Genomic DNA, 57,402 nt, shown 5'->3' on the forward strand with positions numbered 1-57,402 from the left:
ATATTCTTACTGCTCATATCTGGTGACAATAGCGAAGAGGATACACCTGTTCCCATCCCGAACACAGAAGTTAAGCTCTTCAGCGCTGATGATACTTGGCGGGAAGCTGCCCGGGAAATTAGGACGTTGCCAGTTAGGAAGAAGGGACACTCGAAAGAGTGTCTCTTTTGTTATATGTGCTGATAGAACTGCTCGGGAATGTAATCAGGAGCAGTAGAAACAGGAGAATGCTTAATCACTACTGCTCGAACAGGGGCGTATGAGCAGTAGTGAAGGGAAATAATGAAAGAAGTACTGCTCGATTTATACTTTACGAGCAGTAGAAATTGGCAAATTTGCCTATAGAACTGCTAGGGACTGTAATCAGGAGCAGTAGAAACGAGAGAATTCTTAATCACTACTGCTCGAAGAGAGGCGTCGGAGCAGTAGTGAAGTGAAAAGGTGGAAAGAGTACTGCTCGGGACTATAATCAGGAGCAGTAGTGAAGTGAAAAAGGCGAAGGAGTACTGCTCGATTCTTATTACACGAGCAGTAGAAAGTGGCATATGTGCTGATAGAACTGCTCGAGACAGTAACAAGGAGCAGTAGTAATGAGAGAATGCTTAATCACTACTGCTCGAAGAGAGGCGTCTGAGCAGTAGTGAAGTGAAAAGGTGGAAAGAGTACTGCACGATAAGATCTCCGCGAGCAGTAGAAAGTGGCAAATTTGCCTATAGAACTGCTCGAGACAGTAACAAGGAGCAGTAGAAACGAGAGAATTCTTAATCACTACTGTTCGAACAGGGGCATCTGAGCAGTAGAAACAGGAGATTGCTTAATCACTACTGCTCGAACAGGGGCATCTGAGCAGTAGAAAGTGGCATATCTGCTGATAGAACTGCTCAAGACTGTAACAAGGAGCAGTTCTATCTTTCAAATACTTGAGCAGTACTGCTGGAGCATTCTTTCGCAGGCAGGAGATGAAGAAATTCTCCATGATATATGGAAATCGTTCCATCCCATGGAAGTCTGCAAAAAGATTTTCCATGGTATACAGAAAAGTTCCTATATCATGGAAGCCTGCAAAGAATTTTTCCATGATATACAAAGAAATTTCCATACCATGGAATTCCGCGAGAAACCCTTCCATGATATACGCATAAACTTCCATATCATGGAATATCTCAAGAAACCCTTCCATGATATACAAAGAAATTTCCATACCATGGAATTCCGCAAGAAACCCTTCCATGACATACAAAGGAATTGTTATACCATGGAATTCTGCGAGGTAACCTTCCATGATACACGAATAAATTCCTATATCATGGAAGCTCCTCTAAAATCCACCTTATCACAACCATCCAAATACAAAGGCCGGCAGTAATTCTGCCAGCCTGATATATTTTCCGCCAGTCGCTCCAAATCGAGTTGATTTTTCCCGGGCCCCGCCAGTCGCTCCCAATCAAGTTGAGTTTTCCGGGCCCCGCGAGCCGGCCCACCAGTCGCTCCCCATCAAGTTGAGTTTCGCGGGCCCCACGAGCGGGCCTCGCGAGCCGGCCCCGCCTGTGGATTTGCCACTTATTCCATGTTGTGTTTTTCCCAGTTCCAGGAGTCTCTGCACATGTCCTCAATGGTTTTTTCGGCCTTCCAGCCCAGGATTTTCTGGGCCTTTGATGCATCGGCATAGACCTCTGCCAGGTCGCCTGCTCTTCTTGGACCTACAACATGAGGAAGGGTAAGGTCGTTGGCTTTTTCAAAGGCGTTTACCAGCTCGAAAACGCTGAATCCACGGCCGGTGCCCAGGTTGAACACGTCGCATCCCTTCAGGGAAGAGCCGTACTTGCAAGCTGCCACATGGCCTTTTGCCAGGTCCACCACGTGGATAAAGTCTCTTACGCAGGAGCCGTCTGGAGTTGGGTAATCGTCGCCGAAGATGGTGAGCTTTTCACGGATGCCTGCTGCGGTCTGAGTGATGTATGGCATGAGATTGTTTGGAATTCCGTTAGGCTTCTCTCCAATGAGTCCGCTTTCATGGGCGCCGATAGGGTTGAAATAGCGGAGCAGAACCACCGACATATCCGGGTCTGCTTTTGCCATGTCCATCAGGATCTGTTCAATCATGTATTTTGTCCATCCGTAAGGATTGCTGATTCCCATGCCTGTAGGCATGTCCTCTGTAAAAGGTGCCTTGTTGGCGTCACCGTAAACAGTTGCAGAAGAGCTGAAAATAATGTTGTGACAGCTGTTTGCCTTCATTACCTCCAGAAGGGTGAGGGTTGTATCCAGGTTGTTTCTGTAATACATCAGAGGTTTTTTAACGGATTCACCTACAGCCTTGTAGCCGGCGAAGTGGATGACCGTGTCAATGGAGTTTTCCCGGAAAACTCTGCTCAGCTCCTGACCGTTGGCCACGTCCACATTGTAGAAAAGGGGCCTTTTGCCTGTGATTTCCTCAATGCGGTCAATAACGGAAAGCTCGCTGTTGTACAAATTGTCAGCGATAACAACGTCGTATCCTGAATTCAGAAGTTCAACTGCCGTATGAGAGCCGATATATCCGGCCCCGCCTGTTAACAAAATAGACATAGGATCTCCTTTATGGGTTTCATCGGGTTCGTGATATCATAGAGTCCGGCGGATAAGGGCCGTGACCCTACAAATTCCAAATAAACTATAGTATTATACTACATTTAAGAGGGTCCTGCCATTTTCAGGGGCCGTGGAATTATGAGGTTAGTTTAATGGAAAAAGACCAGGAAAAAATTGTTTTCCAGATTGCAAAGAGGGTTTCGGCTGCCGGAGGCAGAGCTTATTATGTAGGAGGCTTCGTGAGAGATCAGCTGATGAACCCTGTGAATACTGAAACATCCGGAAATTCTTCAGGGAATTCAGCAATAAACGACGTGGACATAGAAATACATGGAATAGAGCCGGAGAAGCTGAAATCCATTATCGGTGAGATCGGTGATGTTCTTGAATTCGGAAAGAGCTTCGGGATTTTTTCCATTGCCGGATACAATGTGGACATTGCACTGCCTCGGAAGGACAGGCAGACAGGAGCCGGCCACCGGGAACTGGAAGTGGAAGTAGACCCTTTTCTGCCAGTGGAAAAATCCTGCAGAAGAAGGGATTTCACTATTAACGCCATGATGATGGACGTGCTCACCGGAGAAATACTGGATTTTTATGGAGGAAGGGAAGACCTGAATGCCGGTGTTATCAGGCATGTGGATGACAGAAGTTTTCCAGAGGATCCCCTGAGAGTACTGCGAGCAGCCCAGTTTGCAGCCCGGTTCGATTTCACCATTGCGCCTGAAACCTCAGAACTCTGCACCACAGTAGCTCTCCGGTCCCTCAGCCCCCAGCGTGTGGAGGACGAGCTCCGGAAGGCCCTGGTCAGAGGGAAAAAGCCTTCCGTTTTTTTCCAGGAACTGCGGAAAATGAACCAGCTGGAAACCTGGTTCCCTGAACTCAGCCAGCTCATGGGCCTTCCGCAGGATCCGGTGTTCCATCCGGAGGGAGATGTGTGGAACCACACAATGGAGGTGCTGGACCGGGCAGTGGCCTACAGGGACCGGGTGGAGGAGCCCTTCGGGTTTATGCTGCTGTGCCTCACCCATGATTTTGGGAAAATCCTTACTACGGAGGTTGTGAAAGGCCGGATCCACGCCTACAGACACGAAGTTGAAGGCTTGCCACTGATCAGGGATTTTCTGGATCGAATTGTAGGAGAGAAAAAAATAAAGCAATATGTTACAAAAATGGTGCCCGCCCACATGAAGCCAAACGTAACGGCTTTTTCCAGATCTTCTGTGAAAACCACAAACAGGATGTTTGATTCGGTACCTGCACCGGAGGACCTGATCTGGATGGCCATGGCGGACAAGCCGGTAATGGCTGGAAACACTCCTTTCAGCGGTGATCTGGACTTCCTTCAGGAGCGTCTGGAAATCTACCGTGAGATTATGGACAGACCCTGGATAACGGGCCGGGATTTGATAGATAAAGGACTGGAGCCGGGGGAAGACTTCGGAAAAATTCTGGAACACGCCCACAAGCTGCGGCTGGCAGGAATTGAGAAGGATGAGGCCTTGAAGCAGACCCTGGGTTTTGCCAGGACTTTAAGGAAAAAAACTAATGCTGAAAAACAATAAAAAACATACAATTCACTTAATAATAACCATCGCCATCATGGCGTTTATTTTCGTAAATTCTGCAATGCCGGGGGAAATATCTTCCAAGGAAAGCAATTTTTTCGTGCTGATTGCAGCCCGGTGGATCCATGTGGACCCGTGGATTCTGGGCTTCTATGTCAGGAAAACCGCCCATTTTACAGAGTACATGGTGCTGGGGCTGGCCATGACAGTTACGGTCAGGGACAAACTGATCATCCAGTCCCTCGGAGGCGGATCAGGCAAAAAAGAAAAAACGGTTCAACCCGGGGGTACGGCTTCTGATCTGACTTCCCGTAGCAGGAAGGTTTCAGGCAAAACACACAGTACAGTTGCCTTAGTTTCCTGGATTATATGTACACTTTATGCTGGAACAGATGAATTGCACCAGTACTTTGTTCCGGGAAGAGCCTGTTCTTTAAGAGATGTGTGCATAGATTCAGCCGGAGCCCTCCTGGGAGTGCTTATAATGTTGTATCACAGCCGTAAAGTGCTATAATACACCCCGTAACCTTACGATAGAAAGAAAAAATTTTTTCCATGAAAGGAAAGAGTATTCACCATGAAAGCAAAGTTTTCTGAATATCTTGACAGCATAGCTGAGCCCATGAAGAACCTGGTTCAGATTCTCAGCCGTAAATACGATTATGTAAGCCTGCTTTCCACAGATTCCCCGGGGCTGACCCTCCTCTGCACCAGGACAGGCAAGAAGGTGAGCCATCACACCATGACCACAGAGAGGGGAAACGTGATCAGGGTGGCAAAAGACGGACTTTACAGCGAGTTTTCTTTTAACGAGTTTGATCCGGATAACATCCCGGCACTGGCAGAAAGGATTACAGCAGAACTGGACAGCCAGATAGAGCTGCTGAAAATCACCGGCACCAGTGTATATGAAACCGGGGTTCTTTCCGATGAAAAGAAGGAGCTTTTTGTTGAGAAAGAAACGGAGATCCTTCCGGAAAAGGCAGACACTGGTGAGCTGATGGAAATCCTTCAGCAGATTTCCCAGAAGGGCCTTGAGACTTCCGGCGAAATTGTGGAATCCATGGTGCGGGCCCAGTCTACTCATATTTCCAAAATGTTTATTACACCAAACCGTTTTCTGCGCCAGAGCTACGTTTATTCAGAAGCCATGGCTGCTGTAGTTGCTGCCAGAGACGGCATGAACCGCATGGCGTACGAAGTGGTGTCAGGATGCAGGGGGCCTGAGATGTTCAAAGATCTCCTGGAAAAAGTATCTGATGCAGCCGCTACTGCTGTGGCCATGCTGGATGCAGAACCTGCGCCGGCAGGAACCTATGACATCATAACTGCCCCTGATGTAACCGGCCTTATTGCCCACGAGGCCTTCGGACACGGAGTTGAGATGGACATGTTTGTAAAACACCGGGCCATTGCCGCTGATCACATGGGCCAGAGAGTGGGTTCGGACAAGGTGACCATGCATGAAGGAGCCCTCTGTGATGAAAGCGTAACGGCTTTTGCCTTTGACGATGAGGGAACACTGGCAGGGGATGTTACGGAAATAGACAAGGGGATTCTGAAAGCCGGCATCTGTGATGCCCTTGCAGCGAAGCGCCTTGGGACAGAGCCTACAGGCAACGGCAAGCGTCAGAATTTCGCCCATAAAGCATACACAAGAATGACCAACACTGTGTTCGATTCAGGAAGGGACAGCCTGGAGGACATGATCAAATCAATAGATTGCGGATACCTTCTGAAAGGAATGGACAGCGGCATGGAGGATCCTAAGCATTGGGGCATTCAGTGCATTGTATCCAGAGGATACGAAATACGTAACGGTAAGCTTACGGGAAAAATGATCGCTCCAGTGGTGCTTACCGGCTTTGTGCCTGAGCTCCTTAAGTCAGTTACGATGGCGTCCCCGGACCGGATAATTGAAGGAAACGGAGGCTGCGGAAAAGGTCACAAAGAATGGGTGAAGGTGGCAGACGGCGGCCCTTATCTGAAGGCTAGAGCAAGACTGGGATAGAGATCCCGGTCATCAGGCCAATGCAAAAATAATCCGCTGGAAAAAACAGTACAGGAGATGACAGAAAATGTCTGATATTATTGAAAACATCCAATCCGCCCTGAAGGAGCTGAAGGTCAGTACCTGGGAGATTTCCGATACTACAACAGACCAATGGGAGTTTTACTTCATAAAGCACCGCCTTGATCAGAACAGAGCCGTCAGGACCCGTCACACTGAAGTGACAGTATATAGAGACATGGGAGAGGGAATGCTGGGAAGCGCCTCCATGGAAATTCCTCAAGGCTCTTTTCCCAAAGAAATAAAAGAAAACATTGCAGGCCTTCTGGAAGAGGCGGCCTATGCAGTGAATCCTCAGTACAAGCTTCATGGACCAGAGGATCAGGCAGAATACAGTGACGAAAAGGGAAAAGATGGAATATCTGGAGAATCCGGGGCTGCCGAAAATCAAATCAGCGTTAAGGAACTGGCAGGCACACTGATTGAAGCCATGAACGATCTGCCGGAAACCAGCACAGAATACATGAATTCCTATGAGATTTTCGCCCGCAAAGTATCCAGGAAGTATATGAACTCTTTGGGCCTTGACCTTGAAGAGACATACCCTGGCGCCACAATGGAGCTGGTAGTAAATGCCCGGGACGAAAACAGGGAAATCGAATTGTACAGACTGCCTTCCTTCGGAAGCTGCAGCGCAGAAGAGCTGAAAGAATATGTGGGCCAGCTGCTGGAGTTTGGAAAAGACCGGCTTAAGGCAGAGCCTACGCCGGAGCTGGGAAAAGCCACTCTTCTTCTGTCAACAGAAGACGCTTGCCGGGTTTATGAGTACTTCCTGTCACAGATGAACGCGGCCAACGTCTACAGGAACCTGAGCACCTGGGAGATAGGCAGATCCATAGACAAGGAAGGTACCTTCATTCAGCCTCTCACAATCAGACAGATGAAAAATCTTGAAGGCTCCCCTGAGAATCACCTTTTCGACGGTGAAGGAGGAAAAGTGAAGGAGAGGGTTCTTCTTGAGAAAAATGTTCCGAGACGGTACTGGGGAAGTCGCCAGTACTGCAGCTACCTGGGTATAGAAGACGGATCTGAAGTCTACAATTATCAGGTTGAAGGGGGAACCAGAACCTCAGAGGAGCTGAGGGAGGAAGACTACCTTGAGGTAGTTGAATTCTCCAGCTTTGAAGTTGACCCTCTTACCGGAGACATAGCAGGGGAGATCAGACTGGGCTACTGGCATCACCAGGGACAGACAGATATTGTTTCAGGAGGATCTGTATCCGGCAGTCTGCCTCAGCTTATGGAAGGACTGGCAGTTTCAAGTGAGGAGAAGCGATTTGGAACTGCACTGATACCAGAGGTAACCATGATTCATAATATTACAGTAACAGGAATAGGTAAGTAACAACTGTCAGCCATGAACAATAACAGCAGAATAGAATTGAAAAGCCCAGCACATCTGATAATAGACAAGGAAGCCCAGGTTGCAGAAACTGTTCTGTTTGCAGGACAGACACTGGTAGTTGCAGGAAAAGACGGAAAACCCCTGAACAAAGGAGCCATAAGCCTTTCCGCAGTTTATGTGGCCCTTTTCTGCGACAAAGTGAAAAATCTCACCTTCCTGAAGGAAGATGGAGAGGTTTTCATGCTCATCTTCAGCGACGAGGAAGACTACAGAAAAGTTATGGCCGCAGCCAGAAGCCATGGAAAATCTGTGCGATTCAGCAGCCAGAACCACAAAATCGCCCAGTACGCAGGGAAAATCTCTGGAAAGCTGGCAGATGGTGTGAAAATATCTGTGGTAGATGCAGTGGACGAGTCAAAAGTAAAATACTGCCCTGAGTGCGGCGTGCAGGTAGAGCCTGGACAGCAGTACTGCTTCGAGTGCGGCGCTGAGCTGCCACAGTAAGGGTTTCAGATGCTGTCAGGACCAACTTCCGCCAGGGAAAGACTGTCTATTTCCCGTAAAAATCCTTAAGAATATATAAATAGCCGGATAAAATACATCTCCGGCTATTTTTATGGTAATATCATAGACGAAAATGTATTTTTATGATGCCTACGTAGCATTTGGAGAGTGATGTGGTGAATTTTTCGATTCTGGATTACGAAAAAGCATTAAAGGAAAAGAACTTGCTGGTTAAAACCTGCGGCTTTGACCAGTGCAGGGAAAATGCGGAAATCAGTTTTCTCACATATGATTCCCGGGAAGTAACTGATGGAACCCTGTTTATATGCAAAGGAGCAGGCTTCAGGGAAGATTTTCTGCGGGACTCTGTAAGATCCGGAGCAGTGGCATATGTTTCAGAAAAAGAATATGAGGTTCCTGTTCCTGCCCTGATTGTCAGCGACATCCGGAAGGCAATGCCTGTCCTTGCGGAGAAATACACATGCAATGCCTGGAAAGACCTTAAAATAACCGCCTTTGGCGGAACCAAGGGAAAATCCACCAGCACCTACTTCATGAAGTCCATTGTGGATGAGTACATGAAAAAAACAGGAGGCAGGAAAAGCGCTCTCCTCTCGTCCATCAGCAACTACGACGGCGGAAAAATGGAAGAGTCCCATCTTACAACGCCGGAAGCAGTTGAGCTGCACAGGCACATCCTCGCTGCAAAGAACAACGGAATAACCTGGATGGAAATGGAAGTTTCAAGCCAGGCCTTAAAGTATCACCGTGTGGACAACATGCGGTTCAATGTAGGAGTTTTCCTGAATATCTCCGAGGACCACATCAGCAGCGTGGAACACAAAGACTTTGAAGACTACTTCAATTCCAAGATGAAAATGTTTGCAATGACTGACCACGCCGTTGTAAACCTGGACTGCGACAAGGCGGAAGATGCCATTAAAGCTGCCAGTGCCTCCCATGATATAACCACATTCAGCATCAAGAATCCGGAAGCGGATTACTACGGCTATGACATTAAAAGAGAGGGCAGAGGCTACATTTTCAAAGTAAAAGGAAAGAACATCAATGGAGAGTTCGAAATCGGAATGCCGGGACTCTTCAATGTGGAAAACGCCATGGCAGCAGTTACGGCCGCCGGAATCTACGGAATTCCAGAGGAATGTGTAAAAGCAGGACTTCTCAAGGCCAGGGCAGACGGGCGGATGGAGATGTTCGCAAGCAAGGACCGCAAGGTAGTTGCAATCGTAGACTATGCCCACAACGCCTTGAGCTTCAGAACCCTGTTCAAAACAATTGAAAAAGAAAACCAGGAAAACAGAAAAGTAATATCTGTTTTCGGCTGTCCCGGGGACAAGGCCCAGAACCGGAGAAGAGATCTGGGAACAATTGCCGGTGCTCATTCAGATATGATATACCTGGTGCCTGATGATCCGGGTTTCGAATCACCTGTTGATATTTCTGAAGAAATTGCCAGGTACGTCAGAGCCCAGAACTGTCCTCTGGAAATAGTTGATGACAGAGGAGAGGGCATCAGAAAAGCAATTTTCACACCAGACCGGGAGGGAGACAGCGTAATTGTGCTGATCCTGGCAAAGGGCAGAGAAACCACTATGAAAATAGGGAGCAACTACATCACCTGCAAATCAGATGTGGACTACGCCGGACAGTTCATCAGTGAATACGATGAAAAGCACAGCTGAACAGCTGGCGACATTGCAGTTCACGGGGCATAGATAGAAAGCCGGAAAGCAAGGTCAAAATGCTTTCGATATGCCCTGATGAGGTCTGCAGCCCAATAAAAAAAGAAATAACAATACGACTAAGGCGGCACTTCCAATCTTTGGATGTACCGCCTTCTAATTAACTGGTTCCATATTCTCTTCTTTCTACTATCCACCAAACCGCCTACGCTTTCGGTCGGATATGATGAATCTTTCTGAAGTATCTTTCTGGATGAACCATGTCTGCTCTCCTGTCAGCAGATCATTCATCCTCATACGTTACACTTTCGCCTTTCGGCATCCTCATGTAAACATACTATCGATATTCTTGAGATATAACCTGTCCGTATTAAGTTGTGGTAACCTCGTCTGTTATCCACCCGTAGACCGCGGCCTGAGCCTCCAGATTCTTACCGACCTCAGATCCTGCAACTGATTGTTGCCCTGTCTGCCCTTTCCCCCGTAAAGGCGGCAAACTCTAAATATCTTCATTGCCAGTAGATTGATTTAACATTACTCAGAATCGCTGAATCAGAACTATCATCCCGGAACCTTCTTCGTCCTCAGTTTTAGCTGCTCGTTCCGAAAAAACCTGGAACAGATTCTGCAGTTCTCTGCAGCCCCTCTATGCATTTCCGTCATCCCTGTCGCACGCTTTACGCTGTACGCTCTCAACATCCGCGCCTTCTGATGTTTTGCCTCACATCAGAACCCGAATCGCTGATGGTCAGGAACATGCATTCCACAGTCTCCCGGATACGAAAGGAACTGATATTCTGTGTCAACTTCGATTCTGCCGGTCTGCCTTGATGGTTCCTGAGGTGTTAATGTGTCATTGGACTCGCCTCCTTAGTGATCAGTCTTTAGCACTTATCGCTTTCGAGAAGTTATTCTCTTTTTGTTGACTGCATTATACCACAGAAATATCGTGCGTCACGCACGATTTGTGTATTTTTGTGTATTTTTATCAAGGCTGCCGGGGACAACATGTAGGTTCCATACAAAATAGTGAAAATTTTAATTGAGACGGATTCTTCAAAAAAATGTCCGCCTGGTGACGCGACTGGGGAATTCGTTGAATTTCAAGGAGTGCGTGCATTTTTTTCAAGAAAAAGCTACAATGAAGATACGCAAGGGACGGTGTATGATGCGTCCCGGAGGAAACCCTTGGAATGACTGAGAATAAAAACATGAAAACAAGGAAAAATACCTGAAAAATATTAAAAAAAGTATTGCGTTTAAATTACTGCTACTGTATACTTAAAAAGCTTGTTTAAGGCGATGAAGCGGGAAGTTACTGGGCTAACAGATAATTTCCGTGGAGAATTGTCCTCACCAGATGAGGGCGAAGGGGTTCGCTTTCTTTGTTCTGCGTCTCAATTGAGGAAACGCACGAAAACGTGTACGAAGCTCTTGAGAGTCGGATGCATAGTCTTCGAAATGCGCAGAATACTTTACAAGATTGCAGAATTCAGGAAACGAGGTCCTGTACAAGCATAGCGAAAACCGTACAAACACAGGAGGTAACACTAATGAGCGAATTACAGAAGATCAGAATCAGACTCAAGGCTTACGATCACGCACTGCTGGACAAGTCCGCTGCAAAGATCGTTGAGACAGCCAAGAGAACAGGCGCTGATGTTAGCGGCCCTATTCCTCTGCCAACAGAGAAGGAAGTCGTAACCATCATCAGGGCTGTCCACAAGTACAAGGACAGCAGAGAGCAGTTCGAGCAGAGAACTCACAAGCGTCTGATTGATATCACTAACGCTTCCACAAAGACTACCGATGCTCTTACAAAGCTCGATATGCCTGCGGGAGTCGATATAGAGATCAAGCTCTAAGCTGATTAGAAAGATCGCATGAGAGGGCAGATGCCAAACCAGAGCGATCCGCTGTAAGAAAGTAGGAGGTTAACATGAAAACACTGTTGGGAAAGAAAATCGGCATGACCCAGATTTTCACCGAAGAGGGCGCAGTAGTTCCTGTAACAGTTATCGAAGCTGGTCCTGAGTATGTAACTCAGATCAAGACAGCTGAGACTGACGGATACGATGCTGTCCAGGTAGGATATGAAGAGCAGAAGGCTCAGAGAGTTAATAAGCCTCTCACAGGACATTTTGAGAAGTCCGGCGTATCCACCAAGAAGCATCTGGCTGAGTTCAGAATCGAAGAGGGTGAAACATACGAGGTTGGCCAGGAGATCTCAGTTGCAGACTTCGAGGAAGGTTCCAAGATCGATGTAACAGGTATCACCAAGGGTAAAGGAACTCAGGGTAACATCAAGAGACACGGCCACAGAAGAGGACCTATGGGCCACGGCTCCAAGCACAAGAGACTTGCAGGTGGTCTGGCTGCCGGTACATATCCTTCAAGAGTATTCAAGGGCAATGACGGTCCGGGAAGAATGGGCAGAGACACAGTTACTGTTCAGAACCTGGTTCTGGTCAAGGTTATCGCCGACAGGAATCTCATGCTCGTAAAGGGCGCTGTTCCTGGAAAGAAAGGCGGACTGCTGAAGATCAGATATGCCGTTAAAGGCCAGGATAAGTAGTCAGGCAGAAAGGAGGAAAGCAAATGGCAACAGTAAAAGTACTGAACATGGCCGGCGAGTCTGTTGGCGAGATCACACTGAACGATGAAGTGTTCGGAATCGAGCCAAATGAGTATGCCGTTCAGGCCACAGTTAAGAATTACTTGGCAAACCAGAGACAGGGAACCCAATCTGCCAAGACAAGAAGCGAAGTCAGAGGAGGCGGACGTAAGCCTTTCAGACAGAAGGGTACAGGACGTCACAGACAGGGAAGCACTACAGATCCTTCACAGATCGGCGGAGGTATCGTATTTGCACCAAAGCCTAGAGATTACAGATACAGCGTTCCTAAGAAGCTGAAGAGACTGGCTCTTAAGTCAGCACTCTCCGCAAAGGTATCCGACAATGAGCTGATCGTAGTTGACGAGCTGAAGTTCGATGAGCCTAAGACCAAGGAGATGGTCAATGTCCTGAAGAACATCAAGGCTGACAAGAAGGCTCTCATTGTTATGGATGTAAAGGACGAGAACGTTGTTAAGTCCGCATCCAACATCCAGGGCGTAAGGACTGCTCTTGTAAGTACAATGAACGTATATGAGATTCTCAATCATTACAGCCTTGTACTGACTAAGGCAGCAGCCGAGAAGATCCAGGAGGTATACGCATAATGAAGACAGCTTACGATGTAGTGATCAGACCGATCATCACCGAGTCCAGCATGGACCTGGCTGCTGAGAGGAAATATGCATTCAAGGTTGACCCTAGAGCCAACAAGACTGAAGTAAAGCATGCGATCGAAGAGATTTTCGACGTAGATGTTGCCAAGGTAAACATCATGAACGTTAACGGAAAGACCAAGAGACTTGGAAGATCAGTAGGAAAGACTGCAGATTATAAGAAAGCAATCGTAACCCTTACTCCTGACAGCAAGGAGATCGAGATCTTCCAGGGTCTGTAATATAGGAGGGAATGTAAGAAATGGGAATCAAGAAATACAATCCAACCACTCCGGGTCTGAGAGGAATGACAGTCTCCACATTTGAGGAGATCACAGCTTCAAAGCCTGAAAAGTCTCTTACAGTTACTCTCAAGAAGCACGCTGGAAGAAATGTAAGAGGTAAGATCACCGTCAGACACAGAGGCGGCGGCACAAGACCTAAGTACAGAATCATCGACTTCAAGAGAAACAAGGACAACATTCCTGCAACAGTAAAGACCATCGAGTACGATCCAAACAGATCTGCAAACATTGCTCTGGTGGTTTACGCTGATGGTGAGAAGAGATACATTATTGCTCCTAACCAGCTCAAGGTTGGTGATGTGATCGTATCCGGACCTGATTCAGATATCAAGCCTGGTAACGCACTTCCAATCGCCAACATTCCTGTTGGTACAATGATCCACAATATTGAGCTCAAGCCTGGCAAGGGCGCACAGTTGGTAAGATCTGCCGGAAATGCTGCTCAGCTCATGGCTAAGGAAGGAGATTATGCTCAGGTTAGACTCCCTTCCGGCGAGGTAAGAATGGTCAGAATCAACTGCAGAGCTACCATTGGAGAAGTTGGCAACATCGAGCATTCCAACATCCAGATCGGTAAGGCAGGAAGAAAGAGACACATGGGCTGGAGACCTACTGTTAGAGGATCTGTAATGAACCCTAACGATCACCCACACGGCGGTGGTGAAGGTAGAGCACCAGTCGGCCGTAAGAGCCCAGTTACCCCTTGGGGTAAGCCTGCTCTTGGCTACAAGACCCGCAACAAGCACAAGGCTTCCAGCAAGTACATTGTCAGAAGCAGAAAGGCTAAGTAAGGAAGGAGCATATAATGGGAAGATCGCTTAAGAAAGGCCCGTTCGTCGATCTGAAGCTCTTGAAGAGAATCGAGGAGATGAACGAAGCTAACGAAAAGAAAGTCATCAAGACATGGTCCAGACCATCTACAATTTTCCCACAGATGGTTGGACACACCATCGCAGTACACGATGGCCGCAAGCATGTTCCGGTATACATCACTGAGGACATGGTAGGACATAAGCTGGGCGAGTTTGCTCCGACAAGAACCTTCAAGGGTCACGCCGGTGACAAGGCTACCAAGGGAAAATAAACAGTAACAGAAAGGAGAATATAAGATGGAAGCAAAGGCAGTTGCCAAGTATGTCAGAATGTCTCCAAGCAAGCTCAAGCCTGTTACTGACCTGGTAAGAGGAAAGGACTTGAACGAAGCACTGACTATTCTGAAGTTCACACCTGGAAAGGGATCTGAGCTTGTAGAGAAAGTTGTTATGTCCGCAGCAGCAAATGCTGAGAACAATCACGATATGGATCCGGATAATCTGTACATTGCAGAGATTTACGCAAACCAGGGTCCTACAATGAAACGTTACAGAGCTGGTGCTCAGGGAAGAGCATCAATGATCCTCAAGAGAAGCAGCCACATCGGCGTAACTCTGAGAGAGAAGGAAGCTGCTGAGACAGAAGGAGGTCAGTCTAATGGGGCAGAAAGTTAATCCACACGGTTTGAGAGTCGGCGTAAATAAAGACTGGAACTCCAAGTGGTATGCCGATAAGGCTGATTTCGCCAACTATCTGGCTGAAGACAATCAGATTAGAAAGCATGTCAAGAAGGAACTCTATGGTGCAGGAATCTCCAGCATCGTAATTGAGAGAAACAGCGCCGACAGAGTAAGAATCAATGTTCTGGCAGCAAGACCTGGAATGATCATCGGAAGCGATGGAAGCGGAATTGAGAAGCTGAAGAAGGGCCTTGCAAAGATTACCGACAAGAAGATAGACATCAACATTGAGGAAGTAAGACGCTACGACCTTGATGCTCAGCTGACAGCAGAGAGCGTTGCTCAGTCTCTTGAGAGAAGAACTTCTTTCAGAAGAGCAATGAAGCAGCCTATTGGAAGAGCTATGAAGGCTGGCGCAAAGGGAATCAAGATCGAGTGCTCCGGAAGACTTGGCGGAGCTGAGATTGCCCGTAAAGAAAAGTACAGCGAGGGCAATGTTCCGCTTCACACACTGAGAGCTGACATTGACTACGGTTTTGCCGAGGCAGATACAACATACGGCAAGATCGGTGTAAAGGTATGGATCAACCATGGAGAAATCCTGGACAAGGGCCTGAAGGAAGCTATTCCTGAAACATCAAGAAATGACAGAAGGGATAGAAAGAACAGGAAGAACGACAGAAGAAGCAAGAGAAACTTCGAGGGTCGTGACCGCAGGAGAAACGACAGAAGAGATGCAAGGCCTGAGATCAAGCCTGCAACCACTAGAGTCAGAAAGCAGCCAAAGGTTGAGGCTCCAGTACAGGCAGAGGTTGAGAATACTCCTGCTGAGGTAACTGAAGAATAGTAGAAAGGAGTGTGACTTGCCATGTTGATGCCTAAGCGCGTTAAACGTAGAAGAGTTCACAGAGGCAGAATGAAGGGTGTTGCTACAAAGGGCAATACCGTTACATACGGCAAATATGGACTGGTTGCCGAGGAGCCTGCATGGATTGATTCCAAGCAGATCGAGGCTGCCAGAATCGCAATGACAAGATCCATCAAGAGAGGCGGAAAGGTTTACATCAAGATCTTCCCACACAAGCCTATCACGAAGAAACCTGCAGAAGTCCGCATGGGATCCGGAAAAGGTGCTCCAGAGTACTGGGTAGCAGTTGTTAAGCCGGGCAGAGTTATGTTCGAGATCGATGGAGTAACAGAGGCACAGGCCAAGGAGGCCCTGAGACTTGCTTCTCACAAGCTGCCTATCAGGTGCAAGTTCGTTGTCAAAGGACAGGAAGCGACAAAGGGTGGTGACGAGTAATGGAATTAAACAAGATAAGAAAGATGACTGACCAGGAGAGAGAAGCAGAGCTCCAGAGAATGAAGCAGGAGCTTTTCAACCTGAGATTTCAGCACGTTACCGGACAGCTTGAGAACCCTGTCAAGATGAGAGAGGTCAAGAGAGACATCGCAAGAGTCAAGACCATCATCAGAGAAAAAGAGCTCGAGCAGCCAGAAGCTTAACGGAAAGGAGGATGTACGATGGAAAGAAACAGAAGAAAGACAAGAGTAGGTATCGTTTCCAGCGATAAGATGGATAAGACAGTCGTTGTCGCTACTCAGGAATTCGTAAGACATTCTCTTTACGGTAAGGGTGTCAAGAGAACCAGAAAGTTCAAGGCTCATGACGAGCTGAACCAGTGTGGCGTAGGCGATAAGGTAAGAATTATGGAGACCAGACCACTTTCCAGAGACAAGAGATGGAGAGTTGTCGAGATCGTAGAAAAGGCTAAATAAGGAGGCGACAATCGTGATTCAGACAGAAACAAGATTGAAGGTTGCCGACAACTCCGGAGCTAAGGAACTGCTCTGCATCCGTATCCTGGGTGGTACAGGACGCAAGTATGCAAATATCGGTGATGTAATCGTTTGCTCTGTAAAGGATGCAACACCAGGTGGAGTTGTTAAGAAAGGCGACGTTGTAAAGGCAGTCGTTGTTAGAACCAAGAGTGGCGCCAGAAGAGATGACGGAAGCTACGTTAAGTTCGATCAGAATGCTGCAGTTATCATCAAAGACAGAACCGACAAGAACCCGGTCGGAACACGTATTTTCGGACCTGTTGCCAGAGAGCTTAGAGATGCGGGCTTCATGAAGATCGTATCTCTTGCACCGGAAGTACTGTAGGGGGTGTGACGATGAAAATCAAGAAAGATGACACAGTAGTGGTAATCTCCGGAAAGGATAAGGGTAAGACCGGAACTGTCCTGAGATCCATTCCTAAGAAAAACAAAGTAGTAGTTGAGGGCGTAAACATGCAGACAAAGCATGCCAAGGCTACACAGAACTCTCCTGCTGAGATTAAGCACGTAGAGGGACCTATCGATGTTTCCAACGTTATGTTCTATGACAAGGAAGCAAAGACAGCAACAAGAATCGGCTACAAGATTGTAGACGGCAAGAAGGTAAGAGTATCCAAGAAGACGGGTGCTGTAATAGACTAGGAAAGGAGGAGCGAAATTGGAAATCAGACTGAGAGACAAGTATAACAACGAAGTCCGTACAGCCCTGAATGAGAAGTTCCAGTACAAGAATGTAATGGAGATCCCAAAGCTTGAGAAGATCACCATCAACATGGGACTGGGCGAGGCTAAGGACAACTCCAAGATCCTGGACAGCGCCGTTAAGGAGATTTCTCTTATCGCAGGACAGAGACCGGTAGTTACAAAGGCAAGAAAGTCTATCGCTAACTTTAAGGTAAGACAGGGAATGCCTGTAGGAGCAAAGGTTACACTGAGAGGCGACAAGATGTATGCTTTCGCTGACAAGCTGTTCAACCTTTCTCTTCCAAGAGTTAGAGACTTCAAGGGTGTAAGCAGGAATTCCTTCGACGGAAGAGGAAACTACTCTATGGGAATCAGAGAGCAGCTCATCTTCCCTGAGATCGTATATGATGATGTAGAGACCATTAAGGGAATGAACATCGTATTCACGACAACGGCAAAGACAGACGAAGAAGCTAAGGCTCTTCTGGAAATGCTGGGAATGCCGTTTGAGAAATAGGAGGAGACATGGCTAAGACTTCACTCAAAATCAAGCAGCAGAGAAAGCCTAAGTATAAGACAAGAGCTTATACAAGGTGTAGGGTTTGCGGAAGACCTCATTCCGTCCTGAAGAAGTACGGCGTTTGCCGTATTTGCTTCAGAGAGCTTGCTTACAAGGGCGAAATTCCTGGTGTAAAGAAAGCAAGCTGGTAAGCTTTAGTTTGCGAAGGCCCGAAGGGTTCAGCCTGACGGGAACCGCGCGAGGAAAGGAGAAAATACTGTTATGGCAATGACAGATCCAATTGCGGATATGCTGACCAGAATCAGGAATGCAAACACAGCAGGTCACAAGACCGTAGACATTCCTGCATCCAACATGAAAAAGTCAATTGCTGAGATCCTCAAGAATGAGGGATTCATCAATGACTATCAGGTGGTACAGGACAACGCTCAGGGAACAATCAAGATTGACCTGAAGTACGGTCCTGGCAAAGAGAAGACAATTTATGGAATCAAGAAGATCTCCAAGCCTGGCCTGAGAGTATATGCAAAGGCCAACGAGGTACCAAAGGTACTGGGAGGTCTTGGAATCGCTATTATCTCAACTTCCAACGGTGTTATTACTGACAAGGAAGCAAGGAAGCTGGGAGTAGGCGGAGAAGTTATTTGTTACGTTTGGTAGGAGGTAAGATATGTCAAGAATAGGTATTAAACCGATCCAGATCCCTGCCGGCGTTGAGATCACAGTTGATGAGAACAACAACGTAACAGTAAAGGGACCTAAGGGAGAGCTGACACACAGCGTTGACAGCAACCTGAAGATCACAATCGAAGATGGAGTACTGACAGTATCAAGACCGGACGATGGAAGGGTTATGAGATCCCAGCATGGTCTGGCAAGAACACTGATCAACAACATGATCGAGGGTGTTGAGAAGGGCTTCGAGAAGAAGCTGCTGATCAACGGAGTAGGATACACAGCAAGCAAGCAGGGTAGCAAGCTTGTTCTGAAGCTGGGTTATTCTCATCCTATCGAGATGGAAGATCCAGAAGGAATTACAACTGAGACTCCTGATGCCAATACAATCATCGTAAAGGGCGCTGACAAGGCTGAGGTAGGAAACTATGCAGCTGTAATCAGAGCATGGAGAAAGCCAGAACCTTACAAGGGCAAGGGCGTTATGTACGATGGTGAAGTTATCCACAAGAAGGAAGGCAAGAGCGGTGCATCCGCTTAAGAAAGGAGGAGTTGAAAAATGGCAACATTAAGCAGAAATGACAGACGCCTGAAGAGGCATGCCAGAGTAAGAAAAGACGTTTTCGGAACTCCTGAGAAGCCAAGACTGTGTGTGTTCAGATCTAACAGCAACATTTCAGCTCAGATCATCGACGATGTTAACGGTGTTACACTGGTATCAGCATCTTCCCTGGACAAGGAGCTTAAGGCTGAGATCGCTAACGGCGGAAACAAAGAGGCTGCAGCAAAAGTTGGCAAGGCTGTAGGAGAGAGAGCACTGGCAAAGGGTATCAAGCAGGTAGCTTTTGACAGAGGCGGATATCTCTATCATGGCAGAGTTAAGGAACTGGCTGACGGCGCTCGTGAAGCAGGATTAGAATTCTAGGGAGGATATGGAATGCGTAGCAGAATAGATGCATCCAAGCTTGAACTCACTGAGACCATCGTAAACATCAGACGTGTAGCCAAGACCGTAAAGGGCGGACGTAACATGAGATTCTCTGTTACTGTAGTTGTTGGAGACGGAGAAGGACACGTTGGTATTGGTCTTGGAAAGGCTCAGGAAATCCCTGAGGCAGTAAGAAAAGCTACTGAGGATGCCAAGAAGAAGCTGATTTTCGTTCCTACAGTTGGAACAACAGTTCCACACGAAGTTGTAGGAATTTTCGGAGCAGGCAAGGTTCTGATCATGCCTGCAGCAAAAGGTACTGGTGTAATTGCCGGATCTTCTGTACGTACAGTACTGGAGTCTGCAGGACTTAAGGACGTTCGTGCAAAGTCCCTGGGATCAAATAACACTGGTAATATGGCGCTGGCCACAATCGAAGGACTTAAGAACCTCACAACAGTTGAGGAAGTTGCTAAGCGTCGTGGCAAGACACCAGAGGAAATTTTAGGATAGGAGGATCGTACAATGGCAAAGACATTAAAGATCACACTGGTAAAGAGTGTTATCGGTGCTCCTCCTAAGCAGAAGAAGACTGTAGAAGCCCTTGGACTGAAGAAGCTGCACCAGTCTGTAGAGCTGGGTGACACACCGGCAACAAGAGGTGCCATCGCCAAGGTTTCCCATCTTCTGAACGTTGAAGAACTGTAAGGAGGTGCAGAAATCATGAGACTTCATGAACTGAAGAAGGCTGAAGGTTCTACAAAGAACCGTAAGAGAAGAGGCCGTGGTACAGCTACCGGACAGGGTAAGACCGGCGGCAGAGGTATGAACGGACAGAACTCCAGAAGCGGCGGCGGTGTAAGACTGGGATTTGAGGGAGGCCAGATGCCTCTCTACAGAAGACTGCCTAAGAGAGGATTCACAAATCATTTCGCTACTGTATATGCTGAGATCAATGTTCAGGATCTGAACAGATTCGAAGATGGCGCAGTTGTAGATCAGAAGGCACTGGTTGAGTGCGGTCTGGTTAAGAAGCTGAATGACGGAGTAAAGGTACTTGGCAACGGTGAGCTGGAAAAGAAGCTGACTGTCAAGGCTGCTAAGTTCAGCAAGAGCGCTGCAGAGAAGATTGAGGCTGCAGGCGGAAAGGCAGAGGTACTCTAGAATGGAGATGCTAAAGACTTTCTCAAAAGCATGGCACATTGACGAGCTGAGGAAGAAGATGATTTTTACTCTTCTGATGCTTGTGGTGTACAGAATCGGGTCCAACATACCTGTTCCAAGCATTAACAGAGAGTATTTAGCACAGATGTTCTCAGGCGACACAGGTCTTCTTGACCTGTTCGACCTGTTCTCTGGCGGAGCGTTCAGCAACTTCACCATTTTCGCACTCAGCATTACGCCATATGTTACAGCTTCGATTATTGTCCAGCTTCTGACCGTAGCTTTTCCTTATTTCGAAAGGCTTGCAAAGGAGGGCAACGAAGGCCGTAAAAAAATGGCGCTGATAACAAGATACATGACGGTAGTTCTGGGACTGATCCAGGCCACAGGTCTGACTATTGGACTTTTCCGCAGGGCAATCGTCGATCAGAGTCCATTTACAATGATCGTAATCATTGCAGTACTCACTGCAGGAACAACATTCCTGATGTGGCTTGGTGAGAAGATCAACGAGTTTGGCGTTGGTAACGGAATTTCCCTTATCATCTTCGCCGGAATCGTTGCAAGAATCCCATCCACAGTAAGAGGAATAGCTACTCAGGTATCTGAGGGAGCAGTAAGTGCAGTTGCAATAGTTGTACTGATCATTGTAGCAGTGCTTGTCACAATGGTTGTTATCGAAATGCAGCAGGGAGTCAGAAAGATTCCGGTGCAGTATGCAAAGAGAGTCGTTGGAAGAAAGATGTACGGCGGCCAGTCGACCCATATTCCTATGAAGGTTAACCAGGCCGGAGTAATTCCAATCATCTTCTCTCTCTCTCTGCTCCAGTTTCCGCTGACAATTACATACTTCTTCCCGAACACAGGATTTACAGACTTTGTAACAAAGTATCTGTCACCATCGGGTAATCCAGGAGTATGGGTCTATGCGATTCTGAACATCGTGCTGACAATATTCTTCACCTACTTCTACACTGCTGTAACTTTCAACCCAGTTGAAGTTGCAAATCAGATGAAGCAGAATGGCGGATTCGTTCCGGGAATCAGACCGGGCCAGGCTACAGTTGACTACCTTTCAAGGATCATGTCCAGACTGTGTTTTGCAGGAGGCCTTTTCCTTGCAGCAGTAGCAACTATTCCTACGATCATAAGTGTGTTTACACCATTCAATATAGCTTTTGGTGGTACTTCACTGCTGATCGTCATAGGAGTTGCTCTAGATACTGTACAGCAGCTTGAGAATCAGATGCTGATGAGAAATTATCAGGGATTCCTCAAATAAATTAATTAAATAGTACGAATTATGCTTTGGTATGTAAATCATTAGGAGTAAGTCATGTTAAGAGCAGTACTGCTTGGACCTCCTGGTGCCGGCAAGGGCACACAGGCGGCAAAGCTGGTTGATAAATATCAGATTCCTCACATCTCCACAGGAGATATTTTCCGTTGGAATATCAAAGAGGGTACAGAGCTGGGGGTAAAAGCCAAGAGCTACATCGATGCAGGCAAGCTGGTTCCAGATGAACTGACCTGTGACATCGTTACATCCAGACTGCTGGAAGAAGACTGTGCTGAAGGTTTCCTGCTTGATGGATTCCCTAGAACAATTTTTCAGGCAGAAATGCTTGATAAGTTCCTTGAAAACCACAACATGAAACTTGATCTGGTCATCAATCTGAACGTTCCTGCTGAGAAGATCATCGACAGACTCAGCGGAAGAAGAATCTGCAAGAACTGTGGAGCAAGCTATCATATCGTCAATATTCCACCTGCAAAAGAAGGAGTATGCGACAGATGTGGCGGCGAACTTTACCAGAGAGCAGATGATAACCCGGACACTGTTGCAAGCAGACTGAAGACCTATGATGAGCAGACAGCACCACTTGTAGATTACTACAAGAAGGCCGGCGTCCTGGGAGACTTCAATGGAGACCAGGATGCAGAAGCATTGTTCGGAGAAATAGTAAAAGCTATAGGATAGGAGTCAGTGATATGATCATTATCAAATCGAAGCGGGAAATCGATCTGATGAGAGATGCTGCAAAGGTTACAGGAGAAATCCTGAGAGATCTTGAGACTCTCATCAAACCGGGAATGACCACGTACGATGTGAACGCTTATGTGGAAGATAAGATCGCTCACTATAAGATGACACCTACTTTCAAGGGATATGGCGGGTTCCCGGCAGGAGCCTGCGTATCTGTGAATGATGAAATCGTTCACGGAATTCCCTCAAAGAACAGGGTGCTGAATGAAGGAGATATTGTCAGTGTAGATACGGGAGCCACTTACAGGGGCTACGCCAGCGATGCTGCACGGACATATCCGGTAGGAGAGATAACTGCAGATGCTCAGAAGCTGATCGATGTTACGAAGGAAAGTTTTTTCCAGGGCGTAAAGTACGCAATGGAAGGCTTCAGGCTTCATGACATAGGTCACGCAATTCAGGAGTATTCCGAAAGAAACGGAATGGCTGTTATCAGAGAGTACCTTGGACATGGAATCGGAAGAGATCTCCATGAGGATCCACAGGTGCCTAACTACGGCAAGCCTCATACAGGACCTCACCTGAAAGAGGGCATGGTTCTGGCTATAGAGCCAATGCTGGCTCAGGGAACATACGACACAAAGGTGCTGTCCAATGAATGGACAGTAGTAACTGCTGACGGAAAGCTGTCCGCTCACTATGAGAATACTGTAGTGATCACCGACGGCGAACCGGAGCTGCTCACACTGTAATAGGAGGCTGATAGTATGTCTAAGAAAGATACTATCGAGGTAACGGGCACAGTTGTGGACGCACAGCCAAACGCGATGTTCAAGGTAAAGCTGGAGAACGGATTTGAGGTCCTTGCTCATATCTCCGGCAAGATCAGAATGAACTATATCAGGATCCTGCCAGGGGACAAGGTTAAGGTTGAGCTGTCTCCATATGATCTGACAAGAGGCAGGATCACCTGGAGAGAGAAATAGTTTTCCCTTGGAGAACATTTCCAGAGTCGCAGAATGAGCTGCTTGCGGGCTGCCCGCGACTGACGATAAGGAGGAAAAGCAAATGAAGGTTAGATCTTCAGTAAAGCCTATTTGCGAGAAGTGCAAGGTCATCAAGAGACATGGCAAGGTCATGGTAATCTGCGAGAACCCTAAGCACAAGCAGAGACAGGGCTAAGAACTTTTCAGAGGTAGGAAAGTGATGGATGCTCACTGTGGTATTTAAACAGATGAGCAGACATTAAGTACAGCAGGTGTATACGAGGAAGGCGGAGGCGATGGTCGTCACCGCATTCTTCCTTTGTATGCAAAAAAGAACAGTAATAACTGAGGAAATTTTGTCAGAAAACTGATAAAATAAAGTGTTCTATGCACGCGGCAGTGCCGGGATTGCTGCGCAAGTTTATTTAATGCAACCCCCGTCTATATCGCCCCCGGATTGGTGACGGAAGATGGGAAAGGAGGAAGATATGGCAAGAATTGCCGGAGTTGACCTGCCAAGAGACAAGAGGATCGAGATCGGTCTGACTTACATTTACGGAATTGGTCTCGCAACATCCAAGAAGATCCTGGATGAGGCAGGAATTGATCCTGACATCAGAGTCAGAGATCTTACCGAGGAAGATGCTGGTAAGATCAGAAAGGTGATCGAGAACAACTACATGGTTGAGGGTGATCTGAGAAGAGAAGTTTCCCTCAATATCAAGAGGTTGATGGAGATCGGCAGCTACAGAGGAATCAGACACAGAAGAAACCTCCCTGTCAGAGGACAGAAGACCAAGACTAACGCTAGAACTCGCAAGGGCCCAAAGAGACTTGCAGGTAAGAAGAAGTAGGGACAGGAGGTAAGAGAATATGGCTGCTGTTAAGAAAACAGTAAGAAAGAAGAAGAGAGAACGTAAGAACGTTGAAAGAGGCCAGGCTCATATCCAGACTACCTTTAACAACACTCTCGTTACTCTTACAGATATGGACGGAAATGCACTTTCATGGTCCAGCGCCGGATCCAACGGATTCAAGGGATCCCGTAAGTCCACCCCATTCGCTGCTCAGAGTGCAGCTGAGGTAGCAGCAAAGGCTGCAATGGAGCATGGTCTGAAGACTGTTGAAGTCTATGTAAAGGGACCGGGCTCCGGAAGAGAAGCTGCTATCAGAGCACTTCAGACAGCAGGACTGAACATCACTATGATCAAGGATATCACACCTATCCCTCATAACGGATGTCGTCCGCCAAAGAAGAGAAGAGTCTAATTGAAGGGAGGAGTTACGATACATGGCTAAGAACAGAGAGCCTGTACTGAAGAGAGCAAAGGCACTGGGAATTGCCCCACAGTACATGGGTGTAAATAAGAAATCCAAGAGACAGGTTCAGCAGAGCAGAAGAAGAAAGTCAGAGTACGGTGTTCAGCTGAACGAGAAGCAGAAGGTAAAGTTCCTGTATGGCCTTCAGGAGAAGCAGTTCAGAACTACTTTTGAGAAGGCTTCCAAGAGACCTGGTTCTGCTGGTGAGAACCTGCTCATCATGCTGGAGAGCAGATTCGACAACGTAGTATTCAGAATGGGATTTGCCGCAACAAGAAGAGAGGCCAGACAGCTGGTTAACCACGGTCACTTCCTGGTAAACGGCAAGAAGGCTAACATTCCTTCAATGGAGCTTAAGCCTGGTGACGTAGTAACCGTTAAGGAGAAGTCCCAGTCTTCCCCTAAGTTCAAAGAGCTGAAGGATATGGTGATCACATCTCCTAAGTGGATTGAGATCAACATGGACAAGTTCGAGGGAAAGATCGTTGCTGCCCCTGCTCGTGAGGATGTGGACCTGCCAATCGAGGAGCACTACATCGTAGAGTTCTACTCAAGATAGTAGAATTCTGATGATGGTGTACCGATTGGAAAGTAGATAGGGAGGAACATAATGATCGAAATTGAAAAGCCTACGATCACTAAGGAAATCAGTGAGGATGGCAAATATGGTAAGTTCGTCGTAGAACCTCTCGAAAGAGGATATGGTACTACGCTGGGCAACTGCATGAGAAGAATCCTCCTCAGCTCCCTGCCGGGCGCTGCAATCACATCTGTCAAGATTGACGGAATTCTCCATGAGTTCTCAACAATCCCTGGCGTCAAGGAAGACGTTACAGAGATTATTCTGAACCTGAAGAGACTTGCCGTTAAGATCACAGGCGACGAGGATAAGAGAGCGATTATCAATGCAGTGGGACCAAAGGAAGTAACTGCCGCTGACATTATCGTTGATTCAGATACAGAAATCTTCAATCCTGATCTGCACATTGCCACACTGGCAGAGAACGCTACACTGGTAATGGAGATGAATATCGCATCCGGCAGAGGATACGTTCCTGCCGAGCAGAACAAAACTGAGTTCACACCTATTTCCGTTATCCCAGTAGATTCAATCTACACACCTGTTACAAGAGTAAATTATACTGTTGAGAACACGAGAGTAGGTCAGGTAACGGATTACGATAAGCTGATCCTTGAACTCTGGACAGATGGATCCATAACTCCTGAGGAGGGCGTATCCATTGGAGCAAAGATCATGCTTGAACACCTTAATCTGTTCATCGGTCTGGGTTCTGACGTAAAAGGAATGGAATTCATGATCGAGAAGGACGAGGACAGAAAGGAAAAGGCTCTTGAGATGACTATCGAAGAGCTGGAGCTGTCCGTACGTTCATTTAACTGCCTGAAGAGAGCTTCAATCAACACAGTTGAGGAGCTGACTCAGAGGACTGAAGAGGACATGATGAAGGTAAGGAACATGGGAATGAAGTCCCTTGTTGAGGTAAAGAACAAGCTTGCTGAGCTGGGACTGAGCCTCAAGCCTAATGACGAAAACTAACTGAAAGGAGTAACGGGGAATGAACGGTTACAGAAAACTGGGCAGAGATACTGCGCACAGAAAGTCCATGCTCAGAAATCTTGTGACTGACCTTCTGAGAGAAGGCAGAATCACAACTACCGAAAACAGAGCCAAGGAAGCCCGCAGACTTGCAGAGAAGATGATTACTCTTGGCAAGCGTGGAGACCTGCATGCCAGAAGACAGGCACTGGAGGTCATTATTGATGAAGACGTTGTTACAAAGCTCTTCGAGGAGATTGCTCCAAGATATGAGGCTAGAAACGGCGGATATACAAGAATTCTGAAGCTGGGACCACGGCAGGGAGACAATGCTGAGGTCGTATATCTGGAGCTTGTATAGTTTCCATAAACCTGGCGCTGAGATATAAAGCGGATATGATAGACTGTGGAGAATGGGTTGCCTTCTCTACAGTCTTTTTCATAGTTATAACTCGCAGATTATTTGGATGAAATTTGATATGGACGGATACATGCAGATAAGGAAGTCGTGATGACAGTTTCACACTGTGATTGACAGCCACAGGATGTTTTATTATAATAACTAACAGCGCTCTTAGACAGCTTGCAGAGCTTCGGGGCCCTGCGCAACGGGATACCGTGAACCTTGTCAGGTCCGAGAGGAAGCAGCAATAAGCGGATCATCTCGTGTGCCGCAGCAAAGCCTCGTTGATTCTGCAAGCTATCTAAGGGCGTTTTTTTCATTTAAGAAGAAGACGAAGTGATACGAAATCCGGAATGCCTGGAAGGGAGGGAAGAATATGCATTTTGCACTGTATAGATCTGAAAGACCGGAAACTTTTGAAGAAATGATCGGTCAGAAGCATATTGTGAAGATCCTTCAGAACCAGCTGCGTACAGGGACGGTGAACCAGGCCTACCTTTTTACTGGAATAAGAGGTACGGGAAAGACTACAACAGCAAGGATACTGGCCAAAGCCCTGAACTGCACGGGAGATGGAGAACAGCTTCCCTGCGGCAAGTGTGAGAACTGCAAGGCCATAAGAGACGGCAAGTACATGGATGTAATCGAGATAGATGCTGCCTCCAACAACAAGGTAGACGATATCCGCTCACTAATTGACTCCGTGTATTATCCACCTGTTCTGGGTAAATACAAGATATATATTATCGACGAGGTTCACATGCTTACGGATTCAGCGGAGAACGCCTTCCTTAAGACACTGGAAGAACCGCCGGAGTATGTGGTTTTTATACTGGCCACAACTGATCCGGAGAAGGTCAAGCCTACAATCCGTTCCCGGTGCATGACCCTGAATTTCAAGAGAGTTTCGGAGAATGAGCTGACGGAAGGAATGGCGGCCATTTGTTCCAGGAAAAATGTGAATATAACTGAGCAGGCCCTCAGGATGATAGCAAGAAGTTCTGACGGGTCGGTGAGAGATGCCCTGAGCACTCTTGAACAGTGCATAAGTGCCGGTGATGATCCGGTAACAGAAGAACTGGTAACGGAATACACAGGAAATGCAGGCAGGGATTTTTACCTTGGACTTACAGAGAATGTTTTCCGTCAGAATATGAACGGAGCTATGGAGGTAATCGACCAGGCCATCCGTTCGGGGGCGGATCCAAAGATTCTCCTTTCTGAGTGGGTAAATCACATGAGGGACCTGATGGTGGTCAAAATGTCTGAGAAGCCAGAGGTCCTGGTGAAAGTTTCCCCTGAGAACATGGAGAGACTCAGGGAACAGGCATCTATGGTGGACATTGGAACTATTACAGGTGACATAAATCACCTGACACAGATGGGTAACCTGGGAAAGTACTCCTCTCAAGGGAGAGTCCTTCTCGAGACAGCGGCTGTGCAGCTGATGACGGGCAATACGGGTATTTTGAATACATCGGTTCCGGCTGTTCCAGCTGCACCGGCAGTTTCTGCCAGAGGAGTTGCACCAGCTGCGCCAGTTGAACCTGTTTCAGCAGGAAGGGCGGAGGCTGCCAGGGGAAGAGTCAGTTCAGCACAGGCTCCAGTTTCCAGTAAGAAAAGGCCTGAGGCCGGCAAAGGAAAACCGAAGGCTGCTCCTAGAACTGCCATGACTTCCAGAGCCATGGCTGCTGCCCAAGGAAATTCAGGAGAAAGTCAAAAATCATCAGGTACTTCCAGGCAGATCAAAGGGACACCACCATCAACCTCACCATCTGTTGATGGAATACAGAATACGGCATCATCAGCAGATCTGAAACAGATGTGGAACTTCATAGTGAAGGAAATGGAAAGCAGAAGCCCTTCTAATCACGTGATTTTCATGAATCTGGAACTGACAGCAGTTCTGGACGGGGAAGTGATGATATCTGCCCTGAAAAAGCGCACACTGGCCCTGGCCGGCAATATGAAGGACGAAATAAATCAACTGGTTAAATCCAGGTATGGAAACAGTTATTTTGTTACCATCAGAGAGAAGAAAGCAAACGAAAGCGTTGCAAAGGCTTCCAAAAAACAGCAGAATTCCGCAAGGGATGGCAATTCCTCAGATCAGAACTCGGCAAAGAGTATTGAGGCTCTGGCGGCACTGGCACAGCTGAAAAAGGCCCAGTCTGGCGGCAGAGCATCAGAAGAACCGGTTTTTCAGCCAGATGATGAGGAAACAGAATATTTCTATGAAGGACCAGAAGGCCCATATGATGAGGAAGACTACATCACGCCTCCTGCCGATTACGTACCGCCGGAAGTAGAAAATTTTTCCATGGAAAACCAGGACGAAATAGAAGATTTCATGGATGAAGAGGAATCTTCCGCTGATGAGGATGTAGAGTCCCAGGTTAAGAACGTGCTGGGACAAGGAATAAAGTTTACAATAGACTAAGATATAAAAAGCGATTTGTATGGGCAAAGCCCGGAAAGGACTGAAATGGGAAGAGGAATGAGAGCTGGCAAGAAGCCTAAGACTGGTGGAGGAAGCATGCAGCAGCAGCTGAAGCAGGTTCAGGCTATGCAGAGAGAGATGGAAGAGGCCCAGGCACACCTGGGAGAAAAGGAAGTGACAACTACTGCCGGAGGCGGCGCCGTTGAAGTTACTGTAAACGGCAACAAGGAGCTGACGGCACTGAAGCTGGATAAGGACGTTATCGATCCTGAGGATCCTGAAATGCTGCAGGATCTCATCATTGCAGCGGTAAATGAGGGAATGAGACAGGTAGATGAGCTGGTTGAAGAGCAGATGAGGGGAATTACAGGAGGACTTAACATTCCGGGACTGTAAACCCAGCACTGCAGTCATAAGAAGGAGAGCAGATGAGGGAATATCCGCGGCCGCTGAACAGGCTTGTAAATGAATTGTCGAAATTGCCGGGAATAGGGGGGAAGACCGCCCAGAGACTGGCTTTTCACATTTTGTCTCTCAGCGATCAGGAGGCTGAGAATCTGGCAGATTCCATTGTAGGTGCCAGGAGAAGTCTCCACTACTGTTCAATCTGCGGGAATCTCACCGACCAGGATCCGTGTATTTATTGCAGCGACGAGACCAGAGATCCCTCCGTCATTTGTGTGGTGGAAACGCCTCAGGACGTTATAGCCATGGAGCGAATCCGGGAGTACAGAGGGAGATATCACGTTCTTCACGGGGCAATTTCTCCGGCAGAAGGAATCGGTCCAAACGAGATTAATCTGAAGTCCCTTATTGTGAGGCTCCAGAAGGATGACCGGGTTAAGGAGATCATCGTGGCAACCAACCCAAACATTGAAGGAGAGGCTACGGCCATGTATATTGCCCGGCTCCTTAAGCCCACAGGCATAAAGATAACAAGAATCGCCCACGGAATACCGGTGGGAGGGGATCTTGAGTATGCGGATGAGATCACCCTGCTGAAGGCAATGGAAGGCAGAAGAGAGATATGATATGAAAAAAAGCGCCATCCGGCGCTTTTTTGATTGTGAGGAGTATTGGGGGATTTGCAGATCCCTTACTCTGCAGGGTTATCGTAAATTGTCTTGATTATGCTGTTAATCTCAGGAGAGTCGCTGTAACGGACTGCCTTGGTTTTTACAAAAAAGGTGAATTTCAAGTTCCGGGCCCTGTGGACGGACTGGATAGAATCAGAAATATTTTTTGAGAATTTTCTGAATTCAACGGAGTTTTTTGGCTGGAACAGCATGAAAATATCTCCGTTTCCTGCATAGCTTATGACAGCTTTATTTCCAGCTGTGCTGCGGATCTGATGGGATACTTCCTGCATTACTATGGCGGTGTTCTCCCTGCCCAGCTCCTCCAGAACTCTGGAATAACCGTGAAGGTGGAATTTCTCCATAACAAAATCCGTGCGGTTCTCCTCCCAGGACAGGGTATACTCTCTCAGGGTCGCCATGAATCCCCGGGGATTGAGAAAACCAGTTTCTTCATCAATGAAAATGCGGAGAGCATCTCTGGCATTCTTCTCAAGGGTGCTGTCTGAATCTACGAAGTAACCAATCAGCCCTGTAATCTGCCCGTCTTTATAGAGAGGCAGCTTAGTAGCCATAATATTGCGGAGAACGCCTTTCGCAATGCATTTTCCTGGGCTTGAGATAACGTGTTTTCCTTCATTTAAAACAGCGTGCTCGTCGTTATAATAGGGAGCTGAATTAATGTGCCAGCCCATATCCTCGTCAGTTTTTCCTATGATTTCTGAAACCCTATTAATGCCGAAATACTGCAGAAAAGCATTTGATGCCCCCAGAAACCTGCGGTTTCTGTCTTTCCAGAAGAACATGAGAGTGCTTCCGGAAATGAGGTTGCGCCACATGTCAGGTACGGTCAGCTCTTCAGTGCCTGACCCTGTAACAGCAGGAAGATCGGAGGCTGCCATAAGAGGCGTGAACCCTTCGTAGATCTTTCGGGATACCGTCGGGTTTATGGTTGCCTTATGGCGGAAGGCTACAACATAGCCTTTGTTTTTCCCTTTACCGCACATGATGCAAATTTCATGCCAGGTGGTTGTGCCATCTGGGTTTTTGAATCTGAATATGTCTGATACGAATCCTGTGTCAGTGAGAAGGCATCTCTTTTCCAGGGTCTCAAGATCTAAGAAGCTCCGGAAGCGGTTGATGTCTTCAGGAAAAAGGTGATTCTCCAGAATGTCGTCAATGTAGCGGTCAAGGAACCCTCTTTTTTTCACAAAACCGTTGTTCTCACCCCACACGAACTCCAGGGTGCGGGTCTCAGTGTTCAGTATGGAAATCTTGTTGAAAATTCTCATGCTGTCACGGAGGAGGCCGTTAAGAGTAGAATTGGCCAAGGTGCTGTCAGACATGGAAATATTGGCCAGCTTTATCAGATAGATCCGGCTGGAAGAATTTCTGGTGACTTCACAGGCAGTTATCTGAAGGTAGTTGCCTTCGTAGCTTACGAAGTGGCGGAATTCTTTTCCCTCCTGTGGAAGAGCTCGAAGGAAAGGAATTATCTGTGAACCCAGGTAAGATTCCTCCTGGGAAAAATAATCTCCTCCCGTAAACACCGGCATAAGCCCGCAGTTTGTCCTCTCTATATCGTGTCCCTTGCTTACGAATACTGTTTTCAAACGGAGAAAATCGTCCTCCAGAATGGCGATGGGAGCGTCGGTTTTGAGGTTAATCTCACCAACCTTGTCCCAGAAAGGTGCTTCGCTTCTGGTCTCCATAACCAGGTGGTGCTTTTTCAAAATCTGAATGACCTGGTCGTAGGGAGCAGGTTTGGCAAAATAATATCCCTGAATGAACTCACAACCTGCATCCCGCAGGAAGCGGAACTGATCATCTGTTTCCACTCCTTCTGCAAGAGTCTGGATGCCTATTTCCTTGGACATCTGGATAACAGAAGAAATGATGGAGCGGGATTTTCTGGAAAATGAAGTGAAAAATCCCTTGTCTATCTTAAGAACATCTATGTGATAATCTTTTAAAACGTTAAGGGAGCTGTAGCCGCTGCCGAAATCGTCCATCCACACTTCAAAGCCGCCTCTGGACAAGCGTTCCATCTGTTCGTGAAGAAAAACAGGGTCGCCCCTGACCATGGTTTCTGTGATCTCAATCTTGAGATAGCTGTGTGGAATATCATAATGCCGGGTGCAGTCTTCTATAAATTCTACGATATCAGTTGACTGAAAGTCTTCAAGAGACAGGTTTACAGACACAGGAACAACGCTGCGGCCGGCCTCAACTTCACGGCGGTACAGTTTGCATACTTCTTCTATAATATGCATATCCAGAATATGGATAAGATGGTGCTTCTCCAGTGGTGCTATGAACAGAACCGGTGAAATAAGACCGTGTTCAGAATCCCTCCATCGGGCCAGAGCCTCGAAGGAAGAGACTTTACCGGATAGAGACCTTATGTGAGGCTGAAACCAGACCTCTATTTCCCCCTTATCAACAGCACTCTGAATATTATCTATAAGATATCGTTCGTCAAGCATTAACCAGTCCCTTAATAAAAATACAATAATAAGAATAAATCAACATACAGATAAATAATACACAAAAAAACAAATAATGTAAATTATAGCGTATTTCAGGAAAAAGTGAGAAGGAAATTTTGGAGAGAAGGGATAGTTCAGGGAAAAATACAATGTGTACTCTGCCATGTAAATTAGCGGAGAATTCAGTTGTTGAGATGAAATAATGGAATGACAAGGAAGCCATGGCCATGAATTTTTATTCTCAAGAGTATTCGTGTATTCGTAAAAAAGGCGGTCCCAAATTGATTTGGGACCGACTCTTCTCATTAGTTGAAAATTATTATCCGATTGCTGATATCACTATTCGTGATACTTTGCAGGGGAAGTATAAGGCTCAACTCCCTGGCAGATGCGGATACGATCTGTGGCGCTTGCCTTGATCTGTCCGAAGTTCTGGAGCTTCTCCTTGCCCTGAAGTACTCTGAGAGCACCACCTGCCAGAGCCTCCATCTCGTACTCACCTGCCATTACTTCTACAGGAGCAATCCAGTCAACGAGCTTGATGATGTTCTGTGTGAGCATCTTGGAGTAGGCAATACCTCCGGTAAGGATGATTCTATCAACCTTTCCTGCAACAGGAACTGCCAGTGTGCCGATATCCTTGGCAACTCTGTATGCCATTGCGTCGTAAACGATCTTTGCATACTCATCGCCGGCTTCGATCATCTTCTCAACTTCGATGGCATCTGTAGTACCCAGGTGAGCCTTCAGACCGCCCTCGCCGTGGAATCTCTTAACTACATCCTTTACAGTCTTGCCCTCAGCCAGTTTCTTGGCTGTGAATCCGATGAGCTCCTTAGCGCTTACTCCGCCGCCTCTTTCTGGTGTGAAGTTGCCCTCGTCATCGTTAACGGCATCAATGTTGGTTCCCTTGTGATAAAGACGTATAGAAGAACCGCCGCCCAAATGTGCAACGATGAATGTGCAGTCATCGAAGTCCTTGTGCAGTACTTCCTCAGCACACTTGATAGCCATGGCTCTTGTGTTCAGTGTGTGACCTACTGTGAAGCGAGGAATCTCAGGAACTCCTGTTACTCTTGCAATTGGCTGCATCTCGTCTGTTCCGATAGCATCGTAGATGCATGCAGGAATGCCATACTGCTTCTTCAGGTCGAAGGCAACAAGGCTGCCCAGCAGGGAAGCGTGAGGATAGAGCTCCTCAGGTCTTGTAAGGTAGTCAACCATCTCCTGGTCAATCTCAATAGCGCCGTGAGGACATGCGATGATGTTTCCGCCTCTTGAGCATACTGCTGTCAGAGAATCTGTGGTGATTCCGTTCTTCTTGAGAGCATCATAGATCTTGTCTCTTCTGAACTCGAACTGATCGATAACACCCTTGAACTGGCTCATCTCCTCCTGGGAGTGGCGGATTGTCTCTTTGAAAACTTCCTTTGTATCGTCATATACAGCAATCTTGCTGGATGTAGAACCCAGGTTGAGAACCAGGATTCTTTCGGTCTTGTTACCCATTGGTATAACCCTCCTGTTGTTTAAATTAATTTTTCATATTTATTTTATTATAAGGTTTTGAAAGCCAATCTGAAAGGAAAAACTTAGGCTTAAATGTGCTGTTTCTGTGAAAATACAGGAGAAAACAAGGCAGAGACTATGTTCCGCCTAGGACGGACATAAATTCGCAATTGACGGAATTTATCGAATCTGATATACTCAGCATTACAAATTTGTGGAATCTTACAATAGAGATGCGGACAGGGGGATTAATATGAATGTAGTATGTCTGGATATGGAAGGGGTTCTGGTTCCGGAAATATGGATCGCATTTGCAGAGGCCAGCGGTATTCCCGAGCTGAGGAAGACCACCAGGGACGAACCAGATTACGATAAGCTGATGAATTTCAGGCTTGATACTTTGAGAGATCACGGATTAAAGCTGGCAGATGTTCAGGCCATTATAAACACCATAGATCCACTGCCTGGGGCAAAGGAATTCCTGGACGAACTGAGGAAGAAGACCCAGGTCATAATACTCAGTGATACCTTTACCCAATTCGCCTCCCCTCTGGTGGCAAAACTGGGATATCCTACAATTTTCTGCAACGAGCTGGAAGTAGACCAGGAGGGAAACATCACTGATTTCATCATGAGGTGTCCTAAGTCAAAGCTTACGACGGTGAAGGGCCTTCAGTCTATCGGATTCGACACCATTGCTGCAGGAGACAGCTTTAACGACCTGGCAATGATTCAGGCAAGTAAAGCAGGATTCCTCTTCAGAAGCACTGAGGCAATCAAGGCATCTTATCCGGACATTCCCGCATTCGAGGAGTTTTCCGATTTATTCGACGGAATCTGCGCCGCTCTGTAAGCTGCGGGTATTCGCTGTTTAACCGACGAGAATTATCAAGAAGCTGCACCCATTTTCTTTTCAACAGGGGACAGCTTCTTGTTTTTTGCAAAAATCCGCCTTTCACCCTGCACATTAACGTGGTATCATTCGGTGGATAAGGAAATAGTCGGTCAGGAGTATAGTTTTGGAAAAAATATTAGAACGAATCATGTCTACGGAGATATTCGCCAGTGCTGTGGTTGTACTGCTTGCAGTGGTGGTTATGGCCATTCTGGAGAAAATCTGCAGGGGATATATAAAAAGAAATGATCCGGATCACCGGGTGATGTCCATGATACGGTCGGTGCTGAGGACCATAAGGGTTCTGGTGGGCATTCTTGTGGTGTTCGCCATTCTGCAGATAAACGGTGTGAACATATCCTCTATGGTCGCAGGAGTGGGCGTTGCCGGTGCCCTGGTGGGACTGGCCATGCAGGACATTTTCAAAGACCTGATTATGGGACTTCACATTGTCAGCGATAAGGCCTTCAAGTATGGAGATGTGGTCATTATCAATGATGTGGAGGGCATAGTTACTTCATTCACCCTGCTAACTACACAGCTGAAAGATGTAAACAGCGGCAATCTTGTTACCATTTGCAACAGAAATATATCGGCTACTTCAGTGGTCTGCGGAATATACGACATTGACCTGCCCCTTCGTTACGACGAGGATCCGGAAGATGTAAAAAAAATTCTTACCAGGGCTGCGGAGGCTATCGACAGAATCCAGGATGTGGAGTACTGCCAGTACATGGGAGTTCAGAGATTTGACAGTTCTGCCGTAATCTATAAAATCCGTTTCAAATGCTCACCGGCTGAAAAATGGCCAGTGTGGAGAAAGGCAATGACCGAGCTTCAGAAGGTAGTGGTGGATACGGGTCTGGAAATTCCGTTCCAGCAGATAGACGTACATAATATATGAAATATATGAAATAGTAAGGAAGGAAGCTTCGGGCAGAGTAGAAACACCTGAAGCAGGACCTTTGAGTCGCTTAAGGAGCGGCTCTTTTTTCTGGGAAATTCATTGAAATCAAATATGAGATTGATATAATAAAAAAGAACTTTTGTTCGGAAAAGGAGAACTTATGGAGACAGGAATTAAAGGCTTCAGGGAGATAACAGTGACAGATGAAATGACTGCTGCAAAGGCAGGAAGCGGTTCTCTTGAGGTATTTGCTACGCCCTGCATGATAAGCCTAATTGAAGGCACGGCTGCATCATCTGTAGCCGGTAATTTGAAGGAAGGGCAGAGCACCGTGGGAACCAGAATAGAGGTGAGCCACGTATCCCCTACTCCGGTGGGAATGAAGGTTACCTGTGAAACAGAGCTGATCCAATCAGACAGGAGGAAGCTGGTGTTCTCGGTAAAGGCTTTTGATGAGAAAGGGCTGATTGGAGAGGGAACTCACGAGAGATTCATAGTAGACAACCAGTCCTTCCTGGAGAAGTGCAGAGATAAGCTTAAGTAAGAAGGTGTAAGTATGGAAGAGAACAGAGACAGTATTATTGTAAGAACCAGTATAGTTGGAATAGTGGCCAATATTTTTCTTGCAGGATTCAAGGCGTTCATCGGACTTGCTGTTGGATCCATCGCCATCGTCATGGACGCAGTCAACAATCTGAGTGATGTTCTTTCATCAGTCATTACAATTGTAGGAACAAAGCTGGCAGGAAAGGCCCCAGACAGGGAACATCCATTTGGCCACGGCAGAGTAGAATACCTGTCTGCAATGGTTATAGCAGTCATAGTTCTATATGCAGGAATAACATCCCTGGTGGAGTCCGGCAAGAAGATAATTCATCCTGTAACTCCTGAATACACCAAGCTGGCACTTATTATTGTTGCTGTGGCAGTAGTGGTTAAGATCCTCCTTGGCTCTTATGTGAAGAAGACAGGAGAGAAAGTGAACTCCGGATCGTTAATCGCTTCCGGTCAGGATGCCCTCATGGATTCCATAATATCTGCATCTACACTGGTGGCAGCTGTTATTTTCATTGGAACAGGACTTAAACTGGAAGCATATCTGGCTGCAGTTATCTCCCTGGTTATCGTAAAAGCCGGAATTGACATGATGAAGGACGCATACAGCCAGATACTGGGAGAAAGGGTTGACAGTGATCTGGCAAAGGAAATAAAGAAGACCATAGCTTCCTTTGACGATGTGCGGGGAGCCTATGACCTTGTAATGCACAGTTACGGACCGGACAGATGGCTGGGTTCCGTTCATATTGAAGTACCGGATTCCATGGACGCTGCAGACATAGATGCCCTGAGCCGGAAGATTACTTCCGTTGTGGCCAAGAAACACGGAGTGATCATGACCGGAATAGGAATCTATTCCTACAACACCTGCGAAGGAAAGGCCGCAGGAATAAGGCATGAGATAACCCGCATTGCTTCCGATATACCTTATGTCCTTCAGGTACACGGATTCTACCTTGACGAGAAGGAGAATGAAATTTCTTTTGACGTAGTAGTAGCCTATGAGGCGGAGGACAGAAGGGCTGTCTGGAAGCAGGTGGTTGACAAGGTTAAGGAAAAATATCCTGAATACAAGATCAACGTAGCCATGGACAGCGACACCAGCGACTGACGGATATGGCGGCATTGTAAGTGTTAAAGAAGTATTGCAGTTTTGTTAATGTACGGGAGGAGAAATGCCTGAATTTAAGGTTCATTCGGATTTCGACATGATGGGGGACCAGCCCCGGGCCGTGGATAATATCGTTAACAGCATTCAGATGGGTAACAAGCACCAGACCCTCATGGGAGTAACTGGATCCGGTAAGACCTTTTCCATGGCGAAGATAATCGAGAGGGTACAGAAACCAACCCTGGTAATTTCCCACAACAAGACTCTTGCCGCACAACTTCACGGGGAGTTTAAAGAATTTTTTCCGGAAAATGCTGTTGAATACTTCGTGTCGTACTACGACTTCTACCAGCCGGAGGCGTACGTGCCTTCCACAGACACCTATATCGAGAAAGATGCGGATATCAACGACGAAATTGATAAGCTGAGACACAGTGCAACGGCAGCTCTTCTTGAGAGGAGAGATGTAATAGTCGTCGCCAGTGTTTCGTGTATCTACGGCCTGGGTTCTCCAAAATCTTACCGCAATCAGCTGCTCAGCCTGCGGACGGGCATGGAGATCGACAGGGATCAGATTATACGGCGCCTTGTGGATATTCAGTATACAAGAAACGACATAGACTTCCAGAGAGGTACTTTCAGAGCCAGGGGAGATACGGTGGATATTTATCCTGCTGGAGGAGAGAGTGCCGTCAGGGTGGAGATGTTCGGCGACGAGATTGAGGATATCAAGGAGCTGAATCCTGTTACTGGAGAAATAACCGGAATCAGGAATCATATCAGCATTTTCCCGGCATCTCACTATGTAACCGATAAGGCGGACATGGAGCTGGCGGTGGCTGCCATCAAGGAAGAACTGAAGGAAAGAGTTGACTGGTTCAAGGCCAATGGAAAGCTGCTGGAGGCAGAGCGCCTTGAGCAGAGGACAAACTTTGACATTGAGATGATGATGGAAGTTGGCAGATGCAAGGGCATAGAGAACTATTCAAGGCACTTGAACTTCCTTAAACCTGGGGAGAGGCCATACACCCTTCTGGATTACTTCCCGGAGGATTTTCTTGTAATCATCGATGAGTCCCACGCCATGCTTCCCCAGCTGAGAGCCATGTATAACGGGGACAGGGCAAGGAAAAGTTCCCTGGTGGAGTACGGTTTCAGGCTGCCTTCAGCTCTGGACAACAGGCCTCTTAAGTTTGAGGAATTTGAAGACCTGGTGGGACAGACCGTATACGTAAGTGCAACTCCGGGAAAATACGAAATCGAGCACTCAGCAGGTATTACTGCGGAGCAGCTCATCAGGCCAACGGGCCTTCTGGACCCGCCAATAGAGGTAAGGCCTACAGAAGGGCAGATAGATGACCTTATTGGAGAAATCTACAAGACTACAGATAAGGGGGAGAGGGTTCTGATAACCACCCTAACCAAGAGAATGGCGGAAGACCTTACAACCTATCTGAGAAACTCCGGAATAAGAGTAAGATATCTTCACTCGGACATCGACAACTTCGAGAGACTGGAAATAATAAGAGACCTGCGTCTGGGAGAATTTGATGTTCTCGTAGGCATCAACCTCCTCAGGGAAGGACTGGACCTGCCTGAGGTTTCGCTGATCGCCATACTGGATGCAGATAAGGAAGGGTTCCTGAGAACTGAAACATCTCTGATACAGACAGTAGGAAGGGCTGCAAGAAACGAACATGGACGGGTTATCATGTATGGCGATCATATCAGTAAAGCCATGAGATATACCATCGATGAGACTTCCCGCCGCCGCACCGTCCAGGATAAATACAACAAGGAACACGGCATTGTGCCTCACACCATCGTTAAACCTATAAGAGATGTAATTGAGGCCACAAAGGCATATACGGGAGATGGCAAGATCAAGAAGCCAGAGGAGATGACTGGCCGTGAGATGAAGGAAGCCATTAAGAACCTGGAAAAGGAAATGAAAGAGGCCGCTGCAAATCTGGAGTTCGAGCGGGCAGCAGAACTCCGCGACATGCTCTTTGACTTAAGGAGCAGCAAGCGGTCCTAGGAGGAAGAATTGGAAAAAAATATAGTAATCAAAGGGGCCAGAGAGCACAACCTGAAGAATCTTGACGTCACGATTCCCCGGGACAAGCTGGTGGTTATGACTGGGCTCAGCGGATCAGGAAAATCATCGCTGGCATTCGATACAATCTATGCAGAGGGTCAGAAGAAATACGTAGAGAGTCTGTCTGCATACGCAAGACAGTTCCTGGGACTAATGAAAAAGCCTGACGTCAGCCTGATAGAGGGCCTGAGCCCGGCTATTTCCATCGATCAGAAGACAACAAACAAGAATCCCCGTTCTACAGTAGGTACAGTCACTGAAATCTACGATTATCTCAGGCTGCTCTACGCCAGAATAGGCGTTCCCCACTGTCCTGTTTGCGGAAGGGAGATTTCCAGCGCTTCCGTAGATACGATTGTGGACAAGATCTGTGAGAAGGGTGAGGGAACCAGGCTTACAGTCCTTGCTCCGGTAATAAGGGGAAGAAAGGGAGAGCATAAGGCTGTTTTTTCCAGGATAAAAAGAGATGGCTACATCCGTGTAAGGGTTGACGGCCAGATGAAGTCTCTGGATGAAGGGGACATTGTTCTGGAGAAAAACAAGAAACATACTATTGAAATTGCTGTGGACAGGATCAAGGTCAGATCGGACAATCACAGCCGTATCTCGGAAGCCGTTGAATTGGCGCTGAAAGAAGGAGAGGGAATAGTCAATGTTCTTTTCCAAACAAGAGGAGAGGACGGAGAGCTAATTGACAACCTGGAGACTTTCAGTACAAACTTCGCATGCGCGGAACACGGAGTGTGCATCGAAGAGATGGAGCCCAGAATGTTTTCCTTCAACAGCCCTTACGGTGCCTGCGAGAACTGTTCCGGTCTGGGATTTACCCTGAGAATTGATCCGGACAGGCTCATCGTCGATGAGAATATCTCCATACTGAATGGGGCTCTTGGCAATGTTTTCGGATCTATGGATTCCATGGGATGGTACAGGCACATGCTGAACACCCTGGCTGAAGATCATAAAACCAGGCTGGATGTTCCATACAAGGATCTGCCAGAGGATTTCAAAAATGATCTTCTTTACGGAACTGGAGAACGGAAGATCAAATACGACTACGTAAGCAAGGCTGGCAAGGTCAGCCACATGAACCACACCTTCGAGGGCATCATTCCAAATCTGGAGAGACGTTACGGAGAAACAAACTCAGATTACATAAAGGAAAAAATCGCAGCACTTCAGGAAGAGTCCCAGTGCAAGGTTTGCCATGGAAAAAGGCTGAAAGACAAGGTTCTTGCCGTTACCGTAGGTGGAATTAATATTATTGATCTTACGGAAAAATCTGTTGGCGATGCCCTGAAGTTCTTCGATGAGCTGGAGCTTTCGGAGAGAGATCAGAAGATTGCTGCTATGATACTCAAGGAAATCAAGGGGAGACTGGGCTTTCTGAAGAACGTGGGACTTGGATACCTGACACTGGACAGAAGCAGCGGCACCCTGTCCGGAGGAGAATCCCAGAGAATCAGGCTTGCTACTCAGATCGGATCCGGACTTGTTGGAGTTCTTTATATTCTTGATGAGCCAAGCATCGGCCTTCACCAGAGAGACAACGCCCGGCTGCTCCAGTCACTGAGAAGGCTTACAGACATGGGAAACTCACTTATTGTGGTGGAACACGATGAGGATACCATGTACGCAGCAGACCACATTGTGGACATCGGACCAGGGGCCGGAATGAACGGAGGACATCTTGTTTGCCAGGGAACTGTTGAGGATATAAAGGCCTGCCCGGAATCCATAACGGGCCAGTATCTCTCGGGGAAAAAATCAATCAAGGTGCCTGAACAGCGCCGCCCCGGAAACGGCACCCATCTGAAGGTATACGGAGCCGCCGAACACAACCTGAAAAACATCGACGTTACTTTTGACGGCGGAAAGCTGATCTGCGTTACCGGTGTGTCCGGTTCTGGAAAGAGCACCCTGGTAAACGAGATCGTCTACAAAGCAGTGTCCCGGGTGACAAACAGAACACAGGCAAGACCGGGAAAATTCAGAAAGATAGAAGGAATCGAAAACTTCGACAAGATAATCGACATAGATCAGACGCCTATTGGAAAAACGCCAAGATCTAATCCTGCCACATACACAGGCATGTTTACAGGAATCAGAGAGCTTTTCGCCGAGATGCCAGAAGCTAAAATGAGAGGCTATACAAAAGGCCGCTTCAGCTTCAACATGAAGGGCGGCCGCTGCGAGAGCTGCGGCGGTGACGGAATAATCAAGGTAGAGATGAATTTCCTGCCAGACGTTTTCGTTCCCTGTGAGGTCTGCGGCGGAGCCAGATATAACCATGAAACTCTGGAGGTTAAATACAAGGGCAAAAACATCTCCGACGTCCTTAACATGACGGTGGAAGAGGCGCTGCCTTTCTTCCAGAACCACAGCAACATCGAGAAATACCTGAGAACCCTCAACGATGTGGGCCTTGGATATGTAAAACTGGGTCAGCCTTCAACCCAGCTCTCAGGAGGAGAGGCCCAGAGAATCAAACTGGCAACAGAGCTGTCCAGAAGAAGCACCGGAAAAACCCTCTACATCATGGACGAGCCTACAACAGGCCTTCATTTTGCAGACGTGGATAAGCTGATGGAAGTAATCCAGAGACTGGTAGATGAGGGAAATACAGTAATAGTCATCGAACATAACCTGGATGTGATCAAGTGTGCAGACCAGATAATCGATCTGGGACCTGAAGGAGGAGACGGGGGCGGAACCCTTGTTGCAACCGGAACCCCTGAGGAAGTAGCCGCAGTTCCGGAATCATACACAGGGCAGTACCTCAAGAAAATCCTTAAACTGTAGAAATATGAAAGCATAAGAAGATTAGAAGATAAGAGCTGAAAGACAGTACAGCAGCAATACAGTAACAGTACGACTTGACATTGCTGTTGAATACAAGTATAATTGCTGTGCTGTTTGAGCGTCCGTAGCTCAATTGGATAGAGTAACGCACTACGAATGCGGAGGTTCAGGGTTCGAGTCCCTGCGGGTGCACCATAGCAAATGAGAAAAGCCGCTGAAATCAACGGAAACGTTGAAATCAGCGGCTTTTTAGTTGCTGTTTAATGTTAAATTGGCGGACTCGTGGACCGGACCATTGGGCTTCAAACCCATTACAGGCACCCTGCCTAGCAGTGGACAGTGAACAGGGCAGGAAAATCCATGATAGGGGGATTTTTCTGCAAGCCATGGAATGGTCCCTGGCAAAATTCCATGATATGGGAAATTCTGCATATGTCATGGAAAAAGTTTTCCTCGCAGCTTGCTTTTCCTTGTCCCAGCAGTACTATCAAGCGAATTCGCATTTAGTACTGCTCCGACAACCCCCATGGAGCAGTACTAACGAAGTAATCGGCATTCAGTACTGCTCCGAAAACTTGTCACCAGCAGTATTATCAACATAATTCGCGTTTAATACTGCTCCGACAACCTCCATGGAGCAGTACTAACAAAGAAATCCGCATTCAGTACTGCTCCGACAATCCCCATGGAGCAGTAGTAACAAAGAAATCGGCATTCAGTACTGCTCTCACCCCCTTGTCACCAGCAGTAGTATCAACAGAATCCGCGTTTAGTACTGCTCCGACAACCCCCATGGAGCAGTAGTAACAAAGAAATCGGCATTCAGTACTGCTCCAACAGAAGACCGCGAGCAGTACAGCGCTAACAATTACTGTTCAGTACTGCTCCCGCCACTTGTCATCAGCAGTACTATCAACAGAAGCCGCATTCAGTACTGCTTTCAAACCGTCGGACAATCCACCTGGTAGTCAGTAAACCTCCGTCCGTATCCCGCAAGGCTGGTGAAATCTCCGTAAGTCTATTAAGGTCTCCATCAAACGTATTGCCTTTAGTCTTCTAAGGTCTCCGTCCGTATCCCGCAAGGCCGGTAAAACCTCCGTCAACCCGTAATGGCTTAAACCTCATTCAATCTCCTTAAATCTCCGGCAAGCTGTCAAATCCCGGCTGCAGTTCTTCATCTGAAGGGATGAAATCTGTCATGGTGCCCTCATTAAATTGCTGATAGGCAGTAAGGTCAAAGTATCCAGTGCCTGACAGACCGAATAAGATAGTCTTTTTATCACCTGTTTCCCTGCACTTTACAGCTTCATCAATTGCGCACCGGATTGCATGGCTGCTTTCTGGGGCAGGAAGAATCCCTTCAGTTTTTGCAAACATAGTTGCAGCCTTGAACACGTCGGTCTGTTCGTATGCTCTGGCCTCCATCAGCCCCTGGTGGTAAAGCTCTGACAGGGTGCTGCTCATTCCATGATATCTCAGGCCTCCTGCGTGGTTAGGAGAGGGAATGAAATCGTGACCTAAGGTGTACATTTTTGCCATAGGGCAGACCATGCCTGTATCGCAGAAATCATAAGCATATTTTCCTCTGGTAAGGCTAGGGCAGGAAGCAGGTTCTGCCGCAATTATCCTGTAGTCAGCCTGGCCCCGCAGCTTTTCACCCATAAACGGAGCAATAAGGCCTCCTAGGTTGGAGCCGCCGCCGGCGCATCCAATGATGGTGTCAGGTTTTATCTGGTATTTATCCAGAGCTGCCTTGGCCTCAAGACCAATAATGCTCTGGTGAAGGAGAACCTGGTTCAGCACGCTTCCCAGAACATATCTGTAACCACTGGAAGAAACGGCAGTTTCAACGGCTTCCGAAATAGCACATCCAAGGCTGCCCGTAGTGCCCGGATGCTGGCTCAGGATTTTCCGGCCAACAGCAGTTTTTTCCGAAGGAGATGGAGTAACATCTGCGCCGTAAGTTCTCATGACTTCACGGCGGAATGGTTTCTGCTCATAAGAGACTTTTACCATAAAAACTTTGCAATCAAGGCCGAAGTGGGCGCAGGCCATGGACAGAGCAGTGCCCCACTGACCGGCTCCTGTTTCTGTTGTTACGCCCTTGAGACCTTGTTTCTTTGCGTAGTAGGCCTGAGCGATGGCAGAATTAAGCTTGTGGCTTCCGCTGGTATTATTTCCTTCGAATTTGTAATAAATTTGCGCCGGGGTGTCCAGAGCCTCTTCCAGGCGGTAGGCACGAACTAATGGAGAAGGGCGGTAAGTCTTGTAGAAATCCAGAACTTCCCGGGGAATATCAAAAAAACGGGTGGTATCGTCCAGTTCCTGATCCACCAGCTCCTGGCAGAAAACCGGCGTCAGCTCATCTTTTGTGACCGGCTTAAGAGTGGCAGGATTTAAAAGAGGGGCAGGTTTGATCTTCATATCGGACCTGAGATTGTAGTACTGGGCAGGCATCTCATCCTCGCTGAGATAGATTTTGTTTGGAATCTGGTTTGTCATAACTGTTCTCCTTTCGCGAAACACAATGATTTGAATACTTTCGGGAGAGGAGGTTGTATGTAAAAAAACTCCTGTCCCATACAAAAACTGCTGGGACAGGAGTAGTATCTCTCAGTCGAGGCTCCTGCGGTGCCACCCGGCTTGACGCTTATGCGCCCGCTTTTAGCATACGTGTTCATATGCAAGGTTTGATAACGGAGGTCCCTCTCCGTCTTCCATACTAAGGATCAAGATTAAGGGTCAAAATCCTTTTCCGGTCGCCCTCCGAAGCCCATTCACCCCGGGTTCCCATACTGTCATCACAGCCACGGCAGCTCTCTCTAATGGAAAGGTCCAGGACTACTCACTCTTCGTCAAAGGTTTAAAAATTAAATTGTAGTGACATATTAGCAAAAACAACAAATTACGTCAAGAAAAATTACATAAATAATGAAAAAATCACAAAAAAACAGGCAGAACGAATAGCCGATAATTTGCCTCCAGTTTCTCTACAGAAGCTCTGCAATCTCATAGATAAGCCTGGCCGTTTTCTCCCATCCGATGCAAGGGTCGGTAATAGACTGGCCGTATACAGTCCCCTCAGGGCCCTGTTTTCCGTCTTCAATATAAGATTCAATCATAAGCCCCTTAACAATGCCGGCCACATCTTCATTGTGCCGCATGCTGTGGAGCACTTCCTTGGCAATCCTGGACTGCTCGAAACAGTTTTTTCCTGAATTGGCATGGTTAGTATCAACGATAACCGCCGGATTGACCAGAGAGGATTTTTCGTACAGGCCACTAAGTTCCACCAGATCCTCATAGTGGTAGTTGGGACTGGAGTGACCCTGCCGGTCCGTATAACCCCTTAGAATTGCGTGGGCCAGGGGATTTCCCTTGGACTCCGCCTCCCAGTTTTCATACAGAAAAGTATGAGGGTGCTGAGCAGCTGTAATGGAATTCATCATTATGCTAAGGTCCCCGCTGGTGGGATTTTTCATTCCAACAGGAATATCCTGACCGCTGGCTGTAAGGCGATGCTGCTGATTTTCCACTGACCGGGCCCCTACAGCCACATAGCTGAGCACATCGGACAGATATCTCTGGTTCCCGGGATACAGCATTTCGTCTGCCGTGCTGAGGCCCGTCTCCTCAAGGACCCGTATGTGAAGGCGCCTGGTGGAAATCAGCCCTTTGAGCATGTTGGGCTCTCCAGAGGGATCAGGCTGATGGAGCATGCCTTTATAGCCGTCTCCTGTAGTCCGGGGCTTATTCGTATACACCCGAGGGACGATGAGAATTTTTTCCTTAACCTCATCCTGAATGGCCGCCAGCCGCCCGCAGTAATCCAGAACTGCATCAGTCCGGTCAGCAGAGCAAGGACCGATGATAAGGAGGAAACGGTTGCTTTTTCCTGTAAAAATTTCTTCGATTTCCCGGTCTCTTGCGGCTTTCCGCTGCCGGGTGGCTTCAGTAAGGGGATACATGGCCCGTATCTCCGAAACCGTTGGAATTTTCCTTCTTAACACTAAATTCATTGTATAACTCCGTTGATTATTCTTTGATTCCCTAAACCTGCATTGAGTTTAATTCTCCAGATCAACATGGATGCCCAGGGAGAAAAGGACATGCCAGAAATCCGGCCAGCTTTTTGAAACGGCCTCAGCATCATCGATGGTGCCTCCCGTGATGGTAGAAAGAACGGCCAGGGACATTACTATGCGGTGATCGTTGTGACCCCGGAGAATTTCTACGGGCTTCTGAAGCTTTCCCGGGAAAACTTTAATGTCATTTTCTCCGCAGCGGACTTCTATGCCGAATTTTGCCAGCTCCTGAGCCATTACCTGACCCCGGTCAGACTCTTTTATTCTGAGCCTTCCCGTGCCTGTGAGATAACATCCGCCTGTGGCTGCACCAAAAGCCATTAGTACAGGTCCAAGGTCAGGGCAGCCTGAAATATCAAGAGCTTTTTCAGTGCCTCGCCGGGAAATAGAATCCATAAGCTCCGGACATACCCGGTCTCCTTGGGAACTTGAAGGATTAAGCCCTGTAATGGTCATAGGGGAATTTTCCTGCGAAGAATCCCACTCCCGATTGATTTCCTTGATTTTTTTCAGTGCATACAGAAAAGCCGAATTTGACCAGTCGCCCTCAGTCACATAATTTCCGGCTTTATACTGCTGCCTCCCGGGAATTGTAAAAATCAGATCGCAGCAATCAGTTTCAACACTTCTGGCTTCTGATACCTTCACGTGGACGCCAAACTGTCTCATTACGTCCAGGGTAATGTCAATATATGGCCGGCTTTCCACAGGTCCTTTGACTATAAGCCTGCTTGTTTCTGGCAGGAGGGGCAGGGCCAGGAGAAGGCCTGTAGCAAACTGGCTGCTGATGTTGCCGGGAATTACATAGCTTCCGGCCTGCAGAATTCCTGATACCGTAATTAAGCAGGATTCCCGGTCACTGGATATTTCAACTGCCTTTTCAGGCAGGATTTTCTCGTAAACAGAAATGCCTCTTTCCATCAGCCTGGGTGCGCACTTGAAAATTCCGCCGCCGAAAAGCAGGGAAACGGGAATCAAGAACCTGAGAGTACTTCCGGACTCCCCGCAATCTATCAAGGGAAGAATCTCTTTTTTTTCAGATGAATCACTGCATCCTGCCGAAAAAACACCTGGGGCACCAGTTCCTCTTACCTGAATAGAACCTGATGAACTCCGTTTTATTTCAGCTCCAAGGGCAGACAAAGCCCCCATGGTGGCCACTATGTCGCAGCTTCCGGAAACACCGGACAGGTTGCTCAATCCCCCTGTAAGGCCAGAACAGATCAGCATCCGGTGATCTATGCTTTTTGACGGAGGCGCCTGAACAGTTCCGGCGGCCCGGCCTGGCTGTATTATTGCTTTCATTCTTCGCTGTTCTCCTGTGCAGTGGTGTTCCGGGACTGGACGGTACTTGAAATCAGATTTGTTCCGGCCCGGAAGGTGCCTGCCATCTTAAGCTGGGCACACAGTACATTCAGTTCCCGCAGCATCTCAGTACCTTCCTCGGTGTGAATATTGCCTTCAGCTTCTATATAGAAATAGTAATTCCAGAGAAGTCCCTTCATTGGACGGCTCCTCATTGTGCCCATGTTGTAGTCATGAGCACCTATGATATTCAGCACCTGGGCAAGGGAACTTGCTTCGTTTTTTGCTGTAAAAACAAGGATGAAATGGTCGTCTTCATGATTGGAATCAGGCTGCGGCCGGTTCTGGGCCCGGCTGAAGGCGGCGAACCGGGTGGTATTGTACGGATCGTCGTTAATGTGGGGCTCCAGAATGTCGAGACCGAAGATTTTGCTGGTTTCGGAGCTGGCAATGGCGCCAAGATGAATGTCTCCTGCATCTGAAACCATTTTTGCTGCTGCGGCAGTGTTGCTGCAGGCTGCCGCCTCTATATTGCGGGCTTCAAGAAAACTTCTGCACTGTTCAAGGGCCTGGGGATGGCTGGTTACCCGGGTAATATCCTGGATTCCAGCACCTTTAATGCCAAGGAGATTGTGGGTCACGGGAAGATCCAGAACCTGGTTGATGAACAGGCTTCCGCTGAAAATAAGATCCATAACCTCACCAACCTCGCCGGCCCAGCTGTTTTCCAAAGGAAGAACTGCACTGTCCACTTCCCCTGATTCCACGGCTCTGTAGGCCTGGGTGAAAGTAGGGAAAGCAATCAGGCGGGCAGATGGAAACATTTTTTTTGCAGCAATATAGCTGAAGGCCCCGGGAACTCCGGCGTAGGCAATCTTCATGGAGGAGATAATCTTCTCCTGGTAACGGCGGGAAATATTCATCACTGTGTGCATGAAGTCCACATAGTGAGGTTCAATTTCAGGATCGCTGATATAGCTTCTGTTTAATGCGATTACGTCAGATTCCCGGGCTCCGTCAAAAATAGAAAGTCCGTGTTCCCTCTTGTAGGCGGCAATCTGCTGAACTGTCTTCATTCTGGCCTGGAAAAGGGCGGCCATGGATTTGTCTATGCTGTTTATTTCCTGACGCAGTGATTCCAGCTCATCAACGTCCGGTGATTCTGCCGTTTCAGGATTCATGTTACTGTTCTCAACCATTGTTCTGACCCTCCATGATTTATTCAGATTCTCATTAATTCTATATCAATAAGCCTTTGCCTTCTATAACGAAGAAAATAAAAAGTGCGGATCCACAGATCCGCCGTAAACCTGGTTGATTCATTATAAACTCACACAGCCTGTTATCCACACCTGCCACAAAACTGCCTGGTGGCTAAGGTGAAAATCTCCCAAGAAACAATATGAATGTTGTCGAATATTATAAAGGGCTGGAGAAGGCTGTCAAGGTTAAATATAAAAGAAAAAACGAATCCCGAAGGATCCGTTTTTTCTGAAAAAGATTTAGAAAGGCACAAAATGCTTTGAAAAAATCATCTCTTATTTAGGAACTACAAATCCCTTGCCCATTGCATCATCAGGATCGATGAACCATGTAGCCTCACCTGTCAGGTAAGCTCCGCCGGTAACCTGTGGGATAACGGCATCGTAGTCGCCAACCTTGGCAGTATCAGCGATGTGTCCGATGAACTTTGTTCCGATGAATGACTCATAAACAAAGGTCTCGCCAACATTCAGCTCTCCCTTGTCATACAGCCAGGACATCTTAGCAGAAGTACCTGTGCCGCATGGAGATCTGTCAAGCTGAGGATCATCAGGATTTCCGAATACTACGAGGTTTCTCAGAGCGAACTTGGCATCCGGGCATGTCTCCTTAGGATCGATGTCTGTTGTGCAGTAGTTCTCTACCAGGTCTACAGTAGTGATGTCCAGCTCAGGGTGCTGAATCTCAACAGTCTTGTTGATCTCGTTAAGAGCGAAGCTGGAGAACTTTGTGAGCTCGCCGGCTGTGTCAGGACCAACCTTGAATCCGAAGTTCTTCTCTGTGTCTACCAGAGCGAAGAAGGAACCGCCGAAGCAGATGTCGTAAACAACATCCTTTCCGTTGTAGTTCAGGTGGAGATCCTTCTTATATACGAAAGCAGGAACGTTAGTCAGGGTAACGCCAGTTACCTTGCCGTCCTTGCACTTGGCAACAGTTCTGATGATTCCTGCAGGAGCTTCCAGAACAACCTCTGTCTCAGGCTCCTTCATCTCCATCAGGCCACCTTCAAGAATAGCTGTAACAGTTCCGATTGTGCAGTGACCACACATGTTCAGATATCCGCCGCCGTCCATGAAGAATACTCCGAAGTCAGCCTCTTTGTTGCAAGGCTCAGTGATGATAGCACCGAACATATCATGGTGTCCACGTGGCTCATACATCAGCATAGTTCTGATGTAATCGTAGTGCTCCTCCAGATAATGCTTTCTCTCGATCATTGTGTTTCCCTTAGTCTCAGGGCAGTCGATAGCAACTCTGCAGTACTCACCTTCGGTATGAGCCTCGATGGTTCTGATACAATCAGTATACTTGGAATAATCAATCTTGGTTTCCAGTGCCATGCTAGTTACCTCCTTAAAAACAATAGACGATTTCAATACATCGCCCTCGAATGATTAAATTGTATTCCATGGAATAATCAAAGTCAACAAAACTTTAACAAATGCTAAAAACTGTATATCCCTTGAAAACAGCGGCGTGCATCGAAATTCATGCAAGTTTGACGCATCAAACATGCCTTGATTTGTATGAAATTTTAACGGAAAAATATTTTTCAAAAGTCCACCGCTGTGGTCAGGCGTGAAAATATTACATATTAATAATGTGCATCTTCCTGGTGTTAAGTGGGTGACAATCTGGGACAGATAGAGATACATTGAGAAAATCTATTGATTAGTAGTTGATTTTCCCATAATAGGGTGTTAATGTATTGACGAAATCAATAGCATATTCGAAGGGAAAACGTACTTACGGGGTTCAGTAACTTATTGAAATGTTCAATGACGAAGACTCCCCGAATATTGAAAAAGCCCTGTTGATATGCTATCATTTACCATGTTAAGCGATGTCCCTCAGCCTTGAAATAACTGAGAGATATGAGATGGTATTTTATTTCACAAAGGAGAAACTTGGGCATGGAAAATTTGCAGATTTTACTGAGACAGCATGTCGGCAAGCCTTGTGCACCAGTTGTTAAAGTTGGTGACAAAGTTAAGAAGGGCACACTGATTGCCGAGCCTACAGGACTTGGTGCAAATATTTTCTCCAGCGCATATGGCGTTGTTGAGGATATTACAGATGACAGAATCATCATCAAGCCAGACGAGGAGCAGCCTGACGATTACGAGAAGATTCCTGAGGGAACACCTCTGGAAATGGTAAAGGCTGCCGGAGTCGTAGGAATGGGCGGAGCCGGATTCCCTACAGGAATCAAGCTGGACACACACTTCGACGGAGATGGATACATTCTTGTAAACGCTTCAGAGTGCGAGCCTGGCCTGAGACATAATATTCAGCAGATGGAAGACGAGCCGGAGAAGGTCCTGAAGGGCGTTAAGTACGCAATGGAGATTTCCGGAGCTAACAAGGCTATCTTCGCTATCAAGAAGAAGAACCGCAAGGCTATCGAGAAGCTGGACGCTCTTCTGGAGAACGAGCCTGATATTTCCCGTCACCTTCTGGCAGACATTTATCCAGAAGGAGAGGAAAGAGCTGTAGTAAGATCCTGCCTGGGCATTGAGCTTGAGCCAAGCCAGCTGCCATCAGCTGCTAAGGCAGTAGTTATCAACAGTGAGACCTGCGCTAGAATCGCAGAAGCTATTGATGAGAGAAAGCCTTCATTCCTGAAGAACGTTACAGTAAGAGGTAAGCTGAACGGTGGAAATGAAGCTCACGTATTCATGGACGTTCCTGTTGGAACAAGCGTTGGAGACCTCATTGAGAGAGCCGGCGGAATCGACGGAGAGTACGGTGAGATCACAATGGGCGGAGCTTTCACAGGTCACGCTACAACACTTGATGCACCTATTACAAAGACAACAGGAGCTATCCTTGTTTCCATGCCATTCATGGATCTTAAGGGAGCTAAGCTGGGAATCCTGGTTTGTGCCTGCGGCGGAAACCTTGAGAGAATGGAAGACCTGGCTAAGAAATACAACGGAACAGTTACACAGGTTTGCTACTGCAAGCAGGCTCAGGAGCAGAAGAACGGCTCCAGAAAGTGCGAGCGTCCTGGTATCTGCCCTGGACAGGTAAAGAACAACCTGGACTTCAAGAAGGCCGGATGTGAGTATATCCTTATCGGAAACTGCTCCGACTGCTCCAACACAGTTATGGCTTCCGGTCCTAAGATGGGCCTGAAGGTTCTGCACATGACAGACCACCTGATGAGAGCTGTTGGACACCCTCTGTACAGAACACTGAGAGTTTCCAAGGAAGTAGACCAGGATCTGAACGTACAGGACAACGTTGAGAACAACTAGTTCCAGTATTTGAACAGGACTCCGGTTCTGTTCGGATAACACTACGATAAAGGTAGTAAACTGAGATGATTCGCTTGACACCTCCCCTCCCAAGCTTTTTAAAGCGAACAGTTTCAGCTTATATACATTAAGAAATGTTTTAAGCAAAACAATCTAAGGAGGATAGTCAAATGTCAATTTCAGCAGAAACAGCAAAGGCACATGCAAACGATCCCGCAGTTCTGTGCTGCAGGGCAGAGGCAGGAACAAAGCTGGCACCATCCAATTTTGAGGATCCGGCAATTTTCCCTGATTTGATCGATTCCGGCCTTCTGAATACAGACGGCGCTCTGAAGCTGGGGCAGGTACTGAACGGTTCAACACTTACCAAGACTGTTGATTCCCTTACACCAGTTACTCCAGATATCATCGACAAGTATGATGAACTTGCAGATGAGACAGAGGAAGAGGCTGATGCACCTGCAGAAGCAGAGGATGAGGCTGTTCCAGTAACAGCACCGGCAGGCACAAAGATGACTGTTGCAGGCGGAGTTGTAAAGCTGGCCATTGCTGAAGGTAAAGACATCTATATCGAGTTCCCTGTTTTCTAAAGAAGACAGGTGCAGCTCGCAATTCGGGGCAGATAACTCTGAGGAGACTGCCCCGCCGGGAAACCGGTTGCCGAAAGGCATTAAACAGTATTTATTATGTGCTTCCGAGACCCCCGAAGCATATCGGAGACACAGATAAATATAAATTTTGCGAAAGCAAGCATCAATTATTTTTTAAGGAGGAAGATCGAAATGTCAATTACAGCTGAAACAGCTAAACAACATGCAAACGATCCGGCTGTCCTGTGCTGCAGAGCAGAAGAGGGAACTGTACTGGCTCCATCTAACTTTGAGGATCCAGCTATTTTCCCTGATCTGATCGATTCAGGACTTCTGAACACTGATGGCGCATTGAAGCTGGGACAGGTTCTCAACGGTTCTAAGCTGACAAAGACCGTTGATTCCCTGACTCCAATCACACCAGACATCATTGATAAGTACGATGAGCTGGAGGGCGAGGAAGAGGCACCTGCTGAGGAGGCAGCTCCTGTAGAGGAAGCACCTGTTGCAGCACCTGCAGCTACACTGGCTCCAGTTGTTGGCGGAACAATCAAGCTCCACATCGGTGAAGGAAAGAACATCGATATAGAGCTCCCTGCAGGCCTGGGCGGCGGCGCAGTAGCAGCAGCTCCAGCAGCAGTAGCAGCAGCTCCAGCAGCTGAAGCAGCAGCTCCAGTTGAAGAGGAGAAGGTAGTAAGGACACTGTCAAGAAGACACCTGAGAATCGACAAGGTTGAGAGAGGTCCTGAAACAAAGATCGAGAACCACGTTCTGTACATTGAGGAAGGCATCGAAGAGAAGGCTGTTGAGAGCGAGAAGCTGGTTCAGTCCCTGAAGATCGATGTAATCACTCCAGAGAACTATCACACATATTCCGAGACAATCATGGATATCCAGCCTATCGCTACAAAGGAAGGCGAAGCTGAGCTGGGCGAGGGCGTTACCAGAGTACTGGATGGCGTTCTGATGGTAGTTTCCGGAACAGATGAAAACGGCGTTCAGATCGGTGAGTTCGGTTCATCTGAGGGATACATCGACGAGAACATGATGTGGGGCAGACCTGGTGCTGCTGACAAGGGCGAGACTCTGATCAAGACAGAGGTCATCATCGATGCTGGAAAGAACATGGAGAGACCTGGTCCTATCGCTGCTCACAAGGCTACAGATGTCATCACAGATGCTATCCGTAAGGCTCTGAAGAAGGTTGATGAGTCCGAGTTCGAGGCTGACCTTGAGGAGTTCAAGCAGGTAAGAAGACCTGGAAAGAAGAAGGTAGTTGTAATCAAGGAGATCATGGGCCAGGGCGCTATGCACGATAACTTCCTGTTCCCTGTAGAGCCAGTTGGAACACTGGGAGCTAAGCCTAACGTAGATATGGGTAACGTTCCTATCGCTGCTTCCCCACTGGAAGTTCTTGATGGATGCATCCACGCACTGACATGCATCGGACCTGCTTCTAAGGAAATGTCCAGACACTACTGGAGAGAGCCACTGGTACTGGAAGCACTGCACGATCCTGAACTGGACCTCTGCGGCGTAATCTTCGTTGGATCACCACAGGCTAACTCCGAGAAGTTCTACGTATCCAGAAGACTGGGACAGATGGTAGAACTGCTTGATGTTGATGGTGCATTTGTTACAACAGAGGGATTCGGAAACAACCACGTAGACTTCGTAACTCATATCGAGAACATCGGTAAGAGAGGAATTCCAGTAGTTGGATTCTCCTTCTGCGCAGCACAGGGTGCTCTGGTAGTTGGTAACAAGTACTGCAACGCTATGATCGACAACAACAAGTCCATGTCCGGTATCGAGAACGAGGTTCTGGAGTGCAACACTCTGTGCCCAGAGGATGCTGTTCGTGGTGTAGCTATGCTCAAGGCTGAGATGGCTGGTGAGGAGATCAAGGCACCTGAGAGAAAGTACAATGTCAACGTTAAGAACAACAACCTGGAGCTCATCGAGAAGGCAACAGGCAAGAAGATCGAGACAGTTGAGAACGAGCAGTCTCTGCCAATGTCTGAGAAGAGAAAAGAGAAGTACGACTAATCGGAAGATCATCTGATTAGAATAAAATTATCAGGAGAGAACATACTTATGAAATACGGAGATAAGATAATCAGAGTTGAGGGCGTAATCGTGGAGGTTCACGATGGATGCATAGGAATCGATCTTAAAGGTCGCCTGGGTTATCTGGAAGTTCCTCTGAGGATGGTCATCAGCGATTATCCTTTCGAAGTTGGACAGACGGTGGCCTGGAACATGAGTTTCATCGAACAGGAAGGACCGGAAGTCGACGAAAAGTATGTTAGCAGACTGAACATTTACACCCAGAGACGCAGAGATATAGCTGCAAAGAAAGAAAACAAAGAGGAGGATTAAAATGAGTTTGACAGTTGTTAAAGGACTGCAATCTGAAATCTTCGTTCCTGTTACACCGAAGTCAATCTTCACTCCTTGCACAAAGCCACTGAAAGAGATGACTATCGCACTGGCAACAGCAGCAGGAGTACACCGTAAGGATGACAAGAGGTTCAACCTGGCCGGAGACTTCACTTGGAGAAAGATTCCAGATGAAACACCAGAAGATATGCTGATGGTATCCCACGGTGGTTATGATAACTCCGATGTAAACAAGGACATCAACTGCATGTTCCCTATCACAAGACTTCACGAGCTCGCTAAGGAAGGATTCATTGGCGGAACTGCTCCTACCCACGTTGGATTCATGGGCGGCGGCGGAAACATCGAGAAGTTCACTCATGAGACTGGTCCGGCTATCGCTAAGCTGCTGAAGTCAGAAAACGTAGACGGTGTTCTCATGACCGCTGGATGAGGAACTTGCCACCGCTCTGCAACAATCGTGCAGAGAGCAATTGAGGAGATCGGAATCCCTACAGTAATCATCGCAGCACTTCCACCAGTAGTAAGACAGGCAGGTACTCCACGTGCCGTTGCTCCACTGGTACCAATGGGAGCTAACGCTGGTGAGCCACACAACGTTGAGATGCAGACTGGCATCGTAAAGGGCGCTCTGCAGGCACTCGAGGATATCGAGACACCTGGTAAGATCGTTCCTCTGCCATTCGAGTATCACGCAATGATCTAATTAGTATAAGAGTTCTTGTACTGTTAGAATTGGCCGTTGAGACTCACGGAATAAATGATCTCATAATGCGTCCCGGTTTATCCGGGGCGCATTTTTAGTGTGTAATAATATCGAAGTAATTGAATATTATTCAATCTGCGAAAAAGATATGGGCAAGAAAAATATAAAACAAGGTATCAGCAAAATTTTGACAATCCCGTTCAAATCCTTGAAATTTCAAGGAAAACACCTGCTTTAAACGGTTGAAAAAATCCTGTGATAATGTATAATCAAATTATATTTATATTCTTGTTTATGCCTTTGAACATGGAATTTTGCTTCGGGAATTTCATGTTTAGGGAAACTGGACTGCGGTTTAGTCAGGTAGAACAACCCGTGTTCAGTAATTGATAACACATTTATATGAGAAATTTGAGAGGTCAGCTTATGAGTGAAATCGATCTCAGAAGGCTCGTTATCAAGGCCTTCCATATGAACGAAGTGAAGATGGGCGATACTTGCGATGTAAAGATGAACGGACAGTTCACAGTGTCAAAAGATATTATCCCAGGCCTGCTGGAGAAGTATGACGAAATCGAGAATATCGATATCAATCTTATCGCTCCGGGGGATCACGACAGATATACCAATACGATAATGGATATAATTCCTATTTCCACAAAGGTACTGGGCAAGTGCGGCGAGGGAATTACCCATACTATTACCGGTGTGTACGTAATGCTTACAGGCGTTGATACCGAAGGAAAACAGGCTCATGAATTCGGCTCATCCGAAGGCAATCTGAAGGATATGCTGAGGCTGAACAAGGCAGGAACTCCAGGAGACCATGACTATATCATTTCCTTTGACGTTCTTTTCAAGAAAGGTCAGGGCCAGGAGCGTAAGGGCTGTCTGGAAGCCCATTCAGCCTGTGATGAGTTCATTCAGGTCTACAGAGATAAACTCAAGAAGTTCGATGGCAATAAATGCACTGAAAGACATGAGTATCATGACACTGTAAGGCCAGGA

The 57,402-nt window shown here is 47.3% G+C and carries 61 protein-coding genes, 1 tRNA gene, 1 rRNA gene and 1 other RNA gene (1 of these 64 only partly in view); 55 read left to right on the forward strand and 9 right to left on the reverse strand.

The annotated features are described in order from the left end of the window. The first annotated feature begins 18 nt into the window (after nt 1-18). Nucleotides 19-135, forward strand: a 5S ribosomal RNA gene (gene rrf / locus FYJ66_RS07535). Nucleotides 136-814: 679 nt separating this feature from the next. Here the strand turns inward: rrf and FYJ66_RS07540 are convergent. Both FYJ66_RS07540 and galE read right to left on the reverse strand, forming a co-directional pair. Beyond that, nucleotides 815-1,282: a hypothetical protein gene (locus FYJ66_RS07540; protein ID WP_154572904.1), complete on the reverse strand. Its 468-nt coding sequence runs from the start codon at nt 1,280-1,282 to the stop codon at nt 815-817. Between the two features lie 278 nt (nt 1,283-1,560). Continuing rightward, a complete protein-coding gene (galE, locus tag FYJ66_RS07545; RefSeq protein WP_154572905.1) occupies nt 1,561-2,568 on the reverse strand; it encodes a UDP-glucose 4-epimerase GalE in 1,008 nt (335 codons plus the stop codon). Between the two features lie 155 nt (nt 2,569-2,723). Between galE and FYJ66_RS07550 the strand changes: the two genes are divergently transcribed. The 41 genes from FYJ66_RS07550 to recR all read left to right on the forward strand — a co-directional run bounded on the left by FYJ66_RS07550 (nt 2,724) and on the right by recR (nt 30,368). Continuing rightward, nucleotides 2,724-4,136, forward strand: coding sequence for a CCA tRNA nucleotidyltransferase (locus tag FYJ66_RS07550; RefSeq protein WP_154572906.1), 1,413 nt, complete (start codon nt 2,724-2,726; stop codon nt 4,134-4,136). Further along, a complete protein-coding gene (locus tag FYJ66_RS07555) occupies nt 4,120-4,653 on the forward strand; it encodes a VanZ family protein (protein WP_154572907.1) in 534 nt (177 codons plus the stop codon). The genes FYJ66_RS07550 and FYJ66_RS07555 overlap by 17 nt, the downstream gene beginning before the upstream one ends. Before the next feature lie 63 nt (nt 4,654-4,716). Beyond that, on the forward strand, nt 4,717-6,150 hold the full coding sequence (locus FYJ66_RS07560) for a TldD/PmbA family protein (RefSeq protein WP_154572908.1): 1,434 nt from the start codon (nt 4,717-4,719) through the stop codon (nt 6,148-6,150). 67 nt (nt 6,151-6,217) lie between these two features. Continuing rightward, nucleotides 6,218-7,555: a metallopeptidase TldD-related protein gene (locus FYJ66_RS07565; RefSeq protein ID WP_154572909.1), complete on the forward strand. Its 1,338-nt coding sequence runs from the start codon at nt 6,218-6,220 to the stop codon at nt 7,553-7,555. Nucleotides 7,556-7,591: 36 nt separating this feature from the next. Next, complete coding sequence (locus FYJ66_RS07570) at nt 7,592-8,059, forward strand: zinc ribbon domain-containing protein (RefSeq protein ID WP_206157032.1); 468 nt, start codon at nt 7,592-7,594, stop codon at nt 8,057-8,059. Nucleotides 8,060-8,235: 176 nt separating this feature from the next. Beyond that, nucleotides 8,236-9,762 (forward strand): Mur ligase family protein, encoded by a 1,527-nt coding sequence (locus FYJ66_RS07575; RefSeq protein WP_338071191.1) that lies wholly within the window; start codon nt 8,236-8,238, stop codon nt 9,760-9,762. A gap of 1,553 nt (nt 9,763-11,315) precedes the next feature. After that, complete coding sequence (gene rpsJ, locus FYJ66_RS07580; RefSeq protein ID WP_154572912.1) at nt 11,316-11,627, forward strand: 30S ribosomal protein S10; 312 nt, start codon at nt 11,316-11,318, stop codon at nt 11,625-11,627. A gap of 74 nt (nt 11,628-11,701) precedes the next feature. Further along, nucleotides 11,702-12,337 carry a 50S ribosomal protein L3 gene (gene rplC / locus FYJ66_RS07585; protein WP_154572913.1) on the forward strand — a complete coding sequence of 212 codons (636 nt, stop codon included), beginning with the start codon at nt 11,702-11,704 and terminating at the stop codon, nt 12,335-12,337. A 23-nt stretch (nt 12,338-12,360) separates the two neighbouring features. Further along, nucleotides 12,361-12,984 (forward strand): 50S ribosomal protein L4, encoded by a 624-nt coding sequence (rplD, locus tag FYJ66_RS07590; protein WP_154572914.1) that lies wholly within the window; start codon nt 12,361-12,363, stop codon nt 12,982-12,984. Continuing rightward, nucleotides 12,984-13,274 (forward strand): 50S ribosomal protein L23, encoded by a 291-nt coding sequence (rplW, locus tag FYJ66_RS07595; RefSeq protein WP_154572915.1) that lies wholly within the window; start codon nt 12,984-12,986, stop codon nt 13,272-13,274. The genes rplD and rplW overlap by 1 nt, the downstream gene beginning before the upstream one ends. A 20-nt stretch (nt 13,275-13,294) precedes the next feature. Next, complete coding sequence (rplB, locus tag FYJ66_RS07600) at nt 13,295-14,128, forward strand: 50S ribosomal protein L2 (RefSeq protein WP_154572916.1); 834 nt, start codon at nt 13,295-13,297, stop codon at nt 14,126-14,128. A 14-nt stretch (nt 14,129-14,142) separates the two neighbouring features. Beyond that, nucleotides 14,143-14,421 carry a 30S ribosomal protein S19 gene (gene rpsS, locus FYJ66_RS07605; protein WP_154572917.1) on the forward strand — a complete coding sequence of 93 codons (279 nt, stop codon included), beginning with the start codon at nt 14,143-14,145 and terminating at the stop codon, nt 14,419-14,421. A 25-nt stretch (nt 14,422-14,446) separates the two neighbouring features. After that, complete coding sequence (gene rplV / locus FYJ66_RS07610) at nt 14,447-14,824, forward strand: 50S ribosomal protein L22 (RefSeq protein ID WP_154572918.1); 378 nt, start codon at nt 14,447-14,449, stop codon at nt 14,822-14,824. Beyond that, complete coding sequence (gene rpsC, locus FYJ66_RS07615) at nt 14,808-15,677, forward strand: 30S ribosomal protein S3 (protein WP_154572919.1); 870 nt, start codon at nt 14,808-14,810, stop codon at nt 15,675-15,677. The genes rplV and rpsC overlap by 17 nt, the downstream gene beginning before the upstream one ends. A 21-nt stretch (nt 15,678-15,698) precedes the next feature. Further along, a complete protein-coding gene (gene rplP, locus FYJ66_RS07620; protein ID WP_154572920.1) occupies nt 15,699-16,133 on the forward strand; it encodes a 50S ribosomal protein L16 in 435 nt (144 codons plus the stop codon). Further along, a complete protein-coding gene (gene rpmC, locus FYJ66_RS07625; RefSeq protein WP_154572921.1) occupies nt 16,133-16,336 on the forward strand; it encodes a 50S ribosomal protein L29 in 204 nt (67 codons plus the stop codon). The genes rplP and rpmC overlap by 1 nt, the downstream gene beginning before the upstream one ends. Nucleotides 16,337-16,354: 18 nt before the next feature. Next, a complete protein-coding gene (gene rpsQ, locus FYJ66_RS07630) occupies nt 16,355-16,609 on the forward strand; it encodes a 30S ribosomal protein S17 (RefSeq protein WP_154572922.1) in 255 nt (84 codons plus the stop codon). 13 nt (nt 16,610-16,622) lie between these two features. After that, nucleotides 16,623-16,997, forward strand: a complete 375-nt coding sequence (gene rplN / locus FYJ66_RS07635) for a 50S ribosomal protein L14 (RefSeq protein ID WP_270304287.1) — start codon at nt 16,623-16,625, stop codon at nt 16,995-16,997. Between the two features lie 11 nt (nt 16,998-17,008). Then, nucleotides 17,009-17,314: a 50S ribosomal protein L24 gene (rplX, locus tag FYJ66_RS07640; RefSeq protein ID WP_154572923.1), complete on the forward strand. Its 306-nt coding sequence runs from the start codon at nt 17,009-17,011 to the stop codon at nt 17,312-17,314. Nucleotides 17,315-17,330: 16 nt separating this feature from the next. Then, on the forward strand, nt 17,331-17,873 hold the full coding sequence (rplE, locus tag FYJ66_RS07645; protein WP_154572924.1) for a 50S ribosomal protein L5: 543 nt from the start codon (nt 17,331-17,333) through the stop codon (nt 17,871-17,873). Between the two features lie 8 nt (nt 17,874-17,881). Next, nucleotides 17,882-18,067, forward strand: coding sequence for a type Z 30S ribosomal protein S14 (locus FYJ66_RS07650; protein WP_154572925.1), 186 nt, complete (start codon nt 17,882-17,884; stop codon nt 18,065-18,067). 70 nt (nt 18,068-18,137) lie between these two features. Continuing rightward, nucleotides 18,138-18,536, forward strand: a complete 399-nt coding sequence (gene rpsH, locus FYJ66_RS07655) for a 30S ribosomal protein S8 (protein WP_154572926.1) — start codon at nt 18,138-18,140, stop codon at nt 18,534-18,536. A gap of 10 nt (nt 18,537-18,546) precedes the next feature. After that, on the forward strand, nt 18,547-19,092 hold the full coding sequence (gene rplF / locus FYJ66_RS07660) for a 50S ribosomal protein L6 (protein WP_154572927.1): 546 nt from the start codon (nt 18,547-18,549) through the stop codon (nt 19,090-19,092). A gap of 18 nt (nt 19,093-19,110) precedes the next feature. Continuing rightward, nucleotides 19,111-19,476 (forward strand): 50S ribosomal protein L18, encoded by a 366-nt coding sequence (rplR, locus tag FYJ66_RS07665; RefSeq protein WP_154572928.1) that lies wholly within the window; start codon nt 19,111-19,113, stop codon nt 19,474-19,476. 12 nt (nt 19,477-19,488) lie between these two features. Then, nucleotides 19,489-19,992, forward strand: a complete 504-nt coding sequence (gene rpsE / locus FYJ66_RS07670; protein ID WP_154572929.1) for a 30S ribosomal protein S5 — start codon at nt 19,489-19,491, stop codon at nt 19,990-19,992. 12 nt (nt 19,993-20,004) lie between these two features. Then, the gene (gene rpmD / locus FYJ66_RS07675) at nt 20,005-20,187 is read left to right on the forward strand and encodes a 50S ribosomal protein L30 (protein WP_154572930.1); all 183 of its coding nucleotides are present in this window, start codon (nt 20,005-20,007) and stop codon (nt 20,185-20,187) included. Between the two features lie 15 nt (nt 20,188-20,202). Then, complete coding sequence (gene rplO, locus FYJ66_RS07680) at nt 20,203-20,643, forward strand: 50S ribosomal protein L15 (RefSeq protein WP_154572931.1); 441 nt, start codon at nt 20,203-20,205, stop codon at nt 20,641-20,643. 1 nt (nt 20,644) lies between these two features. After that, nucleotides 20,645-21,925, forward strand: a complete 1,281-nt coding sequence (gene secY / locus FYJ66_RS07685) for a preprotein translocase subunit SecY (RefSeq protein WP_235897394.1) — start codon at nt 20,645-20,647, stop codon at nt 21,923-21,925. Between the two features lie 54 nt (nt 21,926-21,979). Then, a complete protein-coding gene (locus FYJ66_RS07690) occupies nt 21,980-22,624 on the forward strand; it encodes an adenylate kinase (protein ID WP_154572932.1) in 645 nt (214 codons plus the stop codon). Between the two features lie 11 nt (nt 22,625-22,635). Beyond that, entirely contained in the window at nt 22,636-23,382 is a 747-nt protein-coding gene (gene map / locus FYJ66_RS07695; protein ID WP_154572933.1) for a type I methionyl aminopeptidase, read from the forward strand. 15 nt (nt 23,383-23,397) lie between these two features. Beyond that, nucleotides 23,398-23,616 carry a translation initiation factor IF-1 gene (gene infA, locus FYJ66_RS07700; RefSeq protein WP_077391475.1) on the forward strand — a complete coding sequence of 73 codons (219 nt, stop codon included), beginning with the start codon at nt 23,398-23,400 and terminating at the stop codon, nt 23,614-23,616. An 82-nt stretch (nt 23,617-23,698) separates the two neighbouring features. Then, entirely contained in the window at nt 23,699-23,812 is a 114-nt protein-coding gene (gene rpmJ / locus FYJ66_RS07705) for a 50S ribosomal protein L36 (RefSeq protein WP_077391474.1), read from the forward strand. Between the two features lie 292 nt (nt 23,813-24,104). Further along, nucleotides 24,105-24,470, forward strand: coding sequence for a 30S ribosomal protein S13 (gene rpsM, locus FYJ66_RS07710; protein ID WP_154572934.1), 366 nt, complete (start codon nt 24,105-24,107; stop codon nt 24,468-24,470). A 19-nt stretch (nt 24,471-24,489) separates the two neighbouring features. Continuing rightward, the gene (gene rpsK / locus FYJ66_RS07715) at nt 24,490-24,885 is read left to right on the forward strand and encodes a 30S ribosomal protein S11 (RefSeq protein ID WP_077391472.1); all 396 of its coding nucleotides are present in this window, start codon (nt 24,490-24,492) and stop codon (nt 24,883-24,885) included. Nucleotides 24,886-24,907: 22 nt separating this feature from the next. Beyond that, nucleotides 24,908-25,495: a 30S ribosomal protein S4 gene (gene rpsD / locus FYJ66_RS07720; RefSeq protein ID WP_154572935.1), complete on the forward strand. Its 588-nt coding sequence runs from the start codon at nt 24,908-24,910 to the stop codon at nt 25,493-25,495. Nucleotides 25,496-25,546: 51 nt separating this feature from the next. Further along, the gene (locus FYJ66_RS07725; RefSeq protein WP_154572936.1) at nt 25,547-26,494 is read left to right on the forward strand and encodes a DNA-directed RNA polymerase subunit alpha; all 948 of its coding nucleotides are present in this window, start codon (nt 25,547-25,549) and stop codon (nt 26,492-26,494) included. Between the two features lie 19 nt (nt 26,495-26,513). Beyond that, entirely contained in the window at nt 26,514-26,855 is a 342-nt protein-coding gene (gene rplQ / locus FYJ66_RS07730) for a 50S ribosomal protein L17 (RefSeq protein WP_154572937.1), read from the forward strand. A gap of 231 nt (nt 26,856-27,086) precedes the next feature. After that, nucleotides 27,087-27,186: signal recognition particle sRNA small type (gene ffs / locus FYJ66_RS07735), an RNA gene on the forward strand. A gap of 87 nt (nt 27,187-27,273) precedes the next feature. After that, the gene (dnaX, locus tag FYJ66_RS07740) at nt 27,274-29,337 is read left to right on the forward strand and encodes a DNA polymerase III subunit gamma/tau (protein WP_154572938.1); all 2,064 of its coding nucleotides are present in this window, start codon (nt 27,274-27,276) and stop codon (nt 29,335-29,337) included. A 45-nt stretch (nt 29,338-29,382) separates the two neighbouring features. Beyond that, nucleotides 29,383-29,733, forward strand: a complete 351-nt coding sequence (locus FYJ66_RS07745) for a YbaB/EbfC family nucleoid-associated protein (RefSeq protein WP_154572939.1) — start codon at nt 29,383-29,385, stop codon at nt 29,731-29,733. Between the two features lie 32 nt (nt 29,734-29,765). Next, nucleotides 29,766-30,368 (forward strand): recombination mediator RecR, encoded by a 603-nt coding sequence (gene recR / locus FYJ66_RS07750; RefSeq protein WP_154572940.1) that lies wholly within the window; start codon nt 29,766-29,768, stop codon nt 30,366-30,368. Between the two features lie 65 nt (nt 30,369-30,433). On the opposite strand, the gene FYJ66_RS07755 is transcribed toward recR, so the two are convergent. Together FYJ66_RS07755 and buk are read right to left on the reverse strand one after the other, a co-directional pair. Then, on the reverse strand, nt 30,434-32,899 hold the full coding sequence (locus FYJ66_RS07755) for a sensor domain-containing phosphodiesterase (protein WP_154572941.1): 2,466 nt from the start codon (nt 32,897-32,899) through the stop codon (nt 30,434-30,436). Between the two features lie 342 nt (nt 32,900-33,241). Further along, nucleotides 33,242-34,411 carry a butyrate kinase gene (buk, locus tag FYJ66_RS07760; protein WP_154572942.1) on the reverse strand — a complete coding sequence of 390 codons (1,170 nt, stop codon included), beginning with the start codon at nt 34,409-34,411 and terminating at the stop codon, nt 33,242-33,244. A 253-nt stretch (nt 34,412-34,664) separates the two neighbouring features. Here buk and thrH point away from each other — a divergent pair, with 253 nt between their 5' ends. From thrH to FYJ66_RS07795, 7 genes are all read left to right on the forward strand, one after another. Further along, the gene (gene thrH / locus FYJ66_RS07765) at nt 34,665-35,264 is read left to right on the forward strand and encodes a bifunctional phosphoserine phosphatase/homoserine phosphotransferase ThrH (RefSeq protein ID WP_154572943.1); all 600 of its coding nucleotides are present in this window, start codon (nt 34,665-34,667) and stop codon (nt 35,262-35,264) included. Between the two features lie 166 nt (nt 35,265-35,430). Further along, nucleotides 35,431-36,210, forward strand: a complete 780-nt coding sequence (locus FYJ66_RS07770; protein ID WP_154572944.1) for a mechanosensitive ion channel family protein — start codon at nt 35,431-35,433, stop codon at nt 36,208-36,210. A 163-nt stretch (nt 36,211-36,373) separates the two neighbouring features. Then, on the forward strand, nt 36,374-36,757 hold the full coding sequence (locus FYJ66_RS07775) for a thioesterase family protein (protein ID WP_154572945.1): 384 nt from the start codon (nt 36,374-36,376) through the stop codon (nt 36,755-36,757). 12 nt (nt 36,758-36,769) lie between these two features. Continuing rightward, nucleotides 36,770-37,882, forward strand: coding sequence for a cation diffusion facilitator family transporter (locus FYJ66_RS07780; protein WP_154572946.1), 1,113 nt, complete (start codon nt 36,770-36,772; stop codon nt 37,880-37,882). Nucleotides 37,883-37,946: 64 nt separating this feature from the next. Then, nucleotides 37,947-39,920, forward strand: a complete 1,974-nt coding sequence (uvrB, locus tag FYJ66_RS07785) for an excinuclease ABC subunit UvrB (protein WP_154572947.1) — start codon at nt 37,947-37,949, stop codon at nt 39,918-39,920. 9 nt (nt 39,921-39,929) lie between these two features. Then, nucleotides 39,930-42,782 (forward strand): excinuclease ABC subunit UvrA, encoded by a 2,853-nt coding sequence (gene uvrA, locus FYJ66_RS07790; protein WP_154572948.1) that lies wholly within the window; start codon nt 39,930-39,932, stop codon nt 42,780-42,782. Between the two features lie 118 nt (nt 42,783-42,900). After that, nucleotides 42,901-42,977: transfer RNA gene (locus FYJ66_RS07795), tRNA-Arg, on the forward strand. Nucleotides 42,978-43,916: 939 nt separating this feature from the next. Here FYJ66_RS07795 and FYJ66_RS07800 read toward each other — a convergent pair. The 5 genes from FYJ66_RS07800 to FYJ66_RS07820 form a co-directional block, all read right to left on the reverse strand. After that, the gene (locus FYJ66_RS07800; protein ID WP_154572949.1) at nt 43,917-45,284 is read right to left on the reverse strand and encodes a TrpB-like pyridoxal phosphate-dependent enzyme; all 1,368 of its coding nucleotides are present in this window, start codon (nt 45,282-45,284) and stop codon (nt 43,917-43,919) included. A 488-nt stretch (nt 45,285-45,772) separates the two neighbouring features. Next, nucleotides 45,773-46,801 (reverse strand): 3-deoxy-7-phosphoheptulonate synthase, encoded by a 1,029-nt coding sequence (locus FYJ66_RS07805; protein WP_154572950.1) that lies wholly within the window; start codon nt 46,799-46,801, stop codon nt 45,773-45,775. Between the two features lie 48 nt (nt 46,802-46,849). Further along, on the reverse strand, nt 46,850-48,172 hold the full coding sequence (locus tag FYJ66_RS07810; protein WP_154572951.1) for a 3-phosphoshikimate 1-carboxyvinyltransferase: 1,323 nt from the start codon (nt 48,170-48,172) through the stop codon (nt 46,850-46,852). Continuing rightward, entirely contained in the window at nt 48,169-49,371 is a 1,203-nt protein-coding gene (locus FYJ66_RS07815) for a bifunctional chorismate mutase/prephenate dehydratase (RefSeq protein ID WP_154572952.1), read from the reverse strand. The genes FYJ66_RS07810 and FYJ66_RS07815 overlap by 4 nt, the downstream gene beginning before the upstream one ends. A gap of 339 nt (nt 49,372-49,710) precedes the next feature. After that, nucleotides 49,711-50,775, reverse strand: a complete 1,065-nt coding sequence (locus FYJ66_RS07820) for a proline racemase family protein (RefSeq protein WP_154572953.1) — start codon at nt 50,773-50,775, stop codon at nt 49,711-49,713. Between the two features lie 573 nt (nt 50,776-51,348). Between FYJ66_RS07820 and prdC the strand changes: the two genes are divergently transcribed. The 6 genes from prdC to prdD all read left to right on the forward strand — a co-directional run. Continuing rightward, nucleotides 51,349-52,695, forward strand: coding sequence for a proline reductase-associated electron transfer protein PrdC (gene prdC, locus FYJ66_RS07825; protein ID WP_154572954.1), 1,347 nt, complete (start codon nt 51,349-51,351; stop codon nt 52,693-52,695). A 170-nt stretch (nt 52,696-52,865) separates the two neighbouring features. Next, entirely contained in the window at nt 52,866-53,285 is a 420-nt protein-coding gene (locus FYJ66_RS07830) for a sugar transporter (RefSeq protein WP_154572955.1), read from the forward strand. Between the two features lie 192 nt (nt 53,286-53,477). After that, entirely contained in the window at nt 53,478-55,334 is a 1,857-nt protein-coding gene (prdA, locus tag FYJ66_RS07835; RefSeq protein ID WP_154572956.1) for a D-proline reductase (dithiol) proprotein PrdA, read from the forward strand. Nucleotides 55,335-55,382: 48 nt separating this feature from the next. Next, nucleotides 55,383-55,667 (forward strand): CBO2463/CBO2479 domain-containing protein, encoded by a 285-nt coding sequence (locus FYJ66_RS07840; RefSeq protein ID WP_154572957.1) that lies wholly within the window; start codon nt 55,383-55,385, stop codon nt 55,665-55,667. Nucleotide 55,668: 1 nt separating this feature from the next. Then, nucleotides 55,669-56,394 (forward strand): D-proline reductase (dithiol) protein PrdB, encoded by a 726-nt coding sequence (gene prdB, locus FYJ66_RS07845; RefSeq protein WP_154572958.1) that lies wholly within the window; start codon nt 55,669-55,671, stop codon nt 56,392-56,394. Nucleotides 56,395-56,820: 426 nt separating this feature from the next. Continuing rightward, nucleotides 56,821-57,402 carry the 5' portion of a proline reductase cluster protein PrdD gene (prdD, locus tag FYJ66_RS07850; RefSeq protein WP_154572959.1) on the forward strand. The gene runs 180 nt beyond the window's last position, so the window shows 582 of its 762 coding nt (coding positions 1-582); it begins with the start codon at nt 56,821-56,823; its stop codon lies beyond the right edge, outside the window.

Origin of the sequence: Allobaileyella intestinalis, from assembly GCF_009695865.1 — a bacterium.
GTDB lineage: Bacteria > Bacillota > Clostridia > Peptostreptococcales > Anaerovoracaceae > Allobaileyella > Allobaileyella intestinalis.

Bases quoted from the DNA above. Each gene is read 5' to 3' on its own strand.
- FYJ66_RS07840 (WP_154572957.1), top strand. From the start codon at position 55,383: ATGAAATACGGAGATAAGATAATCAGAGTTGAGGGCGTAATCGTGGAG.
- FYJ66_RS07780 (WP_154572946.1), top strand. From the start codon at position 36,770: ATGGAAGAGAACAGAGACAGTATTATTGTAAGAACCAGTATAGTTGGA.
- FYJ66_RS07830 (WP_154572955.1), top strand. From the start codon at position 52,866: ATGTCAATTTCAGCAGAAACAGCAAAGGCACATGCAAACGATCCCGCA.
- prdC (WP_154572954.1), top strand. From the start codon at position 51,349: ATGGAAAATTTGCAGATTTTACTGAGACAGCATGTCGGCAAGCCTTGT.
- FYJ66_RS07810 (WP_154572951.1), bottom strand. From the start codon at position 48,172: ATGAAAGCAATAATACAGCCAGGCCGGGCCGCCGGAACTGTTCAGGCG.
- uvrB (WP_154572947.1), top strand. From the start codon at position 37,947: ATGCCTGAATTTAAGGTTCATTCGGATTTCGACATGATGGGGGACCAG.
- rpmJ (WP_077391474.1), top strand. From the start codon at position 23,699: ATGAAGGTTAGATCTTCAGTAAAGCCTATTTGCGAGAAGTGCAAGGTC.
- FYJ66_RS07725 (WP_154572936.1), top strand. From the start codon at position 25,547: ATGATCGAAATTGAAAAGCCTACGATCACTAAGGAAATCAGTGAGGAT.
- recR (WP_154572940.1), top strand. From the start codon at position 29,766: ATGAGGGAATATCCGCGGCCGCTGAACAGGCTTGTAAATGAATTGTCG.
- FYJ66_RS07820 (WP_154572953.1), bottom strand. From the start codon at position 50,775: ATGGCACTGGAAACCAAGATTGATTATTCCAAGTATACTGATTGTATC.
- FYJ66_RS07800 (WP_154572949.1), bottom strand. From the start codon at position 45,284: ATGACAAACCAGATTCCAAACAAAATCTATCTCAGCGAGGATGAGATG.
- FYJ66_RS07550 (WP_154572906.1), top strand. From the start codon at position 2,724: ATGGAAAAAGACCAGGAAAAAATTGTTTTCCAGATTGCAAAGAGGGTT.
- FYJ66_RS07815 (WP_154572952.1), bottom strand. From the start codon at position 49,371: ATGGTTGAGAACAGTAACATGAATCCTGAAACGGCAGAATCACCGGAC.
- rpsC (WP_154572919.1), top strand. From the start codon at position 14,808: ATGGGGCAGAAAGTTAATCCACACGGTTTGAGAGTCGGCGTAAATAAA.
- rplQ (WP_154572937.1), top strand. From the start codon at position 26,514: ATGAACGGTTACAGAAAACTGGGCAGAGATACTGCGCACAGAAAGTCC.
- rplO (WP_154572931.1), top strand. From the start codon at position 20,203: ATGAGACTTCATGAACTGAAGAAGGCTGAAGGTTCTACAAAGAACCGT.
- rpsK (WP_077391472.1), top strand. From the start codon at position 24,490: ATGGCTGCTGTTAAGAAAACAGTAAGAAAGAAGAAGAGAGAACGTAAG.
- rplF (WP_154572927.1), top strand. From the start codon at position 18,547: ATGTCAAGAATAGGTATTAAACCGATCCAGATCCCTGCCGGCGTTGAG.
- rplB (WP_154572916.1), top strand. From the start codon at position 13,295: ATGGGAATCAAGAAATACAATCCAACCACTCCGGGTCTGAGAGGAATG.
- rpsJ (WP_154572912.1), top strand. From the start codon at position 11,316: ATGAGCGAATTACAGAAGATCAGAATCAGACTCAAGGCTTACGATCAC.
- FYJ66_RS07690 (WP_154572932.1), top strand. From the start codon at position 21,980: ATGTTAAGAGCAGTACTGCTTGGACCTCCTGGTGCCGGCAAGGGCACA.
- rpmD (WP_154572930.1), top strand. From the start codon at position 20,005: ATGGCAAAGACATTAAAGATCACACTGGTAAAGAGTGTTATCGGTGCT.
- infA (WP_077391475.1), top strand. From the start codon at position 23,398: ATGTCTAAGAAAGATACTATCGAGGTAACGGGCACAGTTGTGGACGCA.
- prdA (WP_154572956.1), top strand. From the start codon at position 53,478: ATGTCAATTACAGCTGAAACAGCTAAACAACATGCAAACGATCCGGCT.
- FYJ66_RS07555 (WP_154572907.1), top strand. From the start codon at position 4,120: ATGCTGAAAAACAATAAAAAACATACAATTCACTTAATAATAACCATC.
- FYJ66_RS07745 (WP_154572939.1), top strand. From the start codon at position 29,383: ATGGGAAGAGGAATGAGAGCTGGCAAGAAGCCTAAGACTGGTGGAGGA.
- rpsQ (WP_154572922.1), top strand. From the start codon at position 16,355: ATGGAAAGAAACAGAAGAAAGACAAGAGTAGGTATCGTTTCCAGCGAT.
- rpsD (WP_154572935.1), top strand. From the start codon at position 24,908: ATGGCTAAGAACAGAGAGCCTGTACTGAAGAGAGCAAAGGCACTGGGA.
- rpsH (WP_154572926.1), top strand. From the start codon at position 18,138: ATGGCAATGACAGATCCAATTGCGGATATGCTGACCAGAATCAGGAAT.
- FYJ66_RS07650 (WP_154572925.1), top strand. From the start codon at position 17,882: ATGGCTAAGACTTCACTCAAAATCAAGCAGCAGAGAAAGCCTAAGTAT.
- rplR (WP_154572928.1), top strand. From the start codon at position 19,111: ATGGCAACATTAAGCAGAAATGACAGACGCCTGAAGAGGCATGCCAGA.
- rplV (WP_154572918.1), top strand. From the start codon at position 14,447: ATGGAAGCAAAGGCAGTTGCCAAGTATGTCAGAATGTCTCCAAGCAAG.
- buk (WP_154572942.1), bottom strand. From the start codon at position 34,411: ATGGGTAACAAGACCGAAAGAATCCTGGTTCTCAACCTGGGTTCTACA.
- FYJ66_RS07565 (WP_154572909.1), top strand. From the start codon at position 6,218: ATGTCTGATATTATTGAAAACATCCAATCCGCCCTGAAGGAGCTGAAG.
- galE (WP_154572905.1), bottom strand. From the start codon at position 2,568: ATGTCTATTTTGTTAACAGGCGGGGCCGGATATATCGGCTCTCATACG.
- dnaX (WP_154572938.1), top strand. From the start codon at position 27,274: ATGCATTTTGCACTGTATAGATCTGAAAGACCGGAAACTTTTGAAGAA.
- FYJ66_RS07540 (WP_154572904.1), bottom strand. From the start codon at position 1,282: ATGGAAGGTTACCTCGCAGAATTCCATGGTATAACAATTCCTTTGTAT.
- FYJ66_RS07560 (WP_154572908.1), top strand. From the start codon at position 4,717: ATGAAAGCAAAGTTTTCTGAATATCTTGACAGCATAGCTGAGCCCATG.
- thrH (WP_154572943.1), top strand. From the start codon at position 34,665: ATGAATGTAGTATGTCTGGATATGGAAGGGGTTCTGGTTCCGGAAATA.
- secY (WP_235897394.1), top strand. From the start codon at position 20,645: ATGGAGATGCTAAAGACTTTCTCAAAAGCATGGCACATTGACGAGCTG.
- rplP (WP_154572920.1), top strand. From the start codon at position 15,699: ATGTTGATGCCTAAGCGCGTTAAACGTAGAAGAGTTCACAGAGGCAGA.
- rplC (WP_154572913.1), top strand. From the start codon at position 11,702: ATGAAAACACTGTTGGGAAAGAAAATCGGCATGACCCAGATTTTCACC.
- rplX (WP_154572923.1), top strand. From the start codon at position 17,009: ATGAAAATCAAGAAAGATGACACAGTAGTGGTAATCTCCGGAAAGGAT.
- rpmC (WP_154572921.1), top strand. From the start codon at position 16,133: ATGGAATTAAACAAGATAAGAAAGATGACTGACCAGGAGAGAGAAGCA.
- FYJ66_RS07775 (WP_154572945.1), top strand. From the start codon at position 36,374: ATGGAGACAGGAATTAAAGGCTTCAGGGAGATAACAGTGACAGATGAA.
- rplD (WP_154572914.1), top strand. From the start codon at position 12,361: ATGGCAACAGTAAAAGTACTGAACATGGCCGGCGAGTCTGTTGGCGAG.
- FYJ66_RS07805 (WP_154572950.1), bottom strand. From the start codon at position 46,801: ATGAATTTAGTGTTAAGAAGGAAAATTCCAACGGTTTCGGAGATACGG.
- rpsE (WP_154572929.1), top strand. From the start codon at position 19,489: ATGCGTAGCAGAATAGATGCATCCAAGCTTGAACTCACTGAGACCATC.
- rpsS (WP_154572917.1), top strand. From the start codon at position 14,143: ATGGGAAGATCGCTTAAGAAAGGCCCGTTCGTCGATCTGAAGCTCTTG.
- map (WP_154572933.1), top strand. From the start codon at position 22,636: ATGATCATTATCAAATCGAAGCGGGAAATCGATCTGATGAGAGATGCT.
- rpsM (WP_154572934.1), top strand. From the start codon at position 24,105: ATGGCAAGAATTGCCGGAGTTGACCTGCCAAGAGACAAGAGGATCGAG.
- rplW (WP_154572915.1), top strand. From the start codon at position 12,984: ATGAAGACAGCTTACGATGTAGTGATCAGACCGATCATCACCGAGTCC.
- FYJ66_RS07755 (WP_154572941.1), bottom strand. From the start codon at position 32,899: ATGCTTGACGAACGATATCTTATAGATAATATTCAGAGTGCTGTTGAT.